Source organism: Mesorhizobium sp. M0968, assembly GCF_040319065.1.
Lineage (GTDB): Bacteria > Pseudomonadota > Alphaproteobacteria > Rhizobiales > Rhizobiaceae > Mesorhizobium.
The window spans coordinates 1-56094 of the sequence record NZ_JAMYNL010000016.1 but is presented as its reverse complement, the minus strand read 5'-3'; the positions used below and the strand labels follow the sequence as shown (position 1 = coordinate 56094).

General features: G+C 63.0%; 57 protein-coding genes, 1 tRNA gene and 1 pseudogene (1 of these 59 only partly in view). 31 read left to right on the top strand and 28 right to left on the bottom strand.

Annotation, left to right across the window (positions count from 1 at the left end):
* From NKH67_RS23540 to NKH67_RS23530, 3 genes are all read left to right on the top strand, one after another.
* Positions 1-1167: the 3' portion of a caspase family protein gene (locus NKH67_RS23540; protein ID WP_352502634.1), read on the top strand. Its footprint begins 1035 nt before the window's first position; the window shows 1167 of its 2202 coding nt (coding positions 1036-2202); its start codon lies off the left edge, out of view; it ends in the stop codon at positions 1165-1167.
* A 102-nt stretch (positions 1168-1269) separates the two neighbouring features.
* Positions 1270-1650, top strand: a complete 381-nt coding sequence (locus tag NKH67_RS23535) for a hypothetical protein (protein WP_352474870.1) — start codon at positions 1270-1272, stop codon at positions 1648-1650.
* Entirely contained in the window at positions 1647-2351 is a 705-nt protein-coding gene (locus tag NKH67_RS23530; RefSeq protein ID WP_352474871.1) for a DUF4760 domain-containing protein, read from the top strand. Before NKH67_RS23535 ends, NKH67_RS23530 begins: the two co-directional genes overlap by 4 nt.
* Positions 2352-2435: 84 nt before the next feature.
* Here the strand turns inward: NKH67_RS23530 and NKH67_RS23525 are convergent, their stop codons facing one another.
* Positions 2436-3518: a trypsin-like serine peptidase gene (locus tag NKH67_RS23525; RefSeq protein ID WP_352474872.1), complete on the bottom strand. Its 1083-nt coding sequence runs from the start codon at positions 3516-3518 to the stop codon at positions 2436-2438.
* Between the two features lie 390 nt (positions 3519-3908).
* On the opposite strand from NKH67_RS23525, the gene NKH67_RS23520 reads away from it, so the two are divergent.
* A complete protein-coding gene (locus NKH67_RS23520) occupies positions 3909-4997 on the top strand; it encodes a S1 family serine peptidase (RefSeq protein ID WP_352502633.1) in 1089 nt (362 codons plus the stop codon).
* Between the two features lie 91 nt (positions 4998-5088).
* Here NKH67_RS23520 and NKH67_RS23515 read toward each other — a convergent pair whose 3' ends face one another.
* Positions 5089-5439, bottom strand: a complete 351-nt coding sequence (locus NKH67_RS23515; protein WP_352502632.1) for a hypothetical protein — start codon at positions 5437-5439, stop codon at positions 5089-5091.
* 180 nt (positions 5440-5619) lie between these two features.
* Here NKH67_RS23515 and NKH67_RS23510 point away from each other — a divergent pair, with 180 nt between their 5' ends.
* Positions 5620-5916 (top strand): DUF2934 domain-containing protein, encoded by a 297-nt coding sequence (locus NKH67_RS23510; protein ID WP_352502631.1) that lies wholly within the window; start codon positions 5620-5622, stop codon positions 5914-5916.
* A gap of 82 nt (positions 5917-5998) precedes the next feature.
* On the opposite strand, the gene mgrA is transcribed toward NKH67_RS23510, so the two are convergent.
* The 7 genes from mgrA to NKH67_RS23475 all read right to left on the bottom strand — a co-directional run bounded on the left by mgrA (position 5999) and on the right by NKH67_RS23475 (position 13455).
* On the bottom strand, positions 5999-7045 hold the full coding sequence (gene mgrA, locus NKH67_RS23505; protein WP_352502630.1) for an L-glyceraldehyde 3-phosphate reductase: 1047 nt from the start codon (positions 7043-7045) through the stop codon (positions 5999-6001).
* 129 nt (positions 7046-7174) lie between these two features.
* Positions 7175-8323 carry a Gfo/Idh/MocA family protein gene (locus tag NKH67_RS23500; RefSeq protein ID WP_352502629.1) on the bottom strand — a complete coding sequence of 383 codons (1149 nt, stop codon included), beginning with the start codon at positions 8321-8323 and terminating at the stop codon, positions 7175-7177.
* Positions 8324-8335: 12 nt separating this feature from the next.
* Complete coding sequence (locus tag NKH67_RS23495) at positions 8336-9082, bottom strand: sugar phosphate isomerase/epimerase family protein (RefSeq protein ID WP_023675224.1); 747 nt, start codon at positions 9080-9082, stop codon at positions 8336-8338.
* 87 nt (positions 9083-9169) lie between these two features.
* Positions 9170-10282, bottom strand: coding sequence for an ABC transporter ATP-binding protein (locus NKH67_RS23490; protein ID WP_352502628.1), 1113 nt, complete (start codon positions 10280-10282; stop codon positions 9170-9172).
* A 5-nt stretch (positions 10283-10287) separates the two neighbouring features.
* Complete coding sequence (locus NKH67_RS23485) at positions 10288-11223, bottom strand: carbohydrate ABC transporter permease (RefSeq protein ID WP_352502627.1); 936 nt, start codon at positions 11221-11223, stop codon at positions 10288-10290.
* Complete coding sequence (locus NKH67_RS23480) at positions 11216-12109, bottom strand: carbohydrate ABC transporter permease (RefSeq protein WP_352502626.1); 894 nt, start codon at positions 12107-12109, stop codon at positions 11216-11218. The genes NKH67_RS23485 and NKH67_RS23480 overlap by 8 nt, the downstream gene beginning before the upstream one ends.
* A gap of 107 nt (positions 12110-12216) precedes the next feature.
* On the bottom strand, positions 12217-13455 hold the full coding sequence (locus NKH67_RS23475; protein WP_352448364.1) for an ABC transporter substrate-binding protein: 1239 nt from the start codon (positions 13453-13455) through the stop codon (positions 12217-12219).
* 393 nt (positions 13456-13848) lie between these two features.
* On the opposite strand from NKH67_RS23475, the gene NKH67_RS23470 reads away from it, so the two are divergent.
* Together NKH67_RS23470 and NKH67_RS23465 are read left to right on the top strand one after the other, a co-directional pair.
* Positions 13849-14898: a LacI family transcriptional regulator gene (locus NKH67_RS23470; protein WP_352502625.1), complete on the top strand. Its 1050-nt coding sequence runs from the start codon at positions 13849-13851 to the stop codon at positions 14896-14898.
* A gap of 154 nt (positions 14899-15052) precedes the next feature.
* A tRNA-Val gene (locus NKH67_RS23465) sits at positions 15053-15127 on the top strand.
* A gap of 201 nt (positions 15128-15328) precedes the next feature.
* Here the strand turns inward: NKH67_RS23465 and NKH67_RS23460 are convergent.
* From NKH67_RS23460 to NKH67_RS23450, 3 genes are all read right to left on the bottom strand, one after another.
* Positions 15329-15745 (bottom strand): hypothetical protein, encoded by a 417-nt coding sequence (locus NKH67_RS23460; RefSeq protein WP_352502624.1) that lies wholly within the window; start codon positions 15743-15745, stop codon positions 15329-15331.
* Positions 15746-15807: 62 nt separating this feature from the next.
* A complete protein-coding gene (locus NKH67_RS23455; protein ID WP_352502623.1) occupies positions 15808-15957 on the bottom strand; it encodes a hypothetical protein in 150 nt (49 codons plus the stop codon).
* 164 nt (positions 15958-16121) lie between these two features.
* The gene (locus NKH67_RS23450) at positions 16122-16832 is read right to left on the bottom strand and encodes a hypothetical protein (protein WP_352502622.1); all 711 of its coding nucleotides are present in this window, start codon (positions 16830-16832) and stop codon (positions 16122-16124) included.
* 153 nt (positions 16833-16985) lie between these two features.
* Between NKH67_RS23450 and NKH67_RS23445 the strand changes: the two genes are divergently transcribed.
* A complete protein-coding gene (locus tag NKH67_RS23445; RefSeq protein ID WP_352502672.1) occupies positions 16986-17351 on the top strand; it encodes a RusA family crossover junction endodeoxyribonuclease in 366 nt (121 codons plus the stop codon).
* Here the strand turns inward: NKH67_RS23445 and NKH67_RS23440 are convergent, their stop codons facing one another.
* The 8 genes from NKH67_RS23440 to NKH67_RS23405 all read right to left on the bottom strand — a co-directional run bounded on the left by NKH67_RS23440 (position 17352) and on the right by NKH67_RS23405 (position 25232).
* Positions 17352-18587, bottom strand: a complete 1236-nt coding sequence (locus NKH67_RS23440; RefSeq protein WP_352502621.1) for a DUF3644 domain-containing protein — start codon at positions 18585-18587, stop codon at positions 17352-17354. It lies immediately after the preceding gene.
* Positions 18588-18632: 45 nt separating this feature from the next.
* Positions 18633-18863, bottom strand: coding sequence for a hypothetical protein (locus NKH67_RS23435; RefSeq protein WP_352502620.1), 231 nt, complete (start codon positions 18861-18863; stop codon positions 18633-18635).
* A 406-nt stretch (positions 18864-19269) separates the two neighbouring features.
* Entirely contained in the window at positions 19270-20694 is a 1425-nt protein-coding gene (gene gnd, locus NKH67_RS23430) for an NADP-dependent phosphogluconate dehydrogenase (RefSeq protein ID WP_352502619.1), read from the bottom strand.
* Between the two features lie 294 nt (positions 20695-20988).
* Positions 20989-22617, bottom strand: a complete 1629-nt coding sequence (locus NKH67_RS23425; protein WP_352502618.1) for a copper resistance CopC/CopD family protein — start codon at positions 22615-22617, stop codon at positions 20989-20991.
* 56 nt (positions 22618-22673) lie between these two features.
* Positions 22674-23192, bottom strand: a complete 519-nt coding sequence (locus tag NKH67_RS23420; RefSeq protein ID WP_352502617.1) for a YcnI family copper-binding membrane protein — start codon at positions 23190-23192, stop codon at positions 22674-22676.
* Between the two features lie 25 nt (positions 23193-23217).
* Complete coding sequence (locus tag NKH67_RS23415; protein WP_352502616.1) at positions 23218-23754, bottom strand: copper chaperone PCu(A)C; 537 nt, start codon at positions 23752-23754, stop codon at positions 23218-23220.
* A gap of 99 nt (positions 23755-23853) precedes the next feature.
* Positions 23854-24210 (bottom strand): DUF2946 family protein, encoded by a 357-nt coding sequence (locus NKH67_RS23410; RefSeq protein WP_352502615.1) that lies wholly within the window; start codon positions 24208-24210, stop codon positions 23854-23856.
* A 119-nt stretch (positions 24211-24329) separates the two neighbouring features.
* Positions 24330-25232 carry a GntR family transcriptional regulator gene (locus NKH67_RS23405; RefSeq protein ID WP_352448373.1) on the bottom strand — a complete coding sequence of 301 codons (903 nt, stop codon included), beginning with the start codon at positions 25230-25232 and terminating at the stop codon, positions 24330-24332.
* Between the two features lie 256 nt (positions 25233-25488).
* On the opposite strand from NKH67_RS23405, the gene NKH67_RS23400 reads away from it, so the two are divergent.
* From NKH67_RS23400 to NKH67_RS23380, 5 genes are all read left to right on the top strand, one after another.
* Complete coding sequence (locus tag NKH67_RS23400) at positions 25489-26994, top strand: UxaA family hydrolase (protein WP_352448374.1); 1506 nt, start codon at positions 25489-25491, stop codon at positions 26992-26994.
* Positions 26995-27309: 315 nt separating this feature from the next.
* Positions 27310-28305, top strand: coding sequence for an ABC transporter substrate-binding protein (locus tag NKH67_RS23395; protein WP_023675208.1), 996 nt, complete (start codon positions 27310-27312; stop codon positions 28303-28305).
* A 104-nt stretch (positions 28306-28409) separates the two neighbouring features.
* On the top strand, positions 28410-29963 hold the full coding sequence (locus tag NKH67_RS23390; RefSeq protein WP_352456805.1) for a sugar ABC transporter ATP-binding protein: 1554 nt from the start codon (positions 28410-28412) through the stop codon (positions 29961-29963).
* Entirely contained in the window at positions 29960-30925 is a 966-nt protein-coding gene (locus NKH67_RS23385) for an ABC transporter permease (RefSeq protein WP_352448376.1), read from the top strand. Before NKH67_RS23390 ends, NKH67_RS23385 begins: the two co-directional genes overlap by 4 nt.
* A gap of 70 nt (positions 30926-30995) precedes the next feature.
* The gene (locus NKH67_RS23380) at positions 30996-32012 is read left to right on the top strand and encodes a zinc-binding alcohol dehydrogenase family protein (protein WP_353031873.1); all 1017 of its coding nucleotides are present in this window, start codon (positions 30996-30998) and stop codon (positions 32010-32012) included.
* Positions 32013-32030: 18 nt separating this feature from the next.
* Here the strand turns inward: NKH67_RS23380 and phnF are convergent, their stop codons facing one another.
* Positions 32031-32774, bottom strand: coding sequence for a phosphonate metabolism transcriptional regulator PhnF (gene phnF, locus NKH67_RS23375; RefSeq protein WP_352502613.1), 744 nt, complete (start codon positions 32772-32774; stop codon positions 32031-32033).
* Between the two features lie 135 nt (positions 32775-32909).
* Here phnF and phnG point away from each other — a divergent pair, with 135 nt between their 5' ends.
* The 11 genes from phnG to phnE (NKH67_RS23320) all read left to right on the top strand — a co-directional run bounded on the left by phnG (position 32910) and on the right by phnE (NKH67_RS23320) (position 42984).
* Positions 32910-33371 carry a phosphonate C-P lyase system protein PhnG gene (gene phnG / locus NKH67_RS23370; RefSeq protein ID WP_023675204.1) on the top strand — a complete coding sequence of 154 codons (462 nt, stop codon included), beginning with the start codon at positions 32910-32912 and terminating at the stop codon, positions 33369-33371.
* Positions 33371-33982 carry a phosphonate C-P lyase system protein PhnH gene (gene phnH, locus NKH67_RS23365; protein WP_352502612.1) on the top strand — a complete coding sequence of 204 codons (612 nt, stop codon included), beginning with the start codon at positions 33371-33373 and terminating at the stop codon, positions 33980-33982. The genes phnG and phnH overlap by 1 nt, the downstream gene beginning before the upstream one ends.
* A 1-nt stretch (position 33983) precedes the next feature.
* On the top strand, positions 33984-35096 hold the full coding sequence (locus NKH67_RS23360; protein ID WP_352502611.1) for a carbon-phosphorus lyase complex subunit: 1113 nt from the start codon (positions 33984-33986) through the stop codon (positions 35094-35096).
* Positions 35093-36064, top strand: coding sequence for an alpha-D-ribose 1-methylphosphonate 5-phosphate C-P-lyase PhnJ (locus NKH67_RS23355; RefSeq protein WP_352502610.1), 972 nt, complete (start codon positions 35093-35095; stop codon positions 36062-36064). The genes NKH67_RS23360 and NKH67_RS23355 overlap by 4 nt, the downstream gene beginning before the upstream one ends.
* The gene (gene phnK / locus NKH67_RS23350; protein WP_352474089.1) at positions 36061-36837 is read left to right on the top strand and encodes a phosphonate C-P lyase system protein PhnK; all 777 of its coding nucleotides are present in this window, start codon (positions 36061-36063) and stop codon (positions 36835-36837) included. Before NKH67_RS23355 ends, phnK begins: the two co-directional genes overlap by 4 nt.
* 175 nt (positions 36838-37012) lie before the next feature.
* A complete protein-coding gene (phnL, locus tag NKH67_RS23345; protein ID WP_352502609.1) occupies positions 37013-37720 on the top strand; it encodes a phosphonate C-P lyase system protein PhnL in 708 nt (235 codons plus the stop codon).
* Positions 37717-38334 (top strand): DapH/DapD/GlmU-related protein, encoded by a 618-nt coding sequence (locus tag NKH67_RS23340; protein ID WP_352502608.1) that lies wholly within the window; start codon positions 37717-37719, stop codon positions 38332-38334. The genes phnL and NKH67_RS23340 overlap by 4 nt, the downstream gene beginning before the upstream one ends.
* 233 nt (positions 38335-38567) lie before the next feature.
* Positions 38568-39434 (top strand): phosphonate ABC transporter ATP-binding protein, encoded by an 867-nt coding sequence (phnC, locus tag NKH67_RS23335; protein WP_352502607.1) that lies wholly within the window; start codon positions 38568-38570, stop codon positions 39432-39434.
* Between the two features lie 90 nt (positions 39435-39524).
* Positions 39525-40433: a phosphonate ABC transporter substrate-binding protein gene (gene phnD, locus NKH67_RS23330; RefSeq protein WP_352474085.1), complete on the top strand. Its 909-nt coding sequence runs from the start codon at positions 39525-39527 to the stop codon at positions 40431-40433.
* A gap of 159 nt (positions 40434-40592) precedes the next feature.
* On the top strand, positions 40593-41549 hold the full coding sequence (gene phnE, locus NKH67_RS23325; RefSeq protein ID WP_352474083.1) for a phosphonate ABC transporter, permease protein PhnE: 957 nt from the start codon (positions 40593-40595) through the stop codon (positions 41547-41549).
* 67 nt (positions 41550-41616) lie between these two features.
* Positions 41617-42984, top strand: coding sequence for a phosphonate ABC transporter, permease protein PhnE (gene phnE, locus NKH67_RS23320; protein ID WP_352502606.1), 1368 nt, complete (start codon positions 41617-41619; stop codon positions 42982-42984).
* A 25-nt stretch (positions 42985-43009) separates the two neighbouring features.
* Here phnE (NKH67_RS23320) and NKH67_RS23315 read toward each other — a convergent pair whose 3' ends face one another.
* From NKH67_RS23315 to NKH67_RS23305, 3 genes are all read right to left on the bottom strand, one after another.
* Positions 43010-43861: a sugar phosphate isomerase/epimerase family protein gene (locus tag NKH67_RS23315; protein WP_352502605.1), complete on the bottom strand. Its 852-nt coding sequence runs from the start codon at positions 43859-43861 to the stop codon at positions 43010-43012.
* 226 nt (positions 43862-44087) lie between these two features.
* Positions 44088-45275 (bottom strand): Gfo/Idh/MocA family protein, encoded by a 1188-nt coding sequence (locus NKH67_RS23310; RefSeq protein ID WP_352502604.1) that lies wholly within the window; start codon positions 45273-45275, stop codon positions 44088-44090.
* Between the two features lie 155 nt (positions 45276-45430).
* Positions 45431-46486 (bottom strand): sugar phosphate isomerase/epimerase family protein, encoded by a 1056-nt coding sequence (locus NKH67_RS23305; protein ID WP_352474077.1) that lies wholly within the window; start codon positions 46484-46486, stop codon positions 45431-45433.
* Between the two features lie 392 nt (positions 46487-46878).
* Here NKH67_RS23305 and NKH67_RS23300 point away from each other — a divergent pair, with 392 nt between their 5' ends.
* From NKH67_RS23300 to NKH67_RS23280, 5 genes are read left to right on the top strand one after another with little or no spacing between them, the layout of a single operon-like run.
* Positions 46879-47766 (top strand): sugar phosphate isomerase/epimerase family protein, encoded by an 888-nt coding sequence (locus NKH67_RS23300; protein ID WP_352448392.1) that lies wholly within the window; start codon positions 46879-46881, stop codon positions 47764-47766.
* Between the two features lie 55 nt (positions 47767-47821).
* Positions 47822-48991 (top strand): mandelate racemase/muconate lactonizing enzyme family protein, encoded by a 1170-nt coding sequence (locus tag NKH67_RS23295; protein WP_292661184.1) that lies wholly within the window; start codon positions 47822-47824, stop codon positions 48989-48991.
* A 1-nt stretch (position 48992) separates the two neighbouring features.
* Positions 48993-49709, top strand: a complete 717-nt coding sequence (locus NKH67_RS23290; protein WP_292661187.1) for a FadR/GntR family transcriptional regulator — start codon at positions 48993-48995, stop codon at positions 49707-49709.
* A 1-nt stretch (position 49710) separates the two neighbouring features.
* A complete protein-coding gene (locus tag NKH67_RS23285) occupies positions 49711-50691 on the top strand; it encodes a hydroxyacid dehydrogenase (protein WP_352502603.1) in 981 nt (326 codons plus the stop codon).
* Positions 50692-50733: 42 nt separating this feature from the next.
* A complete protein-coding gene (locus NKH67_RS23280) occupies positions 50734-51117 on the top strand; it encodes a hypothetical protein (protein ID WP_352474072.1) in 384 nt (127 codons plus the stop codon).
* A 14-nt stretch (positions 51118-51131) separates the two neighbouring features.
* On the opposite strand, the gene NKH67_RS23275 is transcribed toward NKH67_RS23280, so the two are convergent.
* Positions 51132-52427: an amidase gene (locus NKH67_RS23275; RefSeq protein ID WP_352502602.1), complete on the bottom strand. Its 1296-nt coding sequence runs from the start codon at positions 52425-52427 to the stop codon at positions 51132-51134.
* Between the two features lie 120 nt (positions 52428-52547).
* Here NKH67_RS23275 and NKH67_RS23270 point away from each other — a divergent pair, with 120 nt between their 5' ends.
* Positions 52548-52895, top strand: coding sequence for a GFA family protein (locus NKH67_RS23270; RefSeq protein ID WP_023675184.1), 348 nt, complete (start codon positions 52548-52550; stop codon positions 52893-52895).
* Here the strand turns inward: NKH67_RS23270 and NKH67_RS23265 are convergent.
* Positions 52892-54114, bottom strand: a pseudogene (locus NKH67_RS23265) (MFS transporter). The gene NKH67_RS23270 and the pseudogene NKH67_RS23265 sit on opposite strands and share 4 nt — an antisense overlap.
* Positions 54115-54205: 91 nt before the next feature.
* Between NKH67_RS23265 and NKH67_RS23260 the strand changes: the two are divergent.
* A complete protein-coding gene (locus NKH67_RS23260; protein WP_352474069.1) occupies positions 54206-55186 on the top strand; it encodes an AraC family transcriptional regulator in 981 nt (326 codons plus the stop codon).
* A gap of 12 nt (positions 55187-55198) precedes the next feature.
* Here NKH67_RS23260 and NKH67_RS23255 read toward each other — a convergent pair whose 3' ends face one another.
* Positions 55199-55480 (bottom strand): hypothetical protein, encoded by a 282-nt coding sequence (locus NKH67_RS23255; protein WP_352474067.1) that lies wholly within the window; start codon positions 55478-55480, stop codon positions 55199-55201.
* 246 nt (positions 55481-55726) lie between these two features.
* On the bottom strand, positions 55727-56094 hold a 368-nt coding region (locus NKH67_RS23250; protein WP_353031868.1), incomplete at its 5' end, for a TOBE domain-containing protein.

Here is a 56094-nt window from a genome sequence, read left to right as displayed (position 1 = left end):
AAGACAGACGCGGTCATGCAATGGCCGATCGTCATCGAGAACGACAAAGCCACGATCGGCGCCGGGTTGCTGCAACGCCTCACCCCCGGCAGCAGGCTCGCAATATTGCCGTCGGCGCTGTCGCCGCTGTCCGAGGCGCTTGGCTATCTCCAGGTTCAGTCGGCGAAAAACCTGGAAAGCCGGGTCAAGCCGGTCGAGTTCGGCGGCAAGCCGGCGCTCAAGCTGGCCGATATCCCCGCCAATGCCTATGCACGGCTGGCCGAGCTCGCCGTCGACTACAAGCTCGTGGTCGCGCGGCCGGCAGCGGCCAAAGGCCTCGAGAAAGAGGCCGCGCTGGCGAACTCGGTTCTCGACGAACTGGCGGCCAGGAAGAGCTCAGGGTTCCACATCGCGCTGGTCGAGCCGGGCAAGAGCGCAGATCTGCGTCTCGCAGTGCTGCGCGAGAACGCCATTGCCGGCGCCGCAGAAGATGCCATCGACGCGCCGGCGCTGTGGTTCCTGCCGGCTTCGGGCGACATGACGCCCAAGGGCGGCAGCAAGCCGCCGTCGATCGTCATTCATCCGGACGGCCGCGAAAAGTTGATCGAGGCCGCCGCAGGGAATCTGACAAAAATCTTCCGCGCCATCGGCCTGTCGAGGCTGGCCGCCGCCTCCGATTATCGGCCGGAAGAGGTCAGCGTCGAGTTCCGGATCAAGCGTTTTGACAGCGACACGCTGCAGCCGATCGAAGCGTCGACGGTGCCGCGTGTTTCGCCCGACGATCAGGTCCACGTACTGGCCAGGAACGGTTCGACCAACCTGGTCGACATCAACGTGCTCTACGTCGGCTCCGACTATTCCATCCAGCATTTTCTTGCCGAGCGCCTGACCGAAGGCGCCGTGCTCGAGGAAGGCCTGTTCAAATTCACCGACACCAGCTTCGGCATGGAGCGGATGATCGCCGTCTTGACCGAGGCGCCGCCGCAGAGCGAGAAGCAGGATCTGAGCTTCCTGGCGCAAGAGGGGGTTGTCTCGGTAACGCGGGGACTGGGACAGCCAAGCTTCGCCGACATGCTGGCCGATATCGGCATCGCGCCGGCGACGCGGTCGGCCATGCGGCTGACCGACGACAAGGGGTCGAAGGGCGCCGTGATGATTTTTCCGATGGAGACGGTGCCGCGCGCCTGAGGCGCGGTCAGGTGCCCGGCCGGGCCTCTTGCCTAATCGGCTGATAATGAACATTCTTCGACCACCGCTGTCGGCGGCCGAACGGAACGGGTGAGGGCGTTCGTGAACAGGATCGTATTTTCGTGGCGCGCAACAACCGCCGGCCTTGTCGCCGGGCTGTTGCTGGCCGCCAATGCTTCGGCGGACGAGGCTTGCGGCCTCTGCGCCAAGGAGGTCGTCATCAACTCCGAACTGGCGAGCTGCTTTCTCGACCAGTACGACCGGATCGCCAAAACCGGCAACACCGCCGTTGTCGTCGATCTCAGCAGCTGCGCCTCGCGCGGCGTGGTCGAGCCGTTGCCGTCGCCGGGCAAGGCGCAGGTGGAGCCTGACGTGCAGTTCATCGTTTCGCGCACGCAGCTGGATTGCCTGAAGAAGAAGCTGGAGACGCCGGGCATCGTGCTCGACCCGTCCGCCACCATAGAACTGGACAGCTGCGGATGACAAAAGCGGGGGGCAACGCAACGCAGCAGGCAGTGATGGCGCCGGTACCGCAAAAGAAGCCGGTGTCGCTGCCGGAAACCGTCGAAGGCCTGCCGTGGGTGAGCAATCACGAGGTCAAGAAGGAGGCGAACCCATTCACCGATCGCGACTGGCGCATGCTCGTCTATGCCTGGTCCGGATTGCTGGTGCGCCTGGCGATCATCTTCACCTTGATCTTTTCGGTCTACCAGTTCCTGGCGAACCAGGAGCAGAAGCGCGTCGAGCAGACGATGTCGCTGGTCGAGCTCTGGGAAAGCAAGGATTACCAGCAGGCGCAACAGGCCCTCAAGCAACGCCTGGCGGCGCTCAACGCCAAATACGGCAATCTGCTCAGTGCCAATCCGACGCCGACCGAGGAACAGGTGTTCAGACAGCGCATCGGCATCGAAGCGATGAGCGCTACCGGCGGCGACATGCCGCTTGCCGACTTCAGCGACAATTTCGACCGCATCGTCTATTTCCTCAACCGCCTTTCCTTCTGCGTCGAAGGCAGGCTGTGCTCGCGCGACGTCGCCGACTCCTATTTCCGCGACTATGCCGCTTCGTTCTGGAGCTATTTTGCCGGCTATATCGACAAGGAGCGCAAGGCCGGTTCACCGACTTTCGCCCAGCCGATCGAGAACTATGTCCGCCAGGCGCCATCCTCGGCCCAGTCCAGATAATTCCCGAAAATGCGAAAGCCGGCGACGGAAATGCTCCGCCGCCGGCCGGTTTTCCGCGACGATCGCGGCGGAAACTCTGCAGGCCTATTTGTACAGGCTGTTGATCCACTGGACGTTGATGGCGTTCAGACGCACGGCGGTATTGGCATCCGGGCTCTCGGCCACGTTCACGCCGGTGATGACGCGCTGCTTGGAGCCATTGTCATAGGCATAGACCGAGCTGCCGCTCGACCCGGGATAGGTGTCGCAGTCGTACTGGAAATACTCGGTGGCGATGTTTTCGGCGTGCACTTCGCAGGTCGCCTTCCACATCGTGCCCATCGGCTTGTCGCCGGGATAGCCGATGATGTTGGCGGTGAAATCGCCGAGGTCGTCATAATTGGCATAGCCGAGCCAGCCGAGGTTGGTGCCGACATCCTGCTTCAGGGTGACGATGCCGAGATCCCACGGCACGACCGAGCCGTAAAAGCCCTGGTAATTGTCGATGAAGCCCTGGATGACATAAGCGCTTTCATAGGTGAAGGCGCCGAACGGCGCGTCGTCGGCAGTCTTGCCGTTGAGAGCCGGCACGAACAGGATATCGTCGAGCCAGGCCTTGTCCTCGTGGCTGTAGAGGCAGTGCGCCGCGGTGAGCACCGTGCGCGGGCCGATCAGCGTCGCCGAGCAGCTGCCATAGCTGCCGCTCTTCGATTTGCCTTCGAGATAGCCGATCGCGGTGAATGGGTAGGTTTTGGTATTCTTGATCTGCTCGCGGTCGTCCGTGCCGAACACCTGACGGCCAGCCTCTTCGCCTCCGCTCAGTCCGGAATTGTCGGACTTCTGCCCGTCGGCGGGCGCGTTCATGTCCTTGATGACAAGGTCCTTCAGCGTCTCGTTCGGGTCAATCTTGATGTCCTTGCCATCGGCGGAGCGGCCGACGATGCCATAGGATTTGACGGCCGTTGCTTCGTCGGTGAGCGGCGCGGCGCGGTTGGCCTCGTCGTCGGTCAGTTTCGGCGGGGCGATTGGTTTCGCCCGGCCGGGCTTGTAATCGCCCGATGTTACATCCCGCATGCTTTCGCCGTTGCCGGCATTGGCGGAACCTGGATCGGCAGCCAAGGCAGGAACCGCCCACATTGCGGTGGAAAGCAACGCGGACGCAATAATGCTATGTGTCAGTTTTGTCATGGTGAGACTCTCCCAAAAGTCAGCAAGGACTGGATCAAGATACAGAAATATTGTCGAGATCGTGGTGGCGCAAAAAAATGAAATTGGTTACCGGTGCCTTTACCGGGCCATTATTCAGTGCAGCCAGTTTAGGTCCCCGCCAAAAATGCCTGCAACGGTATACTGCCTAAAATAATCCAACATTGGCAACGACAAATTGCTTCCACATAGCCCGTGGGGGGCTATAGGATTTTGGGCGGGTTGGCTCGACAGCACGACTAGCAGAAATGGTGCTCGGCTTTGTGACGGATCGTGCTTCGCCGTGGAGCATGATCTCACCGGCCGGTTCCATTTCAGTGGACCATGCGTCGGCGACTGACCTGTCGGGAACATCGTCTCAGGGGGTTCGAGGTGAAGATCATCCATAGGTTCAGACCGATTGCCGCCGCCGCGCTGCTCGGCATCGCGGCGGCCTTGCCGGCCGTCAAATCCGTTCATGCCACGGACGCGGCCGCTCGGCCGGAGGCGGCGATCTCGCCGATGAAACGCCTGGCCGAGGCCAGGGCCAAGGCCAGGGCGGAGAACCCCGACGGCGCCGATCGCGTCTACGGCGGCAAAGAGGCCGAGAAGGGCGCTTACCCGTTCCAGGTGGCATTGCTGACCACCGGCAAACTGGACAAAAGCCCGGCCTCGCAGGCGAATGCGCAGTTCTGCGGCGGCAGCCTGATCGCGCCGCAATGGGTGCTGACGGCGGCGCACTGCCTCAATGACGACGGCGAGCCGATTTCGCCTGATGTGGTCACCGTGCTCACCGGCGCCACCGATCTGAGCGAGGGCAAGCGCTACAAGGCGGTGGAGATCATCGTCAACGAGGGCTACAGCGAGCAGACGCTGGACAACGATCTCGGCTTGATCCGGCTGGCCGCGCCGGCCGATGCCCCGACCATCAAAATTGCCCGTGAGCCGACACCAGACGCCGGCAAGACGACGGTCACCGGCTGGGGCAAGATGCAGGACGGAACGTTTCCCACCGCACTGATGGTCGCCGACCTGGACCTCCAGCCGAACGCAACCTGCAACAGCGGCATCAAGGCGATTTATGCGCATGATTTGAAGGCAGCGCTCGGCGAACTCGCCCGCCGCATGCGTTATTCGGAAAGGGGCATCGAGGCGGCCGCCAACGCGATTGCGGCCGATATGGCCGATCCGCTGACCGGCAACATGATCTGCGCTGGCACGGCCAGCGGCGAGCGCGACGCCTGCAATGGCGACAGCGGCGGACCGCTGTTCGTGACCGGCGCCGATGGTCCGGTGCAGGTCGGCGTCGTCAGCTGGGGCGAAGGTCCGGCCGACGGCGGTACCGCCTGCGGCCACAAGAACGCCTACGGCATCTACACGCGGCTGGCCAATTACACCGGCTGGATCGAGGAGAAGATGAAGACGGCGGCGCCCGCAGCGCCCAAAGCCCTCGGCACGGCGCAGAAGCCCGCCACGCCCTGACCGGTGTCATTGCTGAACCAATGAACAGCGGGAGCAATCCCTCTGTTTCTGTCCCAAAACCCGGTTCTGTCCCAAAAACCTGGGGTCGGGACTAGAACCAGCGATCGCGGCGCTGATCTGTGGCGGCCAGGGTGAGGCCGAGTAGCGCTCCTACGGCCGCTCCGAGGATGAATGCCGACGATATTGTGCCGGGATTCTCCTGGACCACCCCCGACACCGTCTGCGCCCTGTTGCGCAGGGCTTGTGCTGTCCGAGAGGCGCGCTCGGCAGCGTTGTCATACCAGCCGCCGGCGTCTTCGATCGCCTCTTCCGCGCGTTCGGCCAAGGTCCGATTGATCTTGCTGATCTCGCGCCTCAGCTGCGCGACCTGCTTCTCCAGGGCTTCCTGAGCTTCGCGTTGAGTCATCTTGGGTGCTGCGGATTCGTTTGGTTCGTCGGCCATGGTAATCTCCTTTGCTCAGGTGAGGATCAACGGCGTGCCCGCTGTGCAGGTTCCTCCGCAAAACGATTCTGTCCGGTGTTTGTTCGTTGGAAGCGCGGCTCTGCCTGCAAAATCGGCTTGAACATAGGATCGTTCCGGCGCTCCCCGCGTTGGTGAAAACGCCACAAGGGAGGAACCGTCATGGACAATGACCGGCATGAAAAGATTCGGCAGCGAGCCTATGAAATCTGGATGCGCGAGGGCCGCCCGGATGGCGCGCATGAGCGTCATTGGCAGCAGGCGAAGCAAGAGCTTGGCCTCGACGACGCGGACGGTCCGGCGGGAACGATCGCCAGCTCCGACGTTCTGACGGTCGAGGCACTGGCGATGCGCACCGGGATAACCGGTGATCAGGCGCAAGAGCTGATCGACAGGCTGGGCAACGACAGGGCGACGCTCGAGCAAGCCGCGCGGAACCTCAAGGCAGCCGAAAGTTAGCCGCTGGCCACCGTGTCGAAGACAGCTACCAGTTCGCGCTGCCGCGTCTTTTCGATGAAACCGGACCGCAGACCGTCGTCGCCTACTTCCTCGGCGGCCCCTTGCGCTCGGCCGATGCCGCCCAGAGATTGATGTCCGACTCGCGGGCAAAGGTGTCGATCTCGGCGAGCTCGGCATCGCTGAAGTCGAGCGCCTTCAGCGCGCCGACGCAATCCTCGACCTGTTCCGGCCGGCTGGCGCCGATCAGCGCCGACGTCACCCTGCCCCGGCGCAGCACCCAGGCCAGCGCCATCTGCGCCAGCGTCTGGCCGCGGCGACGGGCGATGACGTTCAGCGCCTCGATATTGGTGATCGACTTGTCGTTGATGAATGCCGGGCGCAGCGACTTGCCCTGGCTGGCGCGGCTGCCGTCGGGGATGCCGCCGAGATATTTGTCGGTCAGCATGCCTTGCGCCAGCGGCGAGAACACGATCGAGCCGACACCGAGCCCCTCCAGCGTATCGAGCAGGCCATCATCCTCGACCCAGCGGTTGAGCATCGAATAGCTCGGCTGATGGATCACGCAAGGCGTGCCGAGCTGCTTCAATATGTCGGCGGCCTCGCGGGTGCGCTGCGAATTATACGAGGAAATGCCGGCATAGAGCGCCTTGCCCGAGCGCACCGCGTGATCGAGCGCGCCCATCGTTTCCTCCAGCGGGGTGTCGGGGTCGAAGCGGTGGGAATAGAAGATGTCGACATAGTCGAGCCCCATCCGCTTCAGGCTCTGGTCGAGGCTGGCCAGCACATATTTGCGGCCGCCCCACTCGCCATAAGGCCCTGCCCACATTTCGTAGCCGGCCTTGGTCGAAATGATCAGCTCGTCGCGATAACCGGCAAAGTCCGTCCGCAGGATCTCGCCGAACGCCCGCTCCGCCGAGCCGGGCGGCGGGCCGTAATTGTTGGCGAGGTCGAAATGCGTGATGCCGAGATCGAACGCCCTGCGCGTGATCGCCTGCTTGGTTCTATGCGACGTGTCGTCGCCGAAATTGTGCCACAGCCCAAGCGAGATCGCCGGCAGCTTCAGGCCGGACCGCCCGCAGCGATTGTAGACCATCTTGTCATAGCGGTTTTCGGCGGGGACATACGGCATGGGAAATCCTCAAATCGAAACGAGCCCGACGGCTGCCGCCGCGACAGTGGGGCAGTCGAGCTTGCCACCCTTAGCCTCTCCTCGCGCAAACGGGGAGAGGCTTTTTGCGGTGCTTGGGAGGCGCGCCGCCTACTTGGTTTTCTGCTTCGCCAGCAGCTCCTTCGCCGCCTTGACGCCGAGTGCCGCGGGCCGCTCGCAGCTGGTCTGCATGGCGACGAACTTTCCGGTCTCGCCCGAACGCAACAGGCCGGTCATGACGTCGACGGCATGCAGCGCCAGTTCCATCGAGCAGCGGTGCGGCCGACCTTCCCTGATCGCGATCGCCATGTCGGCCAAACCGGCGGTGCGATAGTTGGCCATCATGCCTTGCGAGTGCATCTCGTTGGGCACGCCGAACGGATGCGGCCATTTCGGCAGCTTCTTCGCCAGCTTGGCGGCCTCGGTGAAACGCACGTCGCCGCCGAAGAAATTCGGATCCGGCACGAACACCGTGCCCGCCTCGCCATAGAGCTCCATGGGCGCGTGGCCGTGGCTCCAGACATCCCAGCTGGTGTTGAGCGTCACCACGGCGCCGTTCTCGAATTCCAGCACGCCGTGGATCGTCGTTGGCGTGGAGACCGGGATCTTTTCGCCGGCGCGCGGCTTCGAGCTGATGATGCGTTCCGTCATCGGGATCGAAGCAAAAGCCGCAACCCGCTTCACCGGCCCGATCAGCTGGATCAGGTTGGTGATGTAATAGGGTCCGATGTCGAGCACCGGCCCGGCGCCCGGCTGGAAGAAGAAGTCCGGATTGGGGTGCCAGTGCTCCATGCCATGGCTCATCACATGACAGGTGCCGCTGGTGATCCTGCCGAGCCTGCCGGTGTCGATCAGGTCGCGGACAAGCTGGTGCGCGCCGCCGAGGAAGGTGTCGGGCGCCGAACCGATGCGCAGCCCCTTGCTTTCCGCCCGTTTTTTCAGGTCGAGCCCTTCCTTGACCGACAGCACGAAGGGCTTCTCCGAATAGACGTGCTTGCCGGCGTCGAGGATCTGCTTCGAAACCTCGTAATGCACCGCCGGAATGGTCAGGTTGACGATGATGTCGATATCGTCGGCCTTGAGCAGCCCCTCGACGGTCTCGGCGCGCAGCTTGAACTCTTTTGCCCGCGCTTTCGCCGCTTCCATGTTGATGTCGGCGCAGGCGCGCATCTCGATGCCGCGAAACAGCGGTGCCAGCGAGAAATACGCCTTCGAGATGTTGCCGCAGCCGATGACGCCGATGCCAAGTTTTGTTGCCATGCTGGTGTGCTCCTAATAGGTCTTGGCGGCTGCGATCGAGCGGCGGGCGAAGCGCTCGATATCATTGGGATTGTCCTGTTCCATGACGTAGTATTTTGCGGCGCTTTTGGCGCGCAGCGCCTTGATCAGGCCGGGCCAGTCGATGGTGCCGTGGCCGACATCCGACCAGCCGTCCTCGTCGAGGCCCTCGCCCGGCTTGGCCAAGTCCTTGACATGGACGGCGACGATGCGCTTGCCGTGCTTCTCGATCCAGGGCAGCGGATCGACGCCGCCGCGCACCACCCAGGCGACGTCCATCTCCCAGCCGATGTCGGGCGCGGAGGACAGGATATGGTCCTGCGGCACCGAACCGTCGGCAAGCGCCTTGAACTCGAAATCATGGTTGTGCCAGGCAAAGCCATAGCCGGCTTTCCTGGCCGTCTCGCCGACCTTGGCCAGGCGTTCGCCGAAACCGCGCCAGCCGGCTGTGTCGGCCGGCCTGAACTCGGCGTTCAGGAACGGGCAGATGAGCAGCGTGATGCCGAGCGCGTCGGCCGTCCTGCGCACGCCGTCGAAATCCTTCTCGAGCGCGTCGATCGAGAAATGCCCGGTCGGCATGGCGAGCCCGTTTTTGTCGAGCTCGGCACGGAACGCCTTGGGATCGTCATAGACGCCGCCGAACCCTTCGACTTGGCTGTAACCAAGCTCCCCCAGCATCTTGAGCACGCCCTCCCAGGGCTGGAAATTGCGGGCGCTGTAAAGTTGGAATGACCAGTTCATCGTCTCTGTCCGTTTTCTTGTGGATGGTTAGTTTTGGGGGGATGAGTCTTGCGGGAGTAGAAGAGTCTTGGGAGGCTAAATCATGCTCTAGAGGCGGTTACCTGTGGCGGCGTCGAAAAGCGAGGCGCGCATCGGGTCAAAACCGATGCCGACCGCCTCGGCGTTGTTTGGCGTGCGCTCGGCCGTCACCCGCACCGTGAAATTCTGGCCGGCGAGCTTCAGCCAGACCAGCGTGTCGGAACCCATAGGCTCGACGACCTCGACATTTGCCGTGGCTGCGAACGGCCATCCCGTGCCGCTGTTGAACGCCACGTGCTCGGGGCGGATGCCGAACACGGCCGGCCCTGGCACCGGGTCCTTCTCGAAAGCATAGGTGGCAAGCGGTATCCGCACATCCTCGGCGACGAAGTGCCAGTCGCCTGCCGGTTGCTCCAGTCTGCCGTCGAGGAAGTTCATTGCCGGCGAGCCGAGGAAGCCGGCGACAAACCGGTTGACCGGCCGGTTATAGATGGTCTGCGGCGCATCGAGCTGCTGGATGACGCCGCCCTTCATCACCGCGATACGGTCGGCCAGCGTCATCGCCTCGATCTGGTCGTGGGTGACGTAGATCATGGTGTTCTCGAGCTTGCGATGCAGCAGCTTGATTTCGACGCGCAATTCCGCGCGCAGCTTAGCGTCGAGATTGGAGAGCGGTTCGTCGAACAGAAAGACATCGACGTCACGCACAAGTGCGCGCCCGATCGCCACGCGCTGGCGCTGGCCGCCGGACAGCGCCGCCGGCTTACGATGCAAAAGCGGTTCGATCTGCAGGATCTCGGCGGCCCGGGCGATGCGCTTGGCGATCTCGTCCTTGGCGAGGCCGGCAACGCGCAGCCCGAACGACAGGTTCTTCTCCACCGTCATCTGCGGATAGAGCGCGTAGGACTGGAACACCATGCCGATGCCGCGATCCTTGGGCTCTTCCCAGGTGACGTTCTTGCCCTTGATGAAGATGCGGCCTTCGGAAACGTCGAGCAGCCCGGCAATACAGTTGAGCAAGGTCGACTTGCCGCAGCCGGACGGGCCGAGCAGCACGATGAATTCGCCTTCGGCAACATCGAGGTTGAGCGTCTGCAGCACCGATATCGCACCGAAATTCAGCGACAGGTTCTGGATCGAGACGCTGGTGCCGTTTGCCGCAATGCTGCCGTTTGCGTTCATCGCCATCATCCTTTCACCGCGCCGGCGGCGATGCCGCGCACAAACAATTTTCCGGACAGGAAATAGACGATCAGCGGCACCAGGCCGGTCAGGATGGTGGCTGCCATGTTGACGTTGTATTCCTTCACGCCTTGCACCGAGTTGACGATGTTGTTGAGCTGCACCGTCATCGGATAGGTGTCGGGGCGGGTGTAGACGACGCCGAACAGGAAGTCGTTCCAGATGCCGGTCACCTGCAGGATGATGGCGACGACGAAGATCGGCAGCGACATCGGCAGCATGATGCGGAAATAAATGCCCCAGAAGCCGGCGCCGTCGACACGCGCTGCCCGGAACAGCTCCTCCGGCATGGAGGTAAAGTAGTTGCGGAACAACAGTGTGAGGATCGGCATGCCGAAGATGGAATGGACGATCACCAGGCCGCTGAGGCTGCCGTAGAGGCCGACTTCGCGCAGGATGATGACGATCGGATAGATCATCACCTGATAGGGGATGAAGGCGCCGACGATCAGGATGATGAAGAAGGTGTCGGCACCTTTGAAGCGCCAGTTGGCAAGCGCATAGCCGTTCACCGAGGCGAGCGCGATCGACAGGATCACCGACGGGATCGTGATGCGCACCGAATTCCAGAAGCCACGCGACAGCCCGTCGCAGTTGAGCCCGGTGCAGGCGCTCGACCAGGCCTTGACCCATGGCTCGAAGGTGATCTCCATCGGCGGCGAGAAGATGTTGCCGAGGCGTATCTCGGGCATGCCTTTGAGCGATGTCACCACCATCACGTAGAGCGGCAAAAGATAGTAGAGCGCAACCACGATCAGCGTGCCGTAGAGGAAGATGTTGCGGCGCGAGAATGTGTGGCGCGGCTTCGGCCCGCTCGGCCCGTAGGCTTCGAGCCCGCCGGCGCCGACAATGGCGGGCAATGAAACGGCTTGGTCAGACACGCTTCTTGCCTCCAAACTCGAGATAGGCCCACGGCACGATGACGATGATCACCGACAGCAGCATCATCGTCGAGGCGGCGAACCCCTGACCGAGGTTCTGGGCGAAGAACATGTAGTCATAGACATATTTGGCCGGGACTTCGGAGGCGATGCCGGGCCCGCCGCTGGTCTGGGCGACAACCAGGTCATAGATCTTGACGATACCGGCAGCGATGATGACGAGCGTGGTGATGAAGACCGGCCGCATCATCGGTATGATGATGAACAGATAGGTCTTCCAGGTCGGTATCCCGTCGACCCGCGCTGCCTTCCAGATATCCTCGTCGATCCCGCGCAGGCCGGCCAGCATCAGGCACATGATGAGCCCGGTGCCCTGCCAGAGAGCGGCGATCAATATGCCGTAGATGACGATGCTGGAATCATAGAGCGGATTGAAGCTGAAGCTCGTCCAGCCGAGGCTGCGCACCACTGCCTGGACACCGAACTCGGGGTTGAGCAACCACTGCCAGACGAGGCCGGTGACGATGAAGGAGAGGGCGAAGGGATAGAGGAAAATGGTCCGGAACGTGTCCTCGAACCGGATCTTCTGGTCGAGCAGGGCGGCAAGCAGGAAGCCGATCACCAGCGAGAACAGCAGCGACAGCACGCCGTAGATCAGCAGGTTCTCGATCGAGACCAGCCAGCGCGGCACCGACCACAGCCGGTAGTACTGGTCGAGCCCGACGAAATTTAGCCGTGGCAGGAGCTTCGAACTGGTGAAGGAATAAAGCACCGTCCACGCGCTGCCGCCGACAAAGATCACCAGCGCTGTGAGGATCATTGGGATCGAGGCGATCTTCGCATTGAGGTTGCGAAAGAGTTGGCTAGGGCGTTCGCTCTTGCTCATCTGCACAGCCGCTTTGGATCGGGTAAGGGCCGGAGGGTCAAGAGGCCTTGACCCGAGCTCCCGACCCTGCGTTTGCAGGGGCGGGAGTGAGGCGGTCGGTCGATCGCTCAATCGGCCGAACCGACAATGGCGGCGAAGCGCTTCTGCGCATCTTCCACAGTCATGTCCTGCTTGGCGAAGAACTCGGAGAAAAGATCCTCCTTCTGCTTCTGGGTATCCTGCGAAAGCAGCTGGTCGGTCCAGGGCATGACATTGCCCTTGGCGAGAATTTCGAGCCCCTTCTTCATGCAGTCGTTCGCCGCCTTGAGGTCGACGTCGCCGCGTACCGGCAGCGAACCTTTCTTGAGATTGAAGGCGACCTGCGTCTTGGGATCGAGCAGCGTGTGGGCCAGCACTTCCTGTGCCTTCGATTTTTCGGGATCCTTCAGCAGCGGGAAGTAGAAAGCGTCGCCGCCGGTGGCGATCATCTCGTTGAGACCGAGGCCCGGAAGGCAAGTATAATCCTTGCCGGCGACCTGACCGGCAACCTGGAACTCGCCCTGCGCCCAGTCACCCATGATCTGGCCGCCCGCCTTGCCGGTGATGACCAGATTGGTGGCCTGGTTCCAGTCCTGCACATTGGTGTTCTTGGCCATCTTGCGGGCATCGTCCGCGGCCTTGAAGACCTTGGCGACCTCGGGCCCGGCGGCGAATTCCGCGTCCTTGTCCTTGTAGACCTTGAGGAAGGCGTCGGTGCCGCCGACCGCCGCAAGCAGCACGTCGAAAGCGCCGGAGGCCTGCCAGGGCTGGCCGCCGACCGCGAGCGGCTGGATGCCTGCTTTTTCAAGCGCGGGCGCCGCAGCGACATATTCATTCCAGTTCTTCGGCACCGGCACGCCGGCCTTTTTGAAGGCCGCGTTCGACAGCCACAGCCACTGCCAGGAGTGGATATTGACGGGCACGCAATAGATCTTGCCGTCGAGGGTACAGCCGTCGAGCAGGCTCTTCGGCTGCACGATTTCCGTCCACTTTTCCTTGGTGGCGAGATCGGTAAGGTCGCGCATCAGCCCGGCCTGCACCAATTCTTCCGCCTGCCGGCCGTGATTGAACTGGGTCGCGCCCATCGGGTCGCCGCCGGTGATGCGGCTGATCATGATCGGCCGCGCCGTGCCGCCGGAGCCGGCGATGGCGCCGTCAACCCAGTGATTGCCGGTTGCGTCGAAAGCCTTGGCGAGTTCGGCGACCGCTGCCGCCTCGCCGCCGGAGGTCCACCAATGGGTGACTTCCAGATCCGTCGCGGCCGCCGGGCCGGCAAATTGCAGCGCGACCGTCGCAGCCAGCGCAGCAGTCATGAGTTGGTATCGCATTTCGTTCCTCCCAGAATCTGAAACGTTACAGATTTTCGATACGGCAATTGCTTGAGGCGCGCAACCCCTCAGGCGAAGGTGGCATCAAGTTTTTTCGAAGCGCGAATAAAATCGCGCGGCTCGTCGGTCTACCGCATCGCAACAAGAGGGGTTGCACTGCAAAATGCAATGCTGCGACGCCAAAAAATCGGAAAAGCCCGTTCCAATCACGGTTTTGCACCGACTGCCGCACCGCTCGTTCTGCATCTGTCACCAGTGATATTGCGATGGTCGTGACAATCTGTAACGTTTCAGTATATAGCGGTTTCATTCGGTGAGGGCCCGCGGCGTACCTGCGGCCGGCCGATTGCCGGCCTGCCCGGCAACTGCTATGCGCCTGACGGGGCGGGATGAATGAACAGGCATCAAAAAGAGAAGGCCGACGAAGCGTCGGGCCAAGGCCGGCCGACATTGAAGACGCTCGCCTTCATGACCGGGCTGGGCGTCACCACCGTGTCGCGCGCGCTGAAGGATGCGCCCGAGATCGGCGCCGAGACCAGGCGGCGCGTCCAGCTTGTCGCCAAGCAGATCGGTTATCGGCCCAACCGTGCCGGCGTCCGCCTGCGCACCGGCAAGACCAATGTCATCAGCCTGGTGCTCAACACCGAGCACGAGATCATGAGCTTTGTCTCGGATATCATCTACGGCGTTTCCGAAGTCATTGCCGACACGCCCTACCATTTGATCGTGACACCCTACTCGCGCTCGCAAGATCCGCTCGACCCGATCCGCTACCTCGTGGAAACCGGTTCAGCCGACGGCGTCATCATTTCGCGCACGCAGCCAAACGATCCGAGGGCCCGTTATATGCTGGAGCGCGGCATCCCCTTTGCCACGCATGGCCGCACCGATATGGGGCTGATCCATCCCTACCATGATTTCGACAATTACGCTTTCGCAGCCGAGGCAGTGCGCCATCTGGCCGGCCTCGGCCGCCGCCGCCTGGCTCTGTTGGCGCCGCCGGTCGAGCTGACCTATCACGGCCACACGCTCGCAGGCTTTGCCGATGCGCTGAGCGAGGTCGGCGCCAGCGAGATTCCGTTCAACACCGTTTCGATCGATCATTCGATCGAGCAGATCAGAATGCGGACCGCGCAGCTGATGCGCCGCGAAAGCCGCCCGGACGGTTTCATCAGCAGCGCCGCCGCCGCGACGCTCGCCATCGTCGCCGGCATCGAAGACGCCGGCCTCAAGCTTGGCCGCGATGTCGATGTGGTGTCCAAACAATCGTCGGAGCTTCTGCACCTGTTTCGCAGCGAATTGCTGGTCGTCAACGAGAATTTCCGGCTGGCCGGCGCCGAACTCGCCCGCTCGGTGCTGGGCTGGATCGGCGGCGCCGCACCCGGCTCACTGCAGAGCCTGAGCGAACCGGGCGAAGTGCAGGCCTATCGCCGCCCCGAGTAAGTGTTTAGAGCGGGATATGTTCAGATTGAATGGCATCCGGCTCCAATGCGCGCTGCTGACTGGCAACCTTGGGGCCGAGAGCGGACTGGCAGCTTACGGTATGATGACGCTCAGGGCCGGTCACTGGCGTTTGGACCCCATGAGTGTTTTTCAAGGGCAATTGGCCTAAAGAGAGAGCACACCCTTCACACGGGTGGGGTCGCAGGTTCAATCCCTGCATCGCCCACCATCCAACTACCTACAAACGTTGGATAAATTGGCCCCGACGAAAATCCTCGAAACTGACGACTGGCGCGTAACGCTTTTCCACCCTCTCCGGCAAGTGCACAATCTGACCGAAATAGCCGCAAACCTGGCCCCGGTTCTCTACTGCATGCGCCCTATTGGGTGGGCGGAGTGGGGGTGGCGCTAGCCACGAACGCTGATAAGCTTACTTGCGTGGCCGGAGGTCGTCAATCGAACGCCAGCGCGTATCTGATGGGCGCCTACATTCCCAAAAGCGCCACCCGTTCACGTGATTGCGGGTGATGCTATAGGCCGCTTCCGAAGGGCTGTTTTGGCGTTTTCCATCACCGTTAATCCAGACACCACCTCGAATCTGGCCAGTGTAGGTCTGGCCCTTGTAGGTTGCTCTGAAGAGCGTCCCCTCCGGAAACTCAACTCCCTTATAAATAAGGCCGCTTGCCGACGTAGGAACAACCGCCACGACTTTCGAAGAGGGCGTATCCTTGGCATTTGCGCCCAACTTCAGCAGGTCACGGATTACGTCGTTGTAGGTTGTCGCCTCAGTGGCGCGTTTGCCGGTGAGCGCTTTGTACACATCGAAGTCCACTTCAATCGAAACCATCACATTTCTCCTTAGGAAAAATTCCAGCAGAAATAGTAGTACGGCGGAGGTCTGTCAATTGGTTATTCGATTTGATGGGTGAGGAATTCCTCGCGGTCGACCACACTCATTCGTTGCGCTTTCAGCCCAGCGGCCAAAAGCTCAATTTTAGTCGGCGGCGCAGTTTCCGTCCGTTTCGGCTCAAGGGCCTGTATGAACGAAAGCTGGTCCATGGTCAGGCTTCGGTCGTCTCGACCACCCCACCAGAGACATCGGGGAGTAGGTGAAACTGCTTGATGAGGTTGGTGAGCACGGTTGGCGCAGGAGTTCGGTGGCGAGACGTACTATGCGCTCGATCGCGGCAAAGGCAGCTGGTGGGAGAAGTGGCGGAAGAAGGTCAAGCAGTATCAGGCTTCTTGACCTTACGCCGCCTGCGGGTCTCCACCACCACGCCACTGCGGGTGTTCGGGCGCCCGTCCAGCGCCTTCACCGGCGGCAGTACCTTGATGTTGTGTGTGCCCACATTGGGGAGCTTCAGCAGGCCTTCCCTCTCCAGTGCAGAAAGCTTCCGGGACTCATTGCACATCGCAACCATGAATTTGAGGGACGATACCGGGTTACCGACCATGGCAATAATTCGCTCTGTCGATTCCTCATCAAAGCCAAGGCAGGCGGATAGCTGGAAAACCAAATCGCGGGCCTCGTCCAAGTCGAGCCCGGTTTGGTCGTCTATCTCCGTTGTGCGCGTCGGTTTGACCAGCTTCTTCCGCTTCAGGAAATACTTGTCGATTTTGGCATATAGGTCGAACAGCTTATCCGCTGCGTCCACCCATGCGCGGGCTACGCGCGCGGCGAGCAACAAGGCGGGTAATACACCCACAAGCACCAACGTTCCTGGCGAGGAATAGTTAAAGGACTTGATGCGCAAGCCGTCGCCCTTCGGGATCTGCCGATAGAGAAACAGGCCAAAACGCCGGGTCTCGATGTCGCCGCGCCAGAACTGCGCCTGGACGATGGAATGCAGCTGAGCTCGTGTGTCGTCGTCGGCCACCACCAGCGGCAGAAAATAGCCGTAGCTCTCAGTCAGGCTCTCGGACAGGTGAAACAAGTCCTGTATATCCCAAGCACCATCGACCGATATTTCAAGAGTTCCCGAAGGGCTTGTAGCCAAAGCACTCTCCCAAGCTGTCCCGCCTGCCTTTATACACGGTCTGCCGCAAATCTCTGGTCAGGAACTGGGCTTTCCCACATAATCCTGTGACTGGAATTTTATCTGCCCTACAAGACTCCACCGTGTCCCCGGCCAAGGATCACATGCTGGGGCGTGCATTACCCCAAGACATACACCGCCTGGAAGAAGCAGGCAGAAGCTGACCTTAGGAGGCAGGTCACCACGCAATATGCTGGGCTCCTGAGCATTACGATTGAATGTGTGGAGCTTCCGCCCAAGAGCGACAGCAAAAAGCAACGGCAGGCCCGCTTGGAAGGCGGATGGGCCCGCGGGGATCTGGACAACAGGGTGAAGTCAATCTGCGACGCGCTCACTGGCGCGGGCGCATGGAACGATGACGACCAAGCGGTGGATTTTAGGGCCACAAAAAACACGGAGAAAGCGACCGGACCGTGATCATGATCGATCCTGTCTCGTCTTGACGGCGGGGGCAGCCGGGGCGACGGCCACCGGCTCCGCTTTGGTAGCACCGCGAAACAGGTCGTTGTTGTCGTCAAATCTGGACGGTCTTCTCGGCTTCGGCAACTCGCTCACGAGCAGGTCCACCCACGCGTCGTTATAGGTATAGCTGTTATAGGCCTTGTGGTAGATGCAATACGTCCGGTTGGTCTTGTCCCCCTTTGCAGGGCGGACCTTGTGCTTCCTCCACGCGTCGGTGTGGTCGCTGACCGTAAACCGGCAATCAGCTTTGCGGCTGACAAGGGCTGCCACTTCGCCGGGCTTGTAAGGATAAAGCTCGTCGGAGACTTTGTATTTCTGCAGGACGTTGTGAACGCTTTTGCCTTCCGCCGATTCCGGTGTCAGGAACTGGATATGCGCGCTCCCCTTTGATGCGCTGTCGAATGTGTAGACAACCCTGAACTGGTATTCGAGGTCATTCAGTTCGTCTTCGGTCAGATTGGCTGTCAGCGCTGCATCCAACGCGGCGATATGCTGCGGCACGTCGTATTGGTGCAACTGAGCGGCCTGATCGATCTGGAGCTTGCCGAATTGCAGCGCCACGGAGATCTCGTTCTGAAGGCTCAACCGCGGACCATGCCACTCAACGATTGTCTTATCGAAATTAAGACAGCAGGCCTGGAATACCGATAGCCAGCGCGGATCGCTGCGCCCCAATAGCTTGTGTTCGACTTCGTCCCGAATGGCCTTGATGGTCGCCAGATTGTTCTTGATGCCCTTGGAGAGCGGGCAGTCGGCCCTGCTGAGCATATGGCTCAGGGCGAGGGTGGTTCCGTCAGCGTTTAGTATCGAACCATCCTTGCGCTGATGGAACTCATGGAGAAGATACGTCCACGCGATGTTCGCAAGGATGGCAAACATGCCGGTTTTGAATTTGTAGGTGCTGCTGTTGAAGATGGTGACGGCAAGGATCATTGCCTCACGCGCCCTTATCAACCGCTCGTCGTCGTACAGATTCAGGCCGGTGACGGGATCGAAGGACTGCTTCCTCTTTTTATAGAAATCAACCTGCTCGTCGGTAGCAGGGACAATCTTCTTGTCTTTTTTGACCCCGGAAATACGGCCAAAATTGACGGTTGGCGTGCGCTGGTAGTTGATGAGCGCGTGGATATCCTGGTTGCGCTCTCCCTTGGCCAACAATGCCTTGACGATGCTCTTCTCAAGAGCAGTCAATCCTCCTCCGGCCATCATGCTCCCCCAAGTCGCTGAATGACGGAATTACATTCCAGGAGCAGTGTAGCGCTGTGTTTCCAGAAGTTGAAGTAAGCCCGCGCTTAATACGAGCGGAATACATGAAAAGCGAATGCTGAACGTCATAGCGCTCGCCGAAAAGATACCCATACGTGACCCCAAAAGCGATGCGGATACGGGAGCCGTCAGGTTCTTTTGCAAACGGTTGGTGCCCTGAACCTTTACCTTGCCCTTCTTGTTCAAGCCCATCTTGACCATTAGGGCACGCCCAGCATCAGAGCCCAATCAAATCCATCGGCCTCAAACTCTGAGATTTGTTGCTCGGTGTAAGCGCGGAACAGCTCGCTAGATCTTGCCGCTCTTCCCACTCTTACGCGTCGCTTCAAAGCGGCGCGTTCTTTTTTCGGGAAGGCTCTGCGCAAACTCCTGAAATTGAGCCTTTTGCTGGGGGCGGCTCGTTTGAACGGTCAGTTTTGGATCATAAGACAGGCATCGGCGGCATCATTCAGAACAAAGCGTTAAGGCCCAGATCTACGCTGTCAACATCGATGCAATGAAGTCGCGCGGTGCTCCCAGCAGGCGCTTGCGTCATGTACGAGATCCCTGCGGACATCGTCGGCTTTTTGGATGTTCTGGCGCAACTTGCAGTGACCAAAATGCGGCGCTAACCCGCCGCGCCGCTTCCCCACGGGCCATGGAACGCACCCTGCCCGTCGATGCGCTCGAAGCCGTGCGCGCCGAAGAAATCGCGCTGCGCCTGGATCAGGTTCGAAGTGCCGCGGCCCTGCCGGTAGCTGTCGAAATAGGCAAGTGCGGATGACAGGGCCGGCACCGGCGAGCCGGCTTCGGCTGCCCTTGCGACGACACGGCGAAGCGACGGATGTGCCTCCTGCATCAATGAGACGAAAGCCGGCGCCATCAACAGGTTGGTGGCTGCGCCGCCGCCGCCGAAGGCCTCCGCCATCGTATCCAGCAATTGCGAGCGGATGATGCAGCCGGCCCGCCAGATCTTGGCGATGACCGGCATCGGCAGGTTCCAGTTGAATTCCTTCGACGCGCCGCTCATCACCGCGAAGCCTTGCGCGTAGGCGGCGATCTTGCCGGCAAACAGGGCCAGCTCGAGATCGGCGAGCAGGGCGTCCCTGTCTCCGGAAATCCTGCTCACGCCGCCGCCATAGACCTTTTCGGCGGCAAGCCGCTCGTCGTTGATCGATGACAGCACGCGTGCCGCCACGGCCGCCTCGATCGCGGTGGCCGGGATGCCGAGCTGCTGCGCCTCGATCACCGACCATTTGCCGGTGCCTTTCTGGCCGGCGCGGTCGAGGATGATGTCGACCACCGGTTTGCCGGTCTTGGGATCGTCGGCGGCCAGCACCTTGGCGGTGATCTCGATCAGGTACGAATTGAGCCTGCCCGTGTTCCACTGGGAAAACACCTCGGCGATCTCTTTCGGCCCCATGCCGAGCCCGTCGCGCAAGATGCCGTAGATCTCGGCGATCATCTGCATGTCGGCATATTCGATGCCGTTGTGGATGGTCTTGACGAAATGGCCGGCGCCGTCGGTGCCAAGCCACGCCGCGCAAGGCTCGCCCTTGAACTTGGCCGAGATCGCGGTCAGCACCTTTTCGACGCGCTTCCAGGACTCTTCGGTGCCGCCGACCATGATAGAGGGACCGTGGCGTGCGCCCTCCTCGCCTCCGGACACGCCCATGCCGATGAAGGTCAGGCCCGAATCGGTAAGCTCGGAGAAGCGACGCATCGTATCGCGGAAATTGGCATTGCCGGCGTCGATGACGATGTCGTTGGCCGACAGCACGCCGCGCAATGCCGCGATCTGCTCGTCGACTGGCTTGCCGGCCAGCACCATGATGATGATCGGCCGCGGCGGCCGGATCGCGGCGGCCAGTTCTTCGAGGCTGTAGCAGGGCACCACCCTATCCCGAAGCGCGCCGGCATTTTCGACAAAGGCATCGGTGCGCGCCGCGGTGCGATTGAAGACGGCGATGCGGTGCCCCTTCTCGGCGATGTTGAGCGCCAGGTTGGAGCCCATCGTGCCAAGGCCGATCAGGCCTATTTCGGCTTTTTCCATCGTTTCTTCCCTGCTTTCGGATCTTGTTGGTTTGAGCCCGCGATTGGGTTGGACGCCCATTCTTGATGGCGATGATTGACGGGGGTTCGCGGCCGCGTCAACCGCCTCGCCGAATTGTCTTGCAGCCTGAGGCGTGCTGAGCTTCAGGTCAGGCCGAGCCGGGGTCGAAGACGGGCGCGTAAGCGACCAAACAGGTGGTTTCCGAGAACCGGAGCGGAGCGTACTTAAGTACGTGAGCACCGGAAGCGCAGGATACCGCCATTTGCAGGCCGGCATCACCTGACTATCAGCGCGTCACTCCGGCCTGATATCGATCGGCGCCTCTATCTTCACCATCTCGAAATCCGAGACCAGGATATCGAGCCGCGCCGTCCACCGGCCGGAGACCGGAATGACGAGATCGTCGACGCGCCAGGTGCCGTCGCCAAGCCTCGTCGCCGGGCGTTTTATCGGCTCGACACCGGAATCGGGCTTTGACAGCACCAGCGTTGCCTGCTTGGCGTCGAGCGGGCCGAAATCGCCGGTCATGATGAAGATCGAAGCGGCAACAAGCCCGGTATGGCCGGGCACAATGCTGAGGTCGGCCATCGCTTGCAGCGTGTGGATATGCACCGATGCCGGCTGTGCGGCGGCGATCGCCAGCGCGCGCGGTGGCGGCGTGAAGCGCCAACCGGCGGCGATGCCGAAGATCGCGACCACGATCAGCACCTCGATGCCGATCGAGCGGGCCAGTCGCCGCTGGACTTCCGTTTCGCCCGCCTCAGCCGGGGCCGTAAGCTTGAAGCGGTTGACGGCGGCGAGCGTGAACAGAAAGACGAGCAGCACCAGCTTGAGCAGCAGCAGCCGGCCGTAAGCGGTATGGACCAGCGCCGACGGCGTTTGCACCTGGATGACGGCGAGCACGATGCCGGCTGCCGCAAGCACCGCCACGACGAACAGGATCGCTCGTGAAAACCGGCGCAGCAACGGCCCGGCTTTGTCCGGCTGCCGTTTCAAGGCAAGACCGAGCGGCACCAACGCCCCGGACCAAATCGCGATACCAGTGGCGTGCAGAAACACCATCGGCCGGGTCAGCCATTGCGGCTCGGCGGCACTGGCATGCCCGCTGGCGGCAAGTGCTGCGCCAACGCCAACCAGCCCGGCCAAGGCCAGCGGCTTTGCGTCGGCGGGCGGCACGACCAGCGATAGCAGGCCAAGGCCGAGCGCCATCAGCGCGATCAGCACCGTCCAGCCGAAGCTGGTGCCAAGCCCGGTCTGCCAGATGACCGGCTGCGCCAGCCGGGCAAGCGGCGCGCCGAGTGCATCCAGCCCCTGGAAACCGAGCGACAAAAGTGCGGCGGCCAGCCCGCACAGGATCGCGGCGACGATCAGGCGCTGGCCGGATCGGCCGCCCTGTGCCAGCCAGGCCAGCGCAAAGGCACCGCCGACGCCGAAAAACAGGCCAATGTATAGAAAAACCTTGCCGATCCAGATCGCCGTTCGAAGCGCCCGGTCGACAGCTTCGGAGGCGGCCGGCGCAGCACTCGGCGCACCGACCGAGAACAGCACCGAGCCGCCGACCGGATGCCCGTCGGCGGAGATTACCCGCCAGCTCAGCACATGCGTGCCCGACGTCAGCGCCTGCGGATTATCGATCTCGACGGTCTGGCCGCTGAGCCGGAAAGAGCTCAGCGGGATCGACGTCCCATCGGGCCGCACCAGCGTCAGCACCAGCGGCGAAACCGGCTCGCTGAAGGTCAGCGACATTTGCGACGGGCTCTGCGCCAGCACCGCACCGTCAGCCGGCTCGGCCTTGATCAGCGCCGCATGGGCGAAGGCTGCGTTTGGCGCGGCAATGGTGGCAAGCAGCACAATCGCAGCCAGCAGGCCGATGGCAAGCCGGCCGGTTGTGCAGGCCGTTCGCAGGATGGATGCCGCGCTCATGTCACCGCCACAAAGACAGCGGCGCGCTCTTTCGGATAGAGCGCGCCGCGTAAGGGTCATTTCTTCGGCAGCAGCTTGAGGCCGGGCGCCGGAAATTCCAGCGCGTCCTCGGCCTGCCCGGCCGCCGGAACCTCGATCCAGCGATCTGCAATGCCGTCACATTCCTGCACCACCGGGAAATGCAGCATCTGGCCTGCCGGCAGATCCGTCGCCAGTGTCGCGCGAAAGACGAATTCGTCGTAGAATTCGTCCGGCAGGCTGCCGGCGCTCCAGTCGACCTCCTTGACGCCGCTGGTCACTGCCTGGCCGTAGAGCTGGTAGGACTTCTCGTATTTGCCGTTCTTGACCTGCAGCGTCCAACCCGGCTTCGGCATCGGTTTGACCGACAGCACCCCTTCCGGGATCTGCACGCGCACGGCGGTCGTTGCCTTGCCCTCGCAGCCATGCGGCACCCGAAGAACCGCCTTGTAGGTCGAGCCCACCGCCGCCTCCGGCGTTTCGAGCGTGATGTGGGCAAAGGCCGCGCTGGTCCCGAGGACAAGAAGCACGCAGCCGGGCAAAAGAGATTTCTTCATGATGGTACCTCTCGAAGCGGCCAAGTCAGTCGTCGTCCTGGGGCGCCGCGCTGCCGATGCCTTGCACGGCGAATTCAATCTGCAGAGGCCCGGCTTTTTCGAAGGTCAGCGTGGCGGAGAACGTTTCGCCCTCCTTGGGCTGCCGCTTCAAATCCATGAACATCAAATGATAGCCGTTAGGCGCCAGCGCGACCTTGCCGCCAGCCGGGATTTCGAGGCCGCCGGTGACCGGCCGCATGGTCATGACGCCATTGCTGACGCCCATCTCGTGCAGTTCGGCCTTGGCCGAAATGTCGGAGGTGATCGACAGCAGGCGATCCGCCGCACCGCCGGTGTTGGTGATGGTGAAGTAGCCGCCGGCCACCTTGGCGCCGGCTGGTGTGGCGCGCGACCAGGGGTGCCCGATCTCGAGATCGCCAAGCTTGAACTCGTGTGCCAACACCGTCTGGGCGCTAGCGAACAGGAGGGCAAGAACGCAAAGGGCGACGCCGAGACGCTGCTCGAAACGACCCAGTGCGAAGCGCCTGCGGCTGGATGCGGCAGCGCGAAAAGAGTGAGACATGATTGCTCCGTGGACTTTAGGGGATCGCGCCGATGGCCGGTCGCGAACGATGTCGATAAACGCGCCGGCAAAGCGTTGCGCGGCGCGAACCAGAACGGATCAGGCCGTCGCCGGTGGTGCGCGGGGATTGGACGGAGTCCGGGCGCGGGCGAAATCGCGATGCCGGAAGGCCGGCAGGATAAAGGCGATGGTTTCGACGGAAAGGCTGCGAGCCAGGCTCCCGGCGGCATCGGGTGGCGCGTAGACCGCCGAAACGAGATTGCAGCCAAGCATGCAGCAAGCCGGCATGTGCTGCTGATGCGGATCGCCGGCGGGGAGTTGCGCCGCACCGTCATGGGTGCAGATCGTGTTGCCGAAAGCATCGAATTGCGAGGCGTTGGGTGCGACGCCGGAAGCAAACGCGCCGAATATCGACTGGAGCATGAAAAGCCAGGCCGCGGCGAACGCGACCGGCATGCTCCATCGTCTCCGGCGTATGGTCAAGAACCAGCCTCTTCACGCAGCAACGTCAGCTCTCTAGCACGGAGCCGGCGGCCGGAAAATCGCCAAAACGTTGCTGCGGCAACGCAACACAATCACGCGCGTTGCGGCTGCCTGCCCTCGGGAATGGACGTCAGCAGCGTGTGGCGGGCCGATTTCAGGTGCTTGCGGCAGGCGGCGTCGACCTTGGCGAGATCGCGCGATTTGAGCGCGGCGATATAGGCGAGATGCTCCTGGACCGCGACTTCGTTGCGCTCGCGCTCCTGCGCCTTGTTCCACTGGTAGTGGTAGTGGAAGATCATGGCGATGACGTCGTAGAAATCGACGATGAAGCGGTTGTGCGACGCCCGATGGATCAGCCGGTGAAAGCGCTCGTCAAGCTCGGAGAATTCGTTGAAGCGCACGGCGATCTCGCGCTCCAGCCGGTGATGCTCGTCTTCCAGGCGGTCGAGGTCGGCCCACACCGGGCTGTCCTCGGGCAGAGCGGCAAAGGCTGCGGCCGAGCGCAGTTCGAACATCTCGCGGATTTCGGTCAACTCCAGCGCGAAGGCGCGGGTAAAGCCTTTCAGCACCCAGTGGCTGTTGCGGCGCTTCTCGATCAGCCCGAAGCGCGAGAAGCGGATCAGGAATTCGCGCACGCTGGTGGTGCCGACGCCGATCTCACGCGCCAGTTCGAGCTCGTTGATCTGCATGCCGGCTTCGGCACCGCTGGCAAGCAGCCGCCGCATGAAGGAGCGCTCGATGATCTCGGCCAGCGTGTCGGTTTCTTCCTCGGGGAAGAAATCGTCCGGTCGCGGTTCGCGCAGGACCGTCTTGCTGCGCTTGTTCCAATCGATCAGCCCGGTTTCTTCCATGCGCGCAAGGATAGTGCGGACCGTCGTGCGGCTGACGCCGAGCAGCGTACCCAGCTCCGGCTCCGAAGGCAGGCTCCTGGTTTCGTCGAGCAGCCTCAGACCGCGATTATAGGCGTCCTTGTAAACGTTGTTGCTCTTCGACATCCCCTGCCCCGTGGCGCATCTGCGTTTGCGGCCAGTGTGAAGCGTTTCTCGCGCATGAAACCGGTACCTTTTCGGAAAACATCATGCGCAACGCTAGTTTTGGTTGTAGAGCCTACTTCTCGCATCCAAAAGACGCGTCGCGCTCTGGCGAAAAAACAATTGACGCAAAAATGTTTTTTCACGATAAAAGACATTATATGTTAAGAGCCGCGTGTCAATCCGCTCGCGCACCCAGGAACACACCCAGGAAGCTCCCGTGAACGCCGCAAACAGCATTCTTCTGTCTCCCGCCGACAATGTCGCGGTCGCCAATGGCCGCATCGAGATCGGCACCGTGCTGCCGGGCGGCGCCGTCGCCGCCGCAGTGATCGAGCCGGGCCACAAAGTGGCGATCAAGCCGATTGCGGCCGGCGAGGCCGTGGTCAAATACGCCCAGGCGATCGGCCGCGCCACGCAAAACATCGCGCCCGGCGAGCATGTCCATTCGCACAATCTGGTCTTCGAAAGCGGGCGTTTGCCGGTGGTGCCGCCGAGCGAGGCAGTGCATGCGACCGAGGCCGACCGCGCCCGCACCTTCATGGGCTACCGCCGCGCCGACGGCCGCGCCGGCACGCGCAACTTCGTCGGCATTCTCGCCAGCGTCAATTGCTCGGCCACCGTCTGCCATGCCATCGCCGACGCCGCGAACCGCACCCTTCTGCCGCAATATCCCGGCATTGACGGCTTCGTCCCGATCGTCCACGGCCAGGGCTGCGGCATGAGCGCCACCGGCGACGGCATGATGGTGCTACACCGCACGCTGGCCGGCTACGCCCGTCATCCGAATTTTGGTGGTGTGCTGATGGTCGGGCTCGGCTGCGAGGTCAACCAGCTCACCCTCTACGGCCAGAAGGGCGTTGCCGCGGGAAAACGTCATTTCAACATCCAGGAAGCCGGCGGCTCGCGCAAATCGGTCGAGAAGGCGCTGGTCGTGCTGGCCGAGATCGCCGAGGAGGTCGGCAAGCTTCAGCGTGAGCCGATCCCGGTCAGCGAGATCGTCGTCGGCCTGCAATGCGGCGGCTCCGACGGCATGTCCGGCATCACCGCCAATCCGGCGCTGGGTGCCGCGGTCGACATTTTGGCCGGCGTCGGCGGTGTCGGCATCCTCTCCGAGACGACGGAGATCTACGGCGCCGAGCACCTGCTCGCTTATCGCGCCGCAACCCCCGAGATCGCCGCCAAGCTCGACGGTTATGTGAAATGGTGGGAAGACCACGTCGCCAAGCATGGCGCATCGATCGACAACAATCCCTCACCGGGTAACAAGCGCGGCGGCCTGACCACCATCCTGGAAAAGTCGCTCGGCGCGGTCGCCAAGGGCGGCCAGACGCCGCTCAACGGCGTCTTCGGCTATGCTGAAAAGGTCACCGGGCACGGGCTGGTGTTCATGGACACGCCCGGCTACGACCCGGTCTCGGCCACCGGCCAGGTGGCGGGCGGCGCCAATGTCATCGTCTTCACCACAGGCCGCGGCTCCTGCTTCGGCTGCCGGCCGACGCCGTCGATCAAGGTCGCCAGCAACTCGACCATGTATCACACGATGGAAGAGGACATGGACGTGAATTGCGGCGTCATCGCCTCGGGCGAAAAGACCATCGCCGGCATGGGCCGCGAGATCTTCGAACTGATCGTCGAGACGGCTTCGGGCCGCAAGACCAAGAGCGAAGAGTTCGGCTACGGCGACAACGAGTTCGTGCCGTGGCACCTCGGAGCGACGCTCTAAGCCGGTCGCAAACACCTGACGTGATTGCCAGGTGTCACAGTTCGTACACCCCGAAAAAGAATGAACATTCCATATTGACTGTATGATGGAATTAATATTCCATGTGACATATTGGAGGAGATTGGCAGCGGAGTTCCGAGGGAGCAAGCTTTCCCGCCCAGCCATTCGAGCGGCCATCAAACATCGCTTGCGCCGACCGAGGTGATGCACTATCAAAATGCGGTAAATGTTTTTTATTGATAAAGTTCCGTTTGGGCCGCGCCATCCGAATGGAGCTTCCGTAACATTCACCGGGCGACTTAGGGAGGACTCCTAATGAAATTCGTGACCAGCATTCTCAATCGCCGCGCCTTCGTGGCACTCGCAGCCGCCTCGATGCTTGCCGGCGTGATGCACTCGGCCCCGGCATCCGCGGCCGACGCGACCATTCCGATCATCGTCAAGGACACCACGTCCTTCTACTGGCAGATCGTTCTGGCGGGAGCCCGCAAGGCCGGCAAGGACCTCGGCGTCAACGTGCCGGAGCTTGGCGCCCAGGCCGAGACCGACGTCAACGGCCAGATCTCGATCCTTGAAAATGCCGTCGCCGGCAACCCGGCGGCCGTCGTCATTGCGCCGACCGAAGCCAAGGCGCTCGGCAAGCCGATCGACGAGGCCGCCACCAAGGTCAAGATCATCGGTATCGACTCTGGCGCCGACTCCAAGGCCTTCACCTCGTTCCTGACCACCGACAACATCCAGGGCGGCCGCGTTGCCGCTGACGGCCTTGCCGCAGCCATCGGCGAAGCCAATGGCGGCAAGGTCGAGGGCGACGTCGCCCTGATCACCGCTCTTCCGGGCGCCGGCTCGCTCGAACAGCGCGCCCAGGGTTTTAAGGAACAGCTCGCTGCCAAATATCCGGGCCTCAAGCTGGTCGCCGACAAATACGCCGACGGCCAGGCCACCACCGGCCTCAACATCGCCACCGACCTGATCACCGCCAACCCCAACCTCAAGGGCATCTTCGCCTCCAACCTGATCATGGCGCAGGGCGTCGGCCAGGCGATCGCCGAGAACAGTCTTGCCGGCAAGGTCGGGCTGGTCGGTTTCGACAGCGACGAGAAGCTGATCAAGTTCCTCAACGACGGCGTCATTTCGGCTCTCGTCGTCCAGGATCCGTACCGGATGGGCTATGACGGCATCAAGACGGCGCTCGCCGCCTCGAAGGGCGAGAAGGTCGAGGCCAATGTCGACACGGGCGCCAATTTGGTCACCAAGGCCAACATGAAGGATCCGAAGATCGACGCGCTGCTCAACCCGAAGCTCGACTGAGCATAGCCTCAAGTGAACTGTTTCCGGGGCCTTTTCGCCCCGGAAACATCCCACTCGTGCCAATCGCGAGGCCAATCTTTGGGGGCCAATCTGGGAGGATTGTCATGATGTCGACGGCGCAGGAACTCCATCCGGCCCCAACGCTGGAACCGGGCAGGACCATCCTCGAACTCCGCGGGCTGGAAAAGCGCTATCCCGGCACCCATGCGCTGAAGCCGGTCGATCTCGCCTTCAAGGCCGGCGAGATCCACGCCATCGTCGGCGAGAACGGCGCCGGCAAATCCACCCTGATCAAGCTTCTGACCGGCGTCATGCCGCGCACCTCCGGCGACGTCATCTGGGAGGGCAAGCCTGCCGCATTGGCAACGCCGCATGAGGCGATGGCGCTCGGCATCAATGCCGTGCATCAGGAAGTCGTCCTGTGCCGCCATCTCACCGTCGCCGCGAACATGTTCCTCGGCGAGGAGGATTCCCGCTTCGGCATCCTGCAGCAGCGGGCGATGGTCAGGCAGGCGCAGAAGATCATCGACGATCTCGGCTTCGACCTGCCGGCGCATGTCATGCTGGGTGACCTGACCATCGGCCAGCAGCAGTTGATCGCCGCCGCCCGCGCCACAGTGCGCGGCACTAAATTCCTGATCTTCGACGAGCCGACCGCCTATCTTACCCGCAAGGAGGCCGACCAGCTGTTCACGCTGATCCGCCGGCTGAAGGGCGAAGGCGTCACCATCATCTACATCAGCCATCGCATGGAAGAAGTGTTCGAGCTCGCCGACCGCGTCTCGGTGCTGCGCGACGGCACGCTGGTCGGCACCAGGAACATTGCCGAGACCAATGACGCCGAGCTGGTCAAGATGATGATCAACCGCTCGATCGAGCAGGTCTACCACAAGGAGCATTTCACCCCCGGCGCGACCATCGTCGAAACCAGGAACCTGTCCGGCAAGGGTTTCGAAAATGTCTCGATGTCCGTCCGCGCCGGCGAGATCGTCGGCCTTTATGGCCTGATCGGCGCCGGGCGCAGCGAGTTCGTCACCACGCTCTATGGCCGGCACCGCAAATCGGCCGGCCAGATCCTCTGGGAGGGCAAGGAGGTCAAAGTCAATTCCGAACATGACGCGATCAGGCTCGGCATGGCGCTGGCCCCGGAAAGCCGCCGCGACCAGGGCCTCTGCCTCAACCTGCCGGTCGGACTCAACCTCAATCTGCCGATCTACAAGCGCATCTCCAGCAATCTGCTGATCTCCCGCGCGCAGGAAAAGGCGCAAGCCGATCGCCAGATCGCCGACCTGCGCATCAAGACGCCGACGCGCGGCGCGCTGGCCTCCAGCCTGTCCGGCGGTAACCAGCAGAAGATCGTCATCGGTAAATGGCTCGCCCATGGCGCCAAGCTATTCATCTTCGACGAGCCGACTGTCGGCGTCGACGTGGGCACCAAGGCCGAGATCTACCGCCTGTTCGGCGCGCTGTTGTCCAAGGGAGCCGGCATCATCCTGATCTCGTCCTACCTGCCCGAGGTTTATGAACTCGCCGACACGCTGCACGTGTTCCGGCGCGGCAAGCTGGTGGCCACGCACGGCTTTCGTACCGCTGACCACGAGGAGATCCTCACCCAGGCGCTGGCCGAGAAACAAGAAAAACCGGGAGGACGGATATGAGCACCGAGGCGATCGCTGCCGAAAGGCCGAAACGCAACTACAACGCCCTGTTCGGGCTGACACTGCTGGCGCTGCTGGTTCTTTTATGGATTATCCTGTCGGTGGCGACGCCAAGCTTCGCCTCCGCCAACAACATCTCCAACCTGTTGCGGCAAGGGTCGATGATCGCCATCCTGGCGGTCGGCCAGACCTTCGTCATCATCACCGGCGGCATCGACCTTTCCGTCGGCGCCGTGGTCGGCTTCGCCACCGTCATCGTCGCGATGCTGATCAACGCCGGCACACCGGTTTTCCTCGCCATCCTGATCACCTTGCTGGTCGGCGTCGCCATCGGCATGTTCCATGGGTTCGGCATCGTCAAGATGGGCCTGCCGCCCTTCATCATCACCCTGGCAACGCTGACCTCGCTGCGCGGCATCGGTCTGTTGATGACCAACGGCAACTCGATCTCGATTAACAACGACGCCTTCCAGACGTTCTCGCGCAGTTCCTTCGCCGGCGTCCCCAATCTGTTCTGGATGGTGATCCTGGTCGGCATCCCAGCCTACATCTTCCTGCACCACAGCCGCTGGGGCCGCTATCTGTTCTCGGTCGGCTCCAACGCCGAGGCGTCGCGCCTGTCAGGCGTCAACGTCCAGCGCACCATCTACATGGCCTACACGCTGTCGGGGCTGTGTGCGGCCTTCGTCGGCGTGCTGCTCGCGTCGCGCATCGGCATCGGCAATCCGACGCAGGCCGAGGGCTGGGAATTGCAGGCGATCGCCTCCTCGGTGATCGGCGGCACCTCGCTGTTCGGCGCTGTCGGCTCCGTGCACGGACCGCTGCTCGGCGCCTTCATCCTTGCCACCATCAACAACGGCGCCAATCTGCTCAACGTCAACGCCTTCTGGCAGCGCATCATCACCGGCGTGCTGATCATCGTCATCGTCTATTTCGACGGGCTGCGCCGCCGCGGCAAATAGACTGCCTCCCAACAACCGCCGGCCTCGCGACAGCAGGGCCGGCGGTGCCATGAACCGACTGGATTGAAGCATGAAAGCCGTCGTCTGCCGCTCGCCCGGCGAACTTGTCCTCGAACATCGTCCGGCGCCTGGCGCGCCCCCCACCGGCTGGGCGCTGGTCGCCGTCAGCCATGTCGGCATCTGCGGCACCGACTATCACATCTTCGAAGGCAAGCACCCGTTCCTCGCGTATCCCCGCATCATGGGCCACGAGGTTTCCGGCACCGTGGTCGAGGTTGGCGAGGACGTCGATCTCGCCGTCGGCGAAGCGGTGATCGTCAATCCTTATCTCGCCTGCGGCAAATGCATCGCCTGCCGGCAAGGCAAGCCGAATTGCTGCGTCAGGATCGAGGTGCTCGGCGTCCACCGCGACGGCGCCATGTGCGAGCAGATCCTGGTGCCGGCGCAAAATCTTTATCCGGCAAACGGCCTGTCGCTGGCCGATGCCGCCGCCGTCGAATTCCTGGCGATCGGCGCCCATGCCGTGCGGCGTTCGCTCGCTGATCCAGGCGCGCGCACACTGGTCATCGGCGCCGGTCCGATCGGGCTCGGCACGGCGCTGTTCGCCCGCATCGCCGGGCTCGATGTGACGCTGCTCGACATGAGTGCTGAACGGCTTGGTTTTGCCGAAAACGAACTCGGCTTCGCGACCCTCGACGTCTCGCGGGGCGCCGCTGCCGACCTGGTGCGGGAAGCAACCGGCGGCGACGGCTTCGACGTGGTTTTCGATGCCACCGGCAACACCCGGTCGGTGCAGTCGGCCTTCGCCCATGTCGCGCACGGCGGGGCGCTGGTCCTGGTCAGCGTCGTCAAGGACGACATCGCCTTTTCCGATCCCGAATTCCACAAGCGCGAGATGATGCTGATCGGCAGCCGCAACGCCCTGGGTGTCGATTTCGATCATGTCGCCGCCTCGATCCGCAACGGCGCGCTGCCGCTGGCAAAGCTGGTCACCCACCGCACCACGCTTGGCGAGACGCCGCACGACCTCGCCCGCTGGGCGCATGAGAAGTCCGGCCTGATCAAGGCCGTCATTCAAGTCGGATGATGCCAGGGCTGCCGCATCTCAGAGCGCCGACAGTTTGAGCTCGATCCGCTCGGCCGGGAAGCGCGACTCCGAAAACTGTATCGGCTGACCGTCGGGCGTGACGTTGACGGCGACCGTCACCAGCACGATGGCGCCGGGCTGCAGTTCGAGGTCCGCAAGATCGGCGGCATCGGCATGGCGCGCCGACAGCACGGTCGATTGCCTGAGATAGTCGTCGATGCCGAAACGTGCCAGCGATGCGGTGATCGAACCGGTTTCCGCCATGGCGGCATCGATGCCGGCAAAGCGCCTGGCATCGAACCAGCCGGCCGCGCGGGACACCGGCATTCCATCGGCTTCGCCGCGCGTTTCCAGGCGTATCACATCGGCCCCCGTCGCAAGGCCTAAGCCCTCTGCGACACGACGGTTGGCCGGCTCGATCGATGACGCGAGCAAGGTGATATGCCGCTCGGACGCCTGTCCTTGCAATCCCTCGGAAAAGCGGGTGCGGGCGCCGATCGGATAAGACAGCCGCTTGCGCGACAGCACGAAGGTGCCGCGCCCCTGCTCCGCCCTGAGCACACCCTCCTGCACCAGCGCTGCGATAGCGCTACGCACCGTGTGGCGGTTGACGCCATAGCGTCCGGCCAACGCGATCTCCGGCGGCAGCGCGGCATTCTCGGGAAAATCGCCGGCGGCGATCGAATGCAGGATCTGGTCGGCGATCTGCCGCCACAGCGCGACACCGCTGCGCCGCTCGATGCTGTTGGCTCGTCCGATCATCTCCCGCCCCAATTCCTCGCGCCGATCTTTTGGTCCGTGTCACGTGCCCGTCATGGACACGCGCTAGATAATGGATATAATTTGTATAGTTGTCTATATCAATAGACAAATGAAGGCAGACGAGGAGCACCGGCCATGCGAGGACGGGAAGCGCGAGAGCAGGCCGAGCGCAAGGCCGTGATGGCGACGCTGGCGCAATCGGCCGGCGACGACATCGTCCGCCTCTGGGACGAAGCCGGCCTGCCTTGCGAAGCGGAACTTCTGCGTGGCCCCGAAACCGGCCTGGTTACGGTGCGCGGCCGCATCGGCGGCGGTGGTGCCCCTTTCAATGTCGGCGAGGCGACGGTCACCCGTGCCACGGTGCGGCTTGCGTCCGGCCATGTCGGCCACTGCTACGCGCTCGGCCGCGACAAGCAGAAGGCAAGGCTGGCGGCAATCGCCGATGCGCTGTGGCAGGACCCGGCCCACCGCAATGAGGTCGAGATCAGGATCGTTGCGCCCTTGCAAGCGGCACTGGCCAAGGCGCGTGAACAGCGCCGCGCCGAGACGGCGGCGACCAAGGTCGATTTCTTCACCATGGTGCGCGGAGAAGACTGATGGATATCGCCACTCAATCCATTGAAGGCGGCTTCGCCGATCCGGTATTCAATGCCCAGACCGTATTCCGTGCCGTGATGGACGCGATGGCGCGGCCAGGCAGTGTGCAGCCGCTGCCGGCCCTCGCCCACCCCCCGGTGCCGCTGTCGGCCACCGCCGGGGCCGTTGCGCTGGCGCTGTGCGATAACGACACGCCGCTCTGGCTCGACCACGCCTTGCAGGCTTCAGCGACGGTGAAATCCTGGCTTGGCTTTCATACCGGCGCGCCGCTGGCCAACACCCCGGCCGACGCGCATTTCGCGCTGATCGCCACGCCGGCCGAGATGATGGCGCTCGACGGGTTTTCGCAAGGCACCCAGGATTATCCCGATCGCTCCACGACGCTGATCCTCGAGGTCAGCGATCTTGTCTCCGGCGCTCCGCTGCTGCTCGAAGGCCCGGGCATCGAGAAGACGGCGACGATCGCGCCGGCGCAAATGCCGCGCCATTTCGTCGAGCAATGGAAGCAGAACAACCAGCGTTTTCCGCGTGGCGTCGACATCATCCTCGCCACGTCCGAAGCAATTGCCTGCCTGCCGCGCACGACGCGCATCAAGACGATGGAGGCATAGGATGTATGTCGCGGTAAAGGGTGGCGAAGCGGCCATTCGCAACGCCCACAAACTGCTCGCCGACCGCCGGCGCGGCGACCGCTCGGTGCCCGCACTTCGCCTCGACCAGATCGTCGAGCAGCTGGCGCTCGGCGTCGACCGGGTGATGAGCGAAGGTTCGCTCTACGACCGGGAATTGGCGGCACTCGCCATCGTCCAGGCGCGCGGCGACATGATCGAGGCGATCTTCCTGGTTCGCGCCTATCGCACGACGCTGCCGCGTTTCGGCTACACAAGGGCGATCGACACCGGCACGATGCTGGTCGAGCGACGGGTGTCGGCGACCTACAAGGACCTGCCCGGCGGCCAGCTGCTCGGCCCGACTTTCGACTACACCCACCGCCTGCTCGATCCCGAGCTCGCCGCCGGCGGCGATGTCGCCGAACCGGAGCAGCGCGCAGGCGAGGCGGAAGCCATGCCGCGCGTCTCGGCCATCCTCGCCCGCGAAGGCCTGATCGAGCCCGACGGCGACATGCCTGGGGATCATACCCCCGGCGACATCACCCGCGAGCCGCTCGAATTCCCGATGGCGCGCGACATCCGCCTGCAGGCGCTGTCGCGCGGCGACGAGGGGTTTCTGCTGGCGCTCGGCTATTCCACCCAGCGCGGCTACGCGCGCAACCATCCCTTCGTCGGCGAGGTTCGCATCGGCGAGGTCGAACTGGAACTGGACGTGCCGGAACTGCCCTTTGCCGTGCCGCTCGGCAGCATCCGCGTCACCGAATGCCAGATGGTCAACCAGTTCAAGGGCTCGGCCAAGGCGCCGCCGCAATTCACCCGCGGCTATGGCCTCGTCTTCGGCCAGAGCGAGCGCAAGGCCATGGCCATGGCGCTATGCGACCGCGCGCTGCGCGCCTCGGAGTTGGGTGAGGATGTCATCGCCGCAGCGCAGGACGAGGAGTTCGTCATCTCGCATTCCGACAATGTCCAGGCGACCGGCTTCGTCGAGCATCTGAAGCTGCCGCATTATGTCGACTTCCAGGCCGAGCTCGACCTCGTGCGCCGCATGCGCGCCGAGCATGATGCCCGCGAAAATGCCGGCAAGGCCGAAGAAAAGAGGGAGGCAGCGGAATGAGTGCACAACCAGCGGACATCGCCACCTACAACTTCGCCTATCTTGACGAGCAGACCAAGCGGATGATCCGCCGCGCCATCCTCAAGGGCATTGCCATCCCCGGCTACCAGGTGCCGTTTGCCTCGCGCGAAATGCCGATGCCCTATGGCTGGGGCACCGGCGGCGTGCAGGTCACCGCTTCGATCATTGGCCCGGACGATGTGCTCAAGGTCATCGACCAGGGCGCCGACGACACCACCAATGCGGTTTCGATCCGCGCCTTCTTCAAGAAGGTCGCCAATGTCGCCGTCACCACCGAGACGGCCAAGGCGACCATCATCCAGACGCGCCACCGCATTCCCGAATATCCGCTGAGTGCCGGCCAGGTGCTGGTCTATCAGGTGCCCATCCCCGAACCGCTGCGCTTCCTCGAACCACGCGAGACGGAGACGCGCAAGATGCATGCGCTGGAGGAATACGGTCTGATGCATGTAAAACTCTACGAAGACATCGCCAGGCATGGCCGCATCGCCACCACCTACGCCTACCCGGTCAAGGTTGAGGGCCGCTATGTGATGGATCCCTCGCCGACGCCGAAATTCGACAATCCGAAGATGCACCGTTCGCCGGCTTTGCAATTGTTCGGCGCCGGCCGCGAAAAGCGCATCTACGCGCTGCCGCCCTTCACCGATGTGGTCAGCCTCGATTTCGAGGACCATCCGTTCGAGGTGCAGACCTTCGACCAGCCCTGCGCACTGTGCGCGGCCGAGAACGTCTATCTCGATGAGGTCATCCTCGACGACCATGGCGGCCACATGTTCGTCTGCTCCGATACCGATCATTGCGAGAAGCGGCGCAACGCCCCTACCTCTCCCTTGTGGGGAGGTCGCGCCGAAGGCGCGGGTGGGGGTACTGCCACCGCCTCACCCCCCACCCCGGCGCTACGCGCCGACCCTCCCCACGAGGGGCAGGGTAAGGAGAAGCAATGACCGACGAACCTTTGCTGCGCGTTTCGGCGCTGTCCAAATTCTACGGCTCGCGCGTCGGCTGCGAGAACGTCACTTTTGACCTCTGGCCGGGCGAAGTGCTGGCGGTGGTCGGCGAATCCGGTTCCGGCAAGACGACTTTGCTCAACTGCCTGTCAACTCGACTGCTGCCCAGCTCCGGCACCGCCAGCTACCGGATGCGCGACGGCCAGTTTCGCGAACTTTACCGCATGAGCGAGGCCGAGCGCCGCTTCCTGATGCGCACCGATTGGGGTTTTGTCCATCAGAACCCGGCCGACGGGCTGCGCATGACGGTGTCGGCCGGCGCCAATGTCGGCGAGCGGCTGATGGCGGTCGGCGACCGTCACTATGGCAGGATCCGCGAAACGGCGGTCGACTGGTTGTCTCGTGTCGAGATCGACGAAGACCGCATCGACGACGAGCCGCGCGCCTTTTCCGGAGGCATGCGCCAGCGCCTGCAGATCGCCCGCAACCTGGTCACCGGGCCGCGGCTGGTGTTCATGGACGAGCCAACCGGCGGCCTCGACGTCTCGGTGCAGGCGCGCCTGCTCGATCTGTTGCGCGGCCTGGTCACCGATCTCGGCCTGGCCGCCATCGTCGTCACCCACGATCTCGCCGTGGCGCGGCTGTTGTCGCAGCGCATGATGGTGATGAAGGACGGCCGCGTCGTCGAAAGCGGCCTCACCGACCGCGTCCTCGACGATCCGCGCGCGCCTTATACCCAGTTGCTTGTCTCCTCGATTCTGCAGGTGTGACCATGGAACGCATTTGCCTGGCACCTACCCCCACCCCGCTGCTTCGCAGCGACCCTCCCCACAAGGGGGAGGGTAAAACGCCGGCGCCCTACCTCCCCCTTGTGGGGAGGTCGGACCGAAGGTCCGGGTGGGGGTACTCCGGCCCGCAGACGAATGACGATTGGAGAACCCTCTGATGGCAACCCCGCTCGTTGTCTCCGATGTCGCGAAGAGCTTCACCATGCATCTGCGCGACGGCATCAAACTGCAGGTGGTCGCCGGTGTCTCGTTCGCGATCAGGGCCGGCGAATGCGCCGTGCTCGGCGGCCCGTCCGGCGCCGGCAAGAGCTCGATCCTGAAAATGCTCTACGGCAATTATGCCGCCGACGAAGGCCAGATCATCGTCCAGCACGAGGGCGGGCTCATCGATCTCGCCTCGGCCAGCCCGCGCACCGTGCTTGCCGTGCGCCGGCTTACCATCGGCTATGTCAGCCAGTTCCTGCGCACCGTGCCGCGTGTCTCTGCGCTCGATGTCGTGGCCGAACCGCTGGTCGAGCGCGGCGAGGAGCGCGAGGTCGCGCACGGCAAGGCACGTGCCTTGCTGGCGCAGCTCAACCTGCCGGAAAAGCTCTGGGCGCTGCCGCCGGCGACGTTCTCCGGCGGTGAACAGCAGCGCGTCAACATCGCGCGCGGCTTCATCACCGAGCACCCGATCCTGCTGCTCGACGAGCCGACCGCTTCGCTCGACGCCAGGAACCGCGACGTGGTGATTTCCCTGATCGCTGCCAAGAAGGCGGCGGGCGTCGCTTTGCTCGGCATCTTCCACGACCACGACGTGCGTGAGGCGGTGGCCGACCGTATCATCGACGTGACCGCCTTCGCCGCCGGAAAAATTGCCGCATGACGAGGAAACTGTCGGAGGCGCCGGTGATCCACGAGACGGCGGAAGTAGAGAACTCAACGCTTGGCCGCTGGACCGAGATCGCCGAGCGCTGCCGGGTTTCCGAAAGCACGCTCGGCGACTATTCCTACATGATGCAGGACTGCGGCGTCTGGTGCGCAACGATCGGCAAATTCGCCAACATCGCCGCAAGCGTGCGCATCAACGCTACCAACCATCCGACCTGGCGGCCGGCGCTGCACCATTTCACCTATCGCGCCTCGGATTATTGGGACGACGCCGAGCACGAGAGCGAATTCTTCGCCAAGCGCCGCGCCAAACGCGTCACCATCGGCCACGACACCTGGCTCGGCCACGGCTCGACTATCCTGCCCGGCGTCACCGTCGGCGACGGCGCTGCGGTCGGCGCCGGCGCGGTGGTGTCGAAGGACGTCGCGCCCTACACCATTGTCGCCGGCGTGCCGGCCAAGCCGATCCGCGAACGCTTCGACCGCCGCACCGCGGAACGCTACCAGGCGCTCGCCTGGTGGGACTGGGATCATGCAAGGCTGCGCGCCGCGCTCGACGATTTTCGGGAGCTGTCGGCGGAGGCGTTTCTGGAGAAATATGGCGGCTAAGGGATCGTGAATGGTGAATGGTGAGTAGTGAATGGCGGGACGAATAGGTTTCGAGGCTTAGGGAAGCCTCTCTTGCCACCATTCACCATTCGAGCTTCTCGTGCTGGATCGGCCGCGCCGCTCCAGGCTGTGGGCGGTAACAAAACTGACATCGTTCCGACACCGCAGGTTCATGCGGCTGCGCTAGCCAGGGTAAACAGACCTTCAATTGCGATTGGACTGGAGCCTGCACCATGTCAGCTACGCTCGAAATGTCAGCTACGCTCGAAATCCGCGGCGTCACCCGCCGGTTCGGCAAGAACACCGCCGTCAGCAATGTTCACATCGCGATTCCGCAAGGCCAGATGGTCGGCATCATTGGCCGCTCCGGCGCCGGCAAATCGACGCTGCTGCGCATGATCAACCGCCTCATCGATCCCAGCCAGGGATCGATCCTGTTCAACGGCGTCGAGGTCTCCGGGTTGCGCGGCTCGCCGCTCCGGCGCTGGCAGCGCGACTGCGCCATGATCTTCCAGCAGTTCAATCTCGTGCCGCGCCTCGATGTGCTGACCAATGTGCTGCTCGGCCGGCTCAACCACCGCTCGACGGTGTCCAACCTATTTGGCATGTTCTCCCGCGGTGAATGCGCCGAGGCGGTTGCAGCCCTCGAGCGCCTCGGCATCGCCCGCACCGCCCTGCAGCCGGCCGGCACGCTTTCCGGCGGCCAGCAGCAGCGCGTTGCGATTGCGCGCGCCATGATGCAGCAGCCGAAGGTGTTGCTGGCGGATGAGCCGATTGCCTCGCTCGATCCGCTCAACGCCAAGGTGGTGATGGATTCGCTGCAGGACATCAATTTGCGCGAGGGCATCACCGTCATCACAAATCTGCATACGCTGGATACGGCCCGCACCTACTGCAACCGCATCATCGGCATGGCCGCCGGCAAGGTCGTCTTCGACGGCTCGCCCGAAGCCCTCAACCGCGAGGCCGTGCGCATGGTCTACGGCACCGACAGCAATGGCGGCGAAATCTCCGAGGCCATCACCTCCACCAGTGTCGCCATCAAACAGAAAATCGCTGCATCCGCCGGACCGCTCGAGCCCGCATTCCCGGGATATTGAGAACGGCCTGATCGCCCGCCCGCGTCAAAGGCACCTGTCAAAAAATTCTAACGCTACCGGCGCGAGGCCGGGACCAACAGGAGAGAGATAATGTTCAGGAAGATGGTTTTTGGCGCCGTTTCATTGCTCGCCATCGCGGCAAGCGCCGCTCACGCCCAGGATATCAAGGAATTCCGCATCGGCATCCTTGGCGGTGAAAACGAAGCGGACCGGCTGCGCAACTTTCAGTGCCTCGCCGATCACCTGAAGTCCGAATTCGGCTTCGAGAAGGTCTCGTTGTTCCCGGCCGCCGACTATGACGGCGTTATCCAGGGCCTGCTCGGCGGCACGCTCGATTTCGCAGAGCTTGGCGCGTCGGGCTATGCCAGCGTCTACCTCAAGGATCCGAACGCCGTGACCCCGATCCTCACCACCCAGCAGACCGACGGCGCGACCGGCTATTACTCGATCGGCCTTGCGCTGAAGTCGTCCGGCATCACCGACATCAAGTCGGCCAAGGGCAAGAAGCTCGGCTATGCCGACCCGGATTCGACCTCCGGCTACCTGATCCCGCTGACCCAGATCCCGAAGGACACCGGCGCTTCGAACGAAACCTTCTTCGCCTCGACCCAGTTCAATGGCGGCCACGAGAACAACCTTCTCGCGGTTCGCGACGGCAAGGTCGATGTTGCGGTTGACGACTCCTCGGGCATCGGCGACTTCAAGAACGGCTACACGTCCGGCACCTTCCACAAGGAAGTCGCCAAGGGCGCCGTGGACCCCAACGATTTCGTTGAAGTCTGGCGCTCCGGCTTGATCCCGAACGGCCCGCTGGTCGTGCGCACCGCACTCGGCGGCGACATGAGCGCCAAGCTCGCCAACTTCTTCACCGGCCTGCCGGCCAAGGACAAGCCTTGCTTCGAGGCCATCGAAGGCGGCGATTTCACCGGCTATGTTCCGGTGAAGCCGGACTTCTACAGCGTCATCGTCGAAGCCCGCAAAGCCGCGATCGGCGGCTGACGACAATTGCGAAAAGGACGGCGTCCATTAGAGCGACGTGCGTCCACTTGGACGCACAAAGTACGCTCTAACACTTAGATGCCGCATCGTGCTTTCCGAAAGTCGACTTTCGGGCCGATGCGGTCGCCGCCCTTTTTGTGTGTCCGCTCGTGACCCCGTATGACCTTCGCCGCTACAATTCGTTCAGACGCGGTCCGGCAGGCAGCAGACGCCTGGCGACGCCAGACGTCCTTGCGCCGGTTCTACACGGCGCTCGGCATCGGCTCACTGCTTGTCGCCATGTGCACAGCCATGTGGTTCGCCGACGAGGCCAATGCCGGACATTTCTTCGACCGGCTGCCGCACATACTGGATTTCCTTAGTTGGCTTGTTCCCAAGGACTGGAACGACGTCTGGCGGGCGCTGTTCGACATCGCATCGCCGCATGACAAGGGCAGCCAAGAGTTCAACTTCCCGCTTGGCCGCGTCTATCTCTGGGGCGGCTTTTATCTACCCGAATATTTCGAGCTGATGCTCACCACGCTTAACGTGGCGCTGGTTTCCACTTTCATCGGCTTTGTCTTTGCGGTGCCCTTTTCCTTCATCGCCGCGCGCAACTTGACGCCCAGTCCGATGCTCAGGCTCGTTGTCAAGCGCTTCATGGAACTGCTTCGCGCCTTCCCCGAGATCGTCATTGCCGGCCTGTTCGCAGCCATCCTCTCGACCGGCCCGGTCGCAGCCATCATCGCCATCGGCCTGCATTCCATCGGCGCCCTCGGCAAGCTCTTCTACGAGATCAACGAAAACATCGACATGCGCGCCGAAGAAGGCCTGCGCGCGGTCGGCGCCAACTGGTTCGAGCGCGTGCGCTTTGCCGGCCTGCCGCAAGTGCTGCCCAATTTCATGTCCTACACGCTGCTCAGGATCGAGATCAATGTGCGTATCTCGACCATTATCGGCGCGGTTGGCGGTGGCGGCATCGGCGAGGAACTGAAGCTCTCCATCTCGCGCGGCTTCGGCGCCAAGACGCTGGCATTGGTGCTGCTGCTGTTCACGACGATCTTCCTCGTCGACCAGTTTTCCGCCTGGCTACGCCGCAAGCTCGTCGGCGAGCAGGCATTCATGATGGGTGCCTGACCATGATCCCAAAAAGTGGATTCCGGTTTTTGGAAAAGATCATGGCAAATCAACAAGAAGACTGCCCATGGCCGCAATGACCGCCGATGAGATGCGGTCGATCGAGGAGCGCTTTCCCCAAGTGTTCCGGCGGCCCTTGTACAAACGCTTCGGCCCGCTGGTCCTGTTCACAGGCATCCTGCTCTATCTCCTCTACGCCTTGTGGTTCTTCAGCCTGCCGCAAGTGCTGAGGGAATCGCACTGGGAGCGCCTGCCGCTCTTCCTGACGCAATGGATCAGCTACGATCTGCAGCCGGAATTCCGTCTCGACCAGCCTCAGATCACACCCAGATACCCGCGTTTTTCGGCGCTCGGCGAAGACCCGCATCCCGATTGGGTCATCACCAACGCCAACGGTTCCTACACCATCCTGATCGACGGCCGGGCCAAATCGGTCATCTTCGACAAGACCGAGGCGACGCTGGTCGCCAATGGCCAGACGGTGCCGGTGTCCTTGGCCAGCGGCAAACCGGTAATATCCGGCCCGGTGCCGGAGTGGATCACCGCGCATGACGATGAGATCGTCGCCAGGATGGGCTTTGCCGGCGAGGTCCGTATAACCGTCGATCGCGTCAAGGTCCGCAAGCGCTTCCTCGGCTGGGCGAATTTCGTCTTCGACACACGCTCGCCCTTCTTCGGCAAGTCGCCCGGCGAGGTGGTCTCGTTGCTGGTGTCCGGACCCCAGCTCAAGCCGGGCACATCAAACATTGCGCTGGCCGCCGATAATATCTGGAACAACGCCCAATGGCAGCATGGCGACGTCTGGACGAAGCTGTTCCAGACCATCGTCATGGCGTTTCTCGGCACCTTGCTCGGCGGCATCGTTGCCTTCCCGCTCGCCTTCTTCGCCGCCCGCAACATCACCCCGAGCGGCCTGCTTAGCCAGGTGCTAAAGCGGTTCTTCGATTTCATGCGTTCGGTCGACATGCTGATCTGGGCGCTGTTCTTCACCCGCGCCTTCGGCCCGGGGCCGCTTGCCGGCAGCGCCGCGATTTTCTTCACCGAGATCGGCACGCTCGGCAAAGTCTATTCGGAAGGCCTCGAGAACATCGACGACAAGCCACGCGAGGGCATCCAGTCGACCGGCGCCAACGGCTTGCTGGTGCAGCGCTATGGCGTGCTGCCGGAAGTGATCCCGGTCTTCATCAGCCAGACACTCTATCAGTGGGAATCCAACACCAGGGGCGCGACGATCATCGGCGCCGTCGGTGCCGGTGGCATCGGCCTGAAGCTCTGGGAGGCCATGCGCACCAATTCCAACTGGGCCAATGTCTTCTACATGGTGCTCTTGGTCCTGCTCGTCGTTTTCATCTTCGACAACATTTCCAATTTCCTGCGCCGCCGCTTGAGCAGGACGATCCACGACTACAACCGGATCCAGGCCGGCCAGGGCTGACGGGGGGCGTTGCGCAGGCGTGCGGTTAGGGCGCCTTCCTCCATCCATTCCTGATATGCCTGTAGCCGTCGCGGTAAACAGCTTCCGGGCCTTCGGAAAAGTCGCGCCACACCTTGGTGGCCGCGGCCAGATCCTTCAGCGAACGCCCGAACGCCTCGATCGTCAGCCAATCGTCGTAGCCGCTCTTGCGAATGGCGGAGAAAGTCTCCTTCCAGGGGACGTGGCCGCGGCCCGGCACGCCGCGATCGTTCTCCGAAATATGGATATGGACGATGTTCTTGCGGTTGCGCATATAGGCGCCGATCGGGTCGGCCTCTTCGATGTTGGCGTGGAAGGTGTCGTACATCGCCTTGATGTGCGGCCGGTCGATCGCGTCGATATGCGCCGACAAATCGTCCATCGTGTTGAGCAGATAGCATTCGAAGCGGTTGAGCGCCTCCAGCCCGATGGTGATGCTCTTGTTGCCGGCATAGTCGCCAATGGCGCGTTGCGAAGCGATCGAACGTTTTTTCTCGGCCGCCGTCGGCCCGCTGCCGGAGAAGGCTCCGAGTGTCGAATGCAGCGGGCCGCTCAACGTGTTCGCGCCAAGCGCCTGAGCGCAGTCGATCGCCGATTTCATGTAGTCGATCCCGGCCTTGCGCGTCGAGGCATCCGGCGAGATCAAATTCATCGCCGGATCGCCCATCGCCGAGACGGCGGTGCGTTGCAGCCCGATACGGTCGAGCAGCTCGCCGAGTTTCCTGTAGTTGTCCGGCGTGCCGGAGAAGACCGGTATCTCGACGCCGTCGAAGCCGGTCGCCTTGATGTCCCTCAACAACGGCTCGTGTTTTTTCGAGACACTGGTCGTCCACAACAACATGCACATGCCGATTTTCATCGACGCCCCTCCCCTTTTTACGGCCGGGCTTGCTCCTCCGGCGACTTCGCCACAAGCCCCCTCATCCGGCCGCTTCGTGGCCACCTTCTCCCCGCCGGGGAAAAGAGGTGAACGCCAGCGCCAACGATCTCCTCTCCCCACGAGGAAAGGTCGGATTGCCCCGAATTGCCTTGCAATTCGGCTGGCAATCCGGGTGACGGGGACTCCCATTAACCGGGCGCAGCGATTAAAGCTTCGTCCACGCTCCGTTCTTCTTCGACGACTTCACGCAGGCCTCGATGAAGGCCATGCCCTCGACGCCGTCCTGCACGGTCGGGAAGACGACATCCTTGGCCGGCTTCCCGCCCTTCCGGCGCGCTGCACGAATAGCCCGCGCGGCTTCCTGATAGATGTTGGCGAAACCTTCGAGATAGCCTTCCGGATGCCCTGGCGGAACGCGGCTGACGCGCCCGGCGACGGGGAGCGCGCCGGCGCCATTACGGGTAATCAACTGCTTCGGCTGGCCGAACGGCGTGTACCAGAGATAGTTCGGGTCGGCCTGCACCCATTCGAGGCCGCCCTTCGAGCCGTAGATGCGCAATTTCAACCCGTTCTCGTGGCCGGGCGCCACCTGGCTTGCCCAGATCATTCCCTTGGCCGGGTGCGACCCGCCGACCGGCTTGAAGCGCAGCAGCACATTGATGTTGTCGTCGAGCAGCCTCCCCGGCACGAAGGCATCGAGATCGGCCGACAACGAATCGAGCTCCAGCCCGGAGACGAAACGGGCAAGGTTGTAGGCGTGCGTGCCGATATCGCCCAGCGCACCGCCGGCACCGGCCTGCTTGGGGTCTGAGCGCCACGCAGCCTGCTTCTGGCCGGTGGCGGCCAGATCTTCGGTCAGCCAGTCCTGCGGATATTCCGACTGCACGATGCGGATATCGCCGAGCTGTCCTTTGGCCACCATCTCGCGTGCCTGCCGCACCATCGGATAGGCGGTGTAGTTATGCGTCAGCACAAACACCTTGCCGGTCTTTTCGACCAGAGCCGCAAGCTTCTTTGCCTCGGCCAGCGTCGTCGCCAGCGGCTTGTCGCAGATGACGTGGATGCCGGCCTCGAGAAAAGCCTTGGCGGCCGGCACGTGCACATTGTTCGGCGTGACGATGGCCACCACCTCGATGCCATCCGGCCGCTTGGCCTCGGCCTTGGCCATCTCGGCATAGGAGCCGTAGCTGCGTGCCGGATCGAGCCCAAGCTCGGCCGCCGAGGCCTTGGCGCGCTCCGGATTCGACGACAAGGCGCCGGCAACCAGCACGAACTCGTTATCAATGCGCGCCGCGATGCGGTGCACCGCGCCGATAAAGGCGCCTTGTCCGCCGCCAACCATGCCGTAGCGGATCGGACCGCCTCCCGTTTCCGTCTTCGATGCGCCAACCATGATTTTCTCCCTCGTCACTGAAATATCCCTCCCTTGAGGGGAAGGTGGCCCGCAGGGCCGGGTGGGGTTGGTTCATGCCGAGCTCTACGCCCGGCGACCCCACCCCGATCCGCTGCGTGGATCGACCCTCCCTTCGAGGGGGAGGGATATCTGTGCTAGATCCCCATCATGCCGCGCAGCACCTTTTTATCGGTCGTGCCGCCGGCGAAGTCGTCGAATGCTTTTTCCGTCACCCTGATGATGTGGTGCTGGATGAAGGGAGCGCCTTCGGCCGCACCATCCTCCGGGTGCTTGAGGCAGCATTCCCATTCCAGCACCGCCCATGAATCGTAATTGTATTGGGTGAGCTTGGAGAAGATGCCGCTGAAATCCACCTGCCCGTCACCGAGCGAGCGGAAACGCCCGGCACGGTTGGTCCAGCTCTGGTAACCGGAATAGACACCTTGCCGCCCGGTCGGATTGAACTCGGCATCCTTGACGTGGAACGCCTTGATCCGCTCGTGGTAGATGTCGATGAATTCGAGATAGTCGAGCTGCTGCAGCAGGAAGTGCGACGGGTCGTAGTTGATGTTGCAGCGCTTATGGCCGCCGACCGCATCGAGGAACATCTCGAATGTCGCGCCGTCGAACACGTCCTCGCCTGGATGGATTTCGTAGCCGACATCGACGCCGTTCTCGTCATAAACGTCGAGGATCGGCTTCCAGCGCTTGCCGAGTTCGGCAAACGCTTCCTCGATCAATCCCGCCGGCCGCTGCGGCCAGGGGTAGAGGTATGGGAAGGCCAACGCGCCGCAAAACGACACCGACGCCTTGAGCCCGAGATTCTTCGACGCCTTGGCGGCGAACTTCATCTGTTCGACCGCCCATTGCTGCCTGGCTTTTGGATTGTTGTGCACCGCAGCCGGCGCGAAGCCGTCGAACTGCGCGTCATAGGCGGGATGCACCGCCACCAGTTGCCCCTGCAGATGCGTCGACAGTTCGGTGATCTCGACGCCGGCATCGGCGCAGATGCCCTTCACCTTGTCGCAATAGGCCTTGGAGGAGGCTGCCTTCTCGAGATCGAACAATCGGGCGTCCCATGTCGGGATCTGCACGCCCTTGTAGCCCAGACCAGCCGCCCATTTGGTGATCGAGGCCAGCGAATTGAACGGCGCGGCGTCGCCCGCAAACTGCGCCAGGAACAGACCAGGCCCCTTCATCGTCGTCGGCATCGGCATCTCCCTATGTTTCACGACCAAGCATAGCGCCGATTGAAAACAGGGCCAGCGTCTTTGGTCTCTTTGCACAGCGCGCTCAGCGCCGCTATTCTGGTATTACCAAATGCCGAAATCTGGTCAAGCCATTTGACGCGCTGCCGCGGTCCTGCAACCATGCCGAGTTAGGCCGCATGTTTAAGTATAATCAATAGCATAGACAGGAGCCAACGCTTGATGGCAGCACTTCTTGCCGTCCAGATGAAATTACTGTAGACCTCCCATCAGGCCCAATTGGTCGAACCAGTTTGCAAAAAATGCTGGGACGCCTTGGGGAAGAATCATGCGGCACGCTTCGGCAGAGTGCGCCGCAGGCGAACTGGTACAGGCGATTCTGGGAAGGATAGACCATGCATCTTTCGACGCACAATTGGATGCGGGCGGAGCCGCTGGAAACGACGCTCAAGCGCATCAAGAAATTCGGCTACGAGTCGATCGAGATCTCCGGCGAACCCGATCAGTACAAGCCCAAGGAGACGCGCGCACTGTTGAACGAGTACGGCATTCGCTGCTGGGGAGCGGTGACGCTGATGCTGGGCGAGCGCAATCTCGCCGCCAAGGACCAGGGCCAGCGCGAGCGCTCGGTGCAGTATGTCAAGGACGTGCTGACCATGGTCAGCGAACTTGATGGCGAGATCATCACGCTGGTTCCGGCCACCGTCGGCAAGGTGGTGCCGGACGGCACCGAGGAAGAGGAGTGGAAATGGGTGGTCGACGCCACCCGGGAATGCTTCACCCACGCCAAGAAGGTCGGCGTCAAGATCGCGGTCGAGCCACTCAACCGCTTCGAGACCTATCTGTTCAACCGCGGCGCCCAGGCACTGGCGCTGGCCGATGCGGTCAGCCCCGAATGCGGCGTCTGCCTCGACGCCTACCACATCCACATGGAAGAATTTAACGTCTACGACGCCATCCGGCAGGTCGGCAAGCGCCTGTACGACTTCCATGTCGCCGACAACAACCGCTTCGCCGCCGGCCTCGGGCAGATCGACTGGCCGAAGATCGTCGGCACGCTGAAGGAGATCGGCTATGACGGCGCGCTGACCAATGAATTCGTCGCCCCCGTCGACCGCACGCCGGCTGCCCCCTATCCCGACATGGTCGAACGCAACCCCGTCGACATCTCGCCGGAGCAGCTGAAATTCATTCAGGACCACGGCTCCAGCGTGCTCACGGAGAAATTCTACACCGACCAGATGCGCATCAACGCGGAAACGCTGCTGCCGCTGATCAAGTAGCCGAGCCGTTTGGAAAGAGCCCTTCCGCCTCACCGCGGCCGGGCCGAGGATGAACATGCGCATCAAGACGGTCCAAGCCTGGTGGGTCCGCATACCGATCGAAGCCGCGAAGCAGCACCGCAGCGACTTCGGTCAGGTGGCGACGTTCGACGCCGCCATCCTGCGCATCGAAACCGACGACGGGCTGGTCGGCTGGGGCGAAGGCAAGAATGCCGCCGGCAGCGCCGGCAGCTACGGCGCCCTTGTCCATTTGCTGAACTACGAGGTCGGCCCGCAGCTGGTCGGCCGCGACCCGGCCGACATCGGCGTCATATGGGAGATGCTCTATAATGGCACGCGCCACGACAGCGCCGCTCGCGCCGGCCACGCCATGCCGCAATTGGCGCGACGCGGCATGAGCATCGCCGCTATCAGCGCCGTCGACATCGCATTGTGGGACATTCTTGGCAAATCGCTCGGCGTTCCGGTCTGGCGGCTGCTCGGCGGCCGCAAGCTGGACCGCATGCCGGCCTATGCTTCCGGCGGCTGGGCCACTGCGGAAGCAATTGGCGACCAGCTGCAGTCCTACATCGCCAAGGGCGGTTTCAAGGCGCTGAAGATGCGCGTCGGCGCCATGGACGGCGCCCCACACATCTCGGCCGCTCGCGTCCGTGCCGCCAGACAGGCGCTCGGTCCCGATATCGACCTGATGGTCGACGCGCACGGCACCTACACGGTGGCCGAAGCCAAGCGCTTTATCCATCTCGCCGGCGACCTCGATCTCGCCTGGTTCGAGGAGCCGGTGATCGCCGACGACAAGCCCGGCATGGCCGAGGTGCGCGCCTGCGGTTCGATCCCGATCGCCACCGGCGAAAGCGAGGCGACACGCTATGCCTTCCGCGACCTCGCCGTGCTCAAATCCGCCGATATCTTCCAGCCGGATCCGGCCTTTTGCGGTGGCATCAGCGAGGCGATGAAGATCGGCACCATCGCCAGCGCCTTCAATCTGCGCTTTGCGCCGCATCTTTGGGCCGGCGCACCCTGCTTCTTTGCCGGGCTGCATGTCTGCGCCGCTTCGCCGGCGAGCTTCACCGTCGAATATTCGCTCGGCGCCAACCCGATGATCCACGATCTGATCGAAGAGACTGTCGAAGCAAAGGACGGTATGGTAGCGATCCCTGATAGACCCGGGCTGGGATTCACCATTTCGGAGCGGTTCCTGGAGGCGCACGCGCAACACGGCTGACATGAAAGAAAAGAACCTTCTCGCGGAACTCGCCGCCTATCTGTTCTCCCATTCGGACAAGGAGACGGGCCGCACGCCGTCGGAGCGCGAACTGGCAGAGCATTTCAGTGTCAGCCGCGGCCAGATCCGCGAGGCGCTGGCCATTCTCGAGGCCATGCGCATCGTCGAGCGACGGGCGAAATCCGGCATCTACATCGATACGAAGCAGGCGAGCGTCGAGGCGATGGCGCTGTTCGCCCGCGCCGGCCTGCCGCTCGATCCCGTCCAGATCTACGAGACGGTCGAGTTGCGCAAGATCCACGAGATCAAGGCCGCCGAACTTGCCTGTTCACGCGCCACCGAGGAGAATTTCGAGCGGCTGCGCGAGATCCTGAAGGCCTCCGAGGATCGCATCGCCGCCGGTGAAGGGCTTGCCCGGGAAGACCGCGAGTTCCACCTCGAGATCGTGCGGGCGACCAAGAACAGCGTCTTCCACAATATCTGCAGCGTCTACTACATGATGGGTGAACTGCGCCTGCCGATCTATTTCAACGATCCCGAACGCAGCGTGCGCTCCCATGCCGAGCATATCCAGATCTACGAGGCGCTGCTGCGCCGCGACGGCAATCTCGCCCAGGCGCTGATGAGCGCCCACCTGCAAGGCGCGGAAAGCTACTGGAAGGGGCTGATCGAGGGGCGTGGGGCGGAACCGGAAAGCCCTGCGCTCGAAAAGGCCTGAAATGCCCAAGATCCTGTCAACACACAGACTGCACCCTCGTGCCGCTTCCATGCTGACCGGGGCCGGCGAACTCGTCGTTGCTTCCGCCCTCGATGCGGCCACGCTGGCCGCCGAGGCGAGGAACGCCGATGTCATCATCGTTCGCGCTCCCTTGCCTGCGGCGCTTTTCGAAGGCGCGAAGAAGCTCAGGGCCGCAATCCGCCACGGCGCCGGGCTGGACATGGTACCGATGGAAGCGGCCAATGCGGCCGGCGTGCTGGTGGCGAATGTGCCGGGGGTGAACGCGCGATCTGTCGCCGAATATGTGATGTTCGCGGCGCTGGCGCTGCTTAGGCGCTTCCGTGTGTTGGACCGCGACTTGCGTGCGAAGGGCTGGCTGGCGGGCCGCGAACACACGGTGGTAGCCAGCGAGCTAGCGGGCAAGACGATCGGCATTGTCGGCCTCGGCGCGATCGGTCAGGCGGTTGGCCACATCGCCGCCCATGGGTTCGATCTGAATGTGGTGGCGACGACGCGCAGCATGCGGCCGGCGCCGGACAGGGTCGGCTTCCTGTCGATCGATGCACTCATCGAGCAGAGCGACATCATCGTTCTGTGCTGCCCGCTGACGCCCGAAACACGGGGGCTGATCAGCCGCGAGCGCATTGCGCGGATGAAGCCGGATGCGCTGCTGATCAATGTTTCGCGCGGGCCGGTGATCGATGACGACGCGCTGATCGAGGCCTTGCAGAAGGGGCGCATCGGCGGCGCTGCGCTCGATGTTTTTGCTACACAACCGCTACCGCCCAACCATCCTTATTTTGGCTTCGACAACGTCATCGTCACCCCGCACATGGCTGGGATTACCGAGCAGTCGATGATGCGCATGGGCGTCGGCGCGGCTGGCGAAGCCTTGCTGGTGCTGGCCAACAGATTGCCGGTCAATCTGCGCAACCCCGAAGTGGTCGAGCACTACCGGCGGCGGTTCCCTGCCGATTTCTGAAAGCGCCCCAATTTTCCCGAATTCGCCGGCGATGGTGCCGGCATGGCAAGCGTCACAAAATTTCTGCTGACCGCCGGCTTCTGCGTGGCGACGGCGCAAGCCTTCGCCAACGAACAGGGCAGCTACGTGTTCTGCGACAACGGCATACGCTGCCTGGCGGCGCCCTGTCCATCGAACAGCGCACTCGACCTTGCTGCTGGGAAGCTCATCAAAGGCGTTTCAATCGACATCGATCGCCTGCCGCAACAAGACAAGGCGCTCGATCTTTCAGACAAGCTCTATGCCGGCAAGGTCGTTGTTGTCGGCTCGATCGAGAACCGTACCCGGACCTTCAACGGCAAGCGGTACACCCTGCCTTGGCTGGTCGCCACCAGCATCGAACGCGCCGCCAAGGACAGCGAACGCGGCCACTGCTCGTCGCGCTGACACGCGCTATCCGATCAATTTGCAAGCAGCTCCTCCACGCCGGCTGCGATGCGCAGCAGGTGGTGGTCATGGCCATTGCGCGCCACCAGCATCAGCCCGGCCGGACGCGTCATTCCGGGCATCGGCAGCGAGATGGCTGATAGATCGAACTGGTTGGCGACCTGCGTGTTGCGCAGCAGAAGGCCTTCCATCCTGTTGCACAGCGCCTCGTCGCTGGTCATCGACACGATCGTCGGCGCCGTCACCGGTGTGGTCGGCAGGGCCAGCACGTCGACCGACGCCAGCCGGTCATCCATCGCGGCGGCCAGCGCCGTGCGGCGGCGCATTGCCCTGATATAAACCGTGGCCGGAATGGCGGCGGCGCGCGACAATGGCCCGCTTACCCGCGGGTCGACCGGCCTCGTCGCTCCCGCCGCCAGCCAGTCGGCATGGATCTCCGCCCCTTCCATCGCCGCGATCGACGCGCGTTGGGTTGCCACGCGCAGATCGGCAAGCAGGTCGTCGATCGACAGCTCCACAAGCCGTGAGCCGCTAAGCTCTATCTTGCGCAGACACCGGTCGAACGTCGTCGCGACCTCTTCCTGCGTATCATCGAACAGCACGCCGCGCGCAATACCGATGCGCAGGCCGTCCAGCGGCAGCGGCAACAGTGCCGCCAGGTTTTCGCCCGACATCACTGCATCGGCCGCGGCACATTCGGCGACGGTGCGGGCCAGCGGACCGATCGAGTCCAGCGTGGCTGACAGCGGAAACGCACCCGCAAGCGGCACGCGCCGCGCAGTCGGCTTGAAACCGACGACGCCATTCAGCGATGCCGGAATGCGCACCGAACCACCGGTATCGGAACCGATGGAGATTTCGCTGGTGCCTTCGCCCACCGAAACGCCGGCGCCTGAGGAGGAGCCGCCCGGAATACGGCTGGCATCGCTAGCATTGCCGGGCGTGCCATAATGTGGATTGACGCCGATTGCAGTAAAGGCGAACTCGGTCATGTTGGTCTTGCCGAGGATGATTGCACCGGCCTGGCGCAACTGTTGCACGACAATGGCATCCCGCAGCGCCGGCGCTGCGTTGGCGAGCAGCAGAGAGCCGGCCGTGGTCGGCTCGCCGGCGACATCGAACAGATCCTTGATCGAGACGATCGCCCCATCGAGCGGCCCGAGCGTGACGCCGGCTTTTCGCCGCGCATCGGTGGCGTCCGCCGCCGCCCGTGCGACTTCCGGGTAGAGCTTTACGAAAACCCTCTCATCGTCGACGCGAGCGGCAAGAGGCGAAAGAATTGCTTCGAGGTGATCGCGGGCTGATTGCATTTTTCGGTGTCGGACTCCGCGCGCTTGCAACGTCTTAAGGTAGCAGCCAGAAACTGGCCGCAGGAGACATAGCCCGGCGCGGTCGGATTTGCACCTGTCGAACCGAAGGAGGAAGGCCCGATGCTCTACCAAGGCAGCTGCCACTGCGGCAAGGTCGCGTTCGAGGTCGAAGGCGAGCTGACCGGAGCCGTTCGGTGCAATTGCTCGATCTGCTCGCGCAAGGGTGCACTGTTATGGGCAGTTCCGCATGAGAGCATGCGGGTGCTTGCCTGGGGCGATGATCTCGGCCGCTACAGCTTCGGCAACCATGTCATCGCCCACCGCTTCTGCCGCAGCTGCGGCATTCACCCCTTCGCCGAGGATGTCGGCGAAGGGAGCGGGCGAAGTGCCTATATCAATATCAATTGCATCGAGGCGTTGGACGTCGCCGCCGTGCCGGTCTTCGACTTCGACGGCCGTTCCGTTTAGGCCTTGGGGTCGTCGATCGGCTTGGGGCCAAGGAAGAACGCCGCCAGTGCCGCAAGCAACGTCGCCGCCGCGCAATAGGCGAAGGCGGTGGCAACGCCGGTATTGTCGACCAGCAGGCCGCCGAAGACGGCGCCCAACGCGATGGCGACCTGGAACGTCATAACCATGAGCCCACCGGCGCTTTCCGCCTGATCGGGGGCGGCCCGCACCAGCCAGGTCTGCAGCCCGACTGGGACGGCGCCGAAGGCAAAGCCCCAGCTGGCCACTGCTATTGCAGCCACGACGGGTGAACCTCCGACCACCAGCAGCAGGAGCGCCGAAAACGCGATCAGCAGGGGCGCCAGGCTGACGGCTGCCTTGAGGCTGCGTTCGGCAATTAAGCCGCCGGCAAAATTGCCGAAGAAGCCACCAATGCCGTAGGCGAGCAGCACAAGCGAGATCGTCTCGATGTCCAGCGCGGGCACCTTCTCGAGAAACGGGCGGACATAGGTGAAGCCGGCAAAATGTCCCGAGGCGACCAGTAGTACCACCAGCAGTGCCACCCTGATCATCGGCCGCTTCATCACCTCCAGCAGCGTGCGAAAACCGCCGTACCTGCAGGCGGCAGCTTCGGAATGGTAGCCACCTGCACCAGCAGCGCCAGCGCTCCGACCACGGCGGCGATCATGAACGCCGTCCGCCAGCCCCAGATGTCGCCGACATAGGCGCCGACCGGAGCCGCGCAGACCGTCGCCACCGAAACGCCGGTGAGAATGATCGACATGGCGCGCGGCATCAGCCGCATCGGAACGAGCCGCATCGCCATGGCTGCCGACATCGACCAGAAGCCGCCAAGACTGATCCCGAGCATGATGCGGGCAATCAGAAGAACGGGAAGCGAGGACGCAAACGCGGCCACCAGGTTTGACAGCACAAGCAGCACCGTCAGCGCCCACATGACCAACCTGCGGTCCAGCCGCTTGGTGACAATGGCCATGGTCGGCGCCGCAATCGCGCCAATGACGGCGGTTGCCGTTACCGCCTGCCCGGCGGCGCCTTCGGTGATGCCGAGATCCTGCGCAAGCGGCGTCAGCAGGCTGGCAGGCAGAAATTCCGCGGTCACCAGGCCGAAGACTCCGAGCGCCAGGGAGACCACTGCCCCCCATGCGGGCTCGGATCGTTCGCCGGTTTCCGATGGGTCGAGAACGGCGTCCATGACGCCTGTCGCGGGTTCGGTCATGAGGGATCTCCGATCTGGTTGCAGCGCAGCATCTGGCTGCAGTGCAACATAGGGAGTGACTGTCTGGAGTTTCCATGCTAGAAACACCATTATGCTTGACCGTTCGTCCAAAATCCCCGTCACCGGTGATCCGCTGACAGACATATTGCGCGGATTGCGCCTCGAAGGCGTCGATTACGGCCGTTGCGAGATGAAGGAACCCTGGGGCATCCATTTTCCGGCTCAGGCGGCGGCACGGTTTCATTTCATCGGCCGCAAAGGCTGCTGGTTGCTGCAGCCGTCCGGCGAATGGGTGGAACTGAAGGCTGGCGACGCGGTATTGTTGCCGCGCGGCTCAGCCCACACGCTGGCGAGCGAGCCGGGTACCGAGGCGGCGCCGATCCACGGCTATGAGGTCGAGGAAATCTGCAAGGGTGTCTATTGCATGTCGAATGACGGCATGCCCGGCTGCCGTCCGGGGACCTTGCTGTTTTTCGGCAGCATGTATTTCAATCTCGATGGCTTGCACCCCTTGCTCGGCATGATGCCGGACGTGATGCGCGCACATGAGTTGGAGGCCTATGAGCCAGGTATCCCGCATTTGCTGGAAGCGATGGCCCGCGAGGTGACGATGGAGCGCGTCGGCTCCGGCGGCATCCTGGCGCGGCTGGCCGATGTGCTCGCCGCGACCGTCATCCGCTCATGGGTCGAGCGCGGCTGCGGCGACTCTTCCGGATGGATTGCGGCGGTCAGGGACCGCGAGATCGGGCGGGTGCTGGCCGCGATCCATCTGGAACCGAACCGCGACTGGACGGTGGAAGCTCTGGCGAAGATGATGGGTGCCTCGCGATCAGGTTTCGCCGAGCGCTTCGCAACCATTGTCGGCGAAACACCGGCAAAGTACGTCACGCAGGTGCGGATGCACCAGGCGAGGCAATGGCTGGTCCGCGACCGGCTCAAGATTTCCGTCGTCGCGGCTCGTCTCGGCTACGAATCGGACGCCTCCTTCAGCCGCGCCTTCAAACGGGTCATCGGATCGCCGCCTAGCCATTTCCGGGCCGAGGAACAGGCTGATATCCGCCAGGCCGGCTAAACGTTGGCCGGGTTATTGCTCGGTGATGCAGGCCGAGCCGGCGCTGCTCTTGCAATATTTACCGGAAGCCCCGCACCTGCCATCCGAGACTTCCACGACGGTGCCGCTCAACAACAGCTTGCAGTCGCTGGTGGACAGATTGACCGTGCCGTTGAGATCCTTGATCTTCTTGGCGTCGACCTTCGCGCCGGCGACAACTTTCTTGGCTGCCTGCGCCTCGCCCAGATGCGCCGCCGACAATCCCATACCGGCGACGAGTAGGATCGTCGCAAAACCGCGAAATAGAGTTCCCATAGCCAACCCTCCGTTTTGGGCCTCCAAATTGGGCTTGCAAAGCCCGTTTGGGACCAAAGGATCAGCCTATTCGACAAATCGGAGCATCCGCATCCCCCGTATGGGGGATGACGGGAAGACTCGAGCATTTAGCAGCCAAGGGAATCACTCGACGTCGCACAAATGCGGCTAAAACACATGGTTTAGAGCGGTATGCACGGCTCGATTTGAACGCATCCGTTCTAGCTGCAGCAAAGAGGCTTGTACTTAGCCGGCGTGACGCAGGCTTATTCCGCTGCCCTTGTCGAACAGCACCACCTTGTCCGGGTTCCAGGCAAAGCGCACCGGCTGCTCTATCTGCACGTCGGTCCTGGCCGGCACGGTGGCGCGCAGCATGGTGTCGCCGACCCGCAGCGTCAGGATCTTTTCGACGCCATGGTTCTCGACATCGTGGACCCGCGCCTCGACCGGCGCGCCGGTCTCGAGATAGACGTCTTCAGGGCGAATTCCGAAGACGAGCGGGCGACCGTCGGTCGCCGCGCCCGTCTTTTGGGGGGGGGGGGGGGGGGGGGGGGGGGGGGGGGGGGGGGGGGGGGGGGGGGGGGGGGGGGGGGGGGGGGGGGGGGGGGGGGGGG

Bases quoted from the DNA above. Each gene is read 5' to 3' on its own strand.
- NKH67_RS23530 (WP_352474871.1), top strand. From the start codon at position 1,647: ATGACAAAAGCGGGGGGCAACGCAACGCAGCAGGCAGTGATGGCGCCG.
- NKH67_RS23525 (WP_352474872.1), bottom strand. From the start codon at position 3,518: ATGACAAAACTGACACATAGCATTATTGCGTCCGCGTTGCTTTCCACC.
- NKH67_RS23515 (WP_352502632.1), bottom strand. From the start codon at position 5,439: ATGGCCGACGAACCAAACGAATCCGCAGCACCCAAGATGACTCAACGC.
- NKH67_RS23510 (WP_352502631.1), top strand. From the start codon at position 5,620: ATGGACAATGACCGGCATGAAAAGATTCGGCAGCGAGCCTATGAAATC.
- mgrA (WP_352502630.1), bottom strand. From the start codon at position 7,045: ATGCCGTATGTCCCCGCCGAAAACCGCTATGACAAGATGGTCTACAAT.
- NKH67_RS23500 (WP_352502629.1), bottom strand. From the start codon at position 8,323: ATGGCAACAAAACTTGGCATCGGCGTCATCGGCTGCGGCAACATCTCG.
- NKH67_RS23495 (WP_023675224.1), bottom strand. From the start codon at position 9,082: ATGAACTGGTCATTCCAACTTTACAGCGCCCGCAATTTCCAGCCCTGG.
- NKH67_RS23490 (WP_352502628.1), bottom strand. From the start codon at position 10,282: ATGAACGCAAACGGCAGCATTGCGGCAAACGGCACCAGCGTCTCGATC.
- NKH67_RS23480 (WP_352502626.1), bottom strand. From the start codon at position 12,109: ATGAGCAAGAGCGAACGCCCTAGCCAACTCTTTCGCAACCTCAATGCG.
- NKH67_RS23475 (WP_352448364.1), bottom strand. From the start codon at position 13,455: ATGCGATACCAACTCATGACTGCTGCGCTGGCTGCGACGGTCGCGCTG.
- NKH67_RS23470 (WP_352502625.1), top strand. From the start codon at position 13,849: ATGAACAGGCATCAAAAAGAGAAGGCCGACGAAGCGTCGGGCCAAGGC.
- NKH67_RS23460 (WP_352502624.1), bottom strand. From the start codon at position 15,745: ATGGTTTCGATTGAAGTGGACTTCGATGTGTACAAAGCGCTCACCGGC.
- NKH67_RS23455 (WP_352502623.1), bottom strand. From the start codon at position 15,957: ATGGACCAGCTTTCGTTCATACAGGCCCTTGAGCCGAAACGGACGGAA.
- NKH67_RS23435 (WP_352502620.1), bottom strand. From the start codon at position 18,863: ATGGTCAAGATGGGCTTGAACAAGAAGGGCAAGGTAAAGGTTCAGGGC.
- gnd (WP_352502619.1), bottom strand. From the start codon at position 20,694: ATGGAAAAAGCCGAAATAGGCCTGATCGGCCTTGGCACGATGGGCTCC.
- NKH67_RS23425 (WP_352502618.1), bottom strand. From the start codon at position 22,617: ATGAGCGCGGCATCCATCCTGCGAACGGCCTGCACAACCGGCCGGCTT.
- NKH67_RS23420 (WP_352502617.1), bottom strand. From the start codon at position 23,192: ATGAAGAAATCTCTTTTGCCCGGCTGCGTGCTTCTTGTCCTCGGGACC.
- NKH67_RS23415 (WP_352502616.1), bottom strand. From the start codon at position 23,754: ATGTCTCACTCTTTTCGCGCTGCCGCATCCAGCCGCAGGCGCTTCGCA.
- NKH67_RS23410 (WP_352502615.1), bottom strand. From the start codon at position 24,210: ATGCCGGTCGCGTTCGCCGCGGCCTGGCTTTTCATGCTCCAGTCGATA.
- NKH67_RS23405 (WP_352448373.1), bottom strand. From the start codon at position 25,232: ATGTCGAAGAGCAACAACGTTTACAAGGACGCCTATAATCGCGGTCTG.
- NKH67_RS23395 (WP_023675208.1), top strand. From the start codon at position 27,310: ATGAAATTCGTGACCAGCATTCTCAATCGCCGCGCCTTCGTGGCACTC.
- NKH67_RS23390 (WP_352456805.1), top strand. From the start codon at position 28,410: ATGATGTCGACGGCGCAGGAACTCCATCCGGCCCCAACGCTGGAACCG.
- NKH67_RS23385 (WP_352448376.1), top strand. From the start codon at position 29,960: ATGAGCACCGAGGCGATCGCTGCCGAAAGGCCGAAACGCAACTACAAC.
- NKH67_RS23380 (WP_353031873.1), top strand. From the start codon at position 30,996: ATGAAAGCCGTCGTCTGCCGCTCGCCCGGCGAACTTGTCCTCGAACAT.
- phnF (WP_352502613.1), bottom strand. From the start codon at position 32,774: ATGATCGGACGAGCCAACAGCATCGAGCGGCGCAGCGGTGTCGCGCTG.
- phnG (WP_023675204.1), top strand. From the start codon at position 32,910: ATGCGAGGACGGGAAGCGCGAGAGCAGGCCGAGCGCAAGGCCGTGATG.
- phnH (WP_352502612.1), top strand. From the start codon at position 33,371: ATGGATATCGCCACTCAATCCATTGAAGGCGGCTTCGCCGATCCGGTA.
- NKH67_RS23360 (WP_352502611.1), top strand. From the start codon at position 33,984: ATGTATGTCGCGGTAAAGGGTGGCGAAGCGGCCATTCGCAACGCCCAC.
- NKH67_RS23355 (WP_352502610.1), top strand. From the start codon at position 35,093: ATGAGTGCACAACCAGCGGACATCGCCACCTACAACTTCGCCTATCTT.
- phnK (WP_352474089.1), top strand. From the start codon at position 36,061: ATGACCGACGAACCTTTGCTGCGCGTTTCGGCGCTGTCCAAATTCTAC.
- phnL (WP_352502609.1), top strand. From the start codon at position 37,013: ATGGCAACCCCGCTCGTTGTCTCCGATGTCGCGAAGAGCTTCACCATG.
- NKH67_RS23340 (WP_352502608.1), top strand. From the start codon at position 37,717: ATGACGAGGAAACTGTCGGAGGCGCCGGTGATCCACGAGACGGCGGAA.
- phnC (WP_352502607.1), top strand. From the start codon at position 38,568: ATGTCAGCTACGCTCGAAATGTCAGCTACGCTCGAAATCCGCGGCGTC.
- phnD (WP_352474085.1), top strand. From the start codon at position 39,525: ATGTTCAGGAAGATGGTTTTTGGCGCCGTTTCATTGCTCGCCATCGCG.
- phnE (WP_352474083.1), top strand. From the start codon at position 40,593: ATGACCTTCGCCGCTACAATTCGTTCAGACGCGGTCCGGCAGGCAGCA.
- phnE (WP_352502606.1), top strand. From the start codon at position 41,617: ATGGCCGCAATGACCGCCGATGAGATGCGGTCGATCGAGGAGCGCTTT.
- NKH67_RS23315 (WP_352502605.1), bottom strand. From the start codon at position 43,861: ATGAAAATCGGCATGTGCATGTTGTTGTGGACGACCAGTGTCTCGAAA.
- NKH67_RS23310 (WP_352502604.1), bottom strand. From the start codon at position 45,275: ATGGTTGGCGCATCGAAGACGGAAACGGGAGGCGGTCCGATCCGCTAC.
- NKH67_RS23305 (WP_352474077.1), bottom strand. From the start codon at position 46,486: ATGCCGACGACGATGAAGGGGCCTGGTCTGTTCCTGGCGCAGTTTGCG.
- NKH67_RS23300 (WP_352448392.1), top strand. From the start codon at position 46,879: ATGCATCTTTCGACGCACAATTGGATGCGGGCGGAGCCGCTGGAAACG.
- NKH67_RS23295 (WP_292661184.1), top strand. From the start codon at position 47,822: ATGCGCATCAAGACGGTCCAAGCCTGGTGGGTCCGCATACCGATCGAA.
- NKH67_RS23290 (WP_292661187.1), top strand. From the start codon at position 48,993: ATGAAAGAAAAGAACCTTCTCGCGGAACTCGCCGCCTATCTGTTCTCC.
- NKH67_RS23285 (WP_352502603.1), top strand. From the start codon at position 49,711: ATGCCCAAGATCCTGTCAACACACAGACTGCACCCTCGTGCCGCTTCC.
- NKH67_RS23280 (WP_352474072.1), top strand. From the start codon at position 50,734: ATGGCAAGCGTCACAAAATTTCTGCTGACCGCCGGCTTCTGCGTGGCG.
- NKH67_RS23275 (WP_352502602.1), bottom strand. From the start codon at position 52,427: ATGCAATCAGCCCGCGATCACCTCGAAGCAATTCTTTCGCCTCTTGCC.
- NKH67_RS23270 (WP_023675184.1), top strand. From the start codon at position 52,548: ATGCTCTACCAAGGCAGCTGCCACTGCGGCAAGGTCGCGTTCGAGGTC.
- NKH67_RS23260 (WP_352474069.1), top strand. From the start codon at position 54,206: ATGCTTGACCGTTCGTCCAAAATCCCCGTCACCGGTGATCCGCTGACA.
- NKH67_RS23255 (WP_352474067.1), bottom strand. From the start codon at position 55,480: ATGGGAACTCTATTTCGCGGTTTTGCGACGATCCTACTCGTCGCCGGT.